The organism is Mucilaginibacter sp. cycad4 (assembly GCF_034263275.1).
In the GTDB taxonomy this organism is placed as follows: domain Bacteria; phylum Bacteroidota; class Bacteroidia; order Sphingobacteriales; family Sphingobacteriaceae; genus Mucilaginibacter.
In genome coordinates this window covers 4,381,864-4,439,534 of sequence record NZ_CP139559.1, presented here as the reverse complement: position 1 = coordinate 4,439,534, position 57,671 = coordinate 4,381,864, and the positions used below count along the sequence as shown (strand labels likewise).

General features: G+C 40.4%; 35 protein-coding genes and 1 tRNA gene (2 of these 36 only partly in view). 29 read left to right on the top strand and 7 right to left on the bottom strand.

Translation table 11 applies throughout. The features are described from left to right. From SNE26_RS17835 to SNE26_RS17825, 3 genes are all read right to left on the bottom strand, one after another. Positions 1–599, bottom strand: the 5' portion of a protein-coding gene (locus SNE26_RS17835; protein WP_321555275.1) for a helix-turn-helix transcriptional regulator. 295 nt of this gene lie to the left of the window's left edge; 599 of the gene's 894 nt are visible here — the first part of the coding sequence; its start codon is at positions 597–599; its stop codon lies off the left edge, out of view. A 59-nt stretch (positions 600–658) separates the two neighbouring features. Next, positions 659–1,477: an SDR family NAD(P)-dependent oxidoreductase gene (locus SNE26_RS17830; protein WP_321555274.1), complete on the bottom strand. Its 819-nt coding sequence runs from the start codon at positions 1,475–1,477 to the stop codon at positions 659–661. Positions 1,478–1,855: 378 nt separating this feature from the next. Then, a complete protein-coding gene (locus SNE26_RS17825) occupies positions 1,856–2,725 on the bottom strand; it encodes an SDR family oxidoreductase (RefSeq protein ID WP_321555273.1) in 870 nt (289 codons plus the stop codon). A gap of 120 nt (positions 2,726–2,845) precedes the next feature. Here SNE26_RS17825 and SNE26_RS17820 point away from each other — a divergent pair, with 120 nt between their 5' ends. The 3 genes from SNE26_RS17820 (at position 2,846) to SNE26_RS17810 (ending at position 6,609) form a co-directional block, all read left to right on the top strand. Continuing rightward, a complete protein-coding gene (locus SNE26_RS17820) occupies positions 2,846–3,187 on the top strand; it encodes a helix-turn-helix domain-containing protein (protein WP_321555272.1) in 342 nt (113 codons plus the stop codon). Positions 3,188–4,053: 866 nt separating this feature from the next. After that, positions 4,054–5,031 (top strand): glycoside hydrolase family 43 protein, encoded by a 978-nt coding sequence (locus SNE26_RS17815; protein WP_321555271.1) that lies wholly within the window; start codon positions 4,054–4,056, stop codon positions 5,029–5,031. 471 nt (positions 5,032–5,502) lie between these two features. Next, positions 5,503–6,609, top strand: a complete 1,107-nt coding sequence (locus SNE26_RS17810) for an acyltransferase (RefSeq protein ID WP_321555270.1) — start codon at positions 5,503–5,505, stop codon at positions 6,607–6,609. Between the two features lie 264 nt (positions 6,610–6,873). Here the strand turns inward: SNE26_RS17810 and SNE26_RS17805 are convergent, their stop codons facing one another. Continuing rightward, positions 6,874–7,023 (bottom strand): hypothetical protein, encoded by a 150-nt coding sequence (locus tag SNE26_RS17805; protein ID WP_321555269.1) that lies wholly within the window; start codon positions 7,021–7,023, stop codon positions 6,874–6,876. Positions 7,024–7,238: 215 nt separating this feature from the next. Between SNE26_RS17805 and SNE26_RS17800 the strand changes: the two genes are divergently transcribed. The 3 genes from SNE26_RS17800 to SNE26_RS17790 all read left to right on the top strand — a co-directional run bounded on the left by SNE26_RS17800 (position 7,239) and on the right by SNE26_RS17790 (position 12,701). Further along, complete coding sequence (locus tag SNE26_RS17800) at positions 7,239–8,051, top strand: DUF1080 domain-containing protein (protein WP_321555268.1); 813 nt, start codon at positions 7,239–7,241, stop codon at positions 8,049–8,051. A gap of 342 nt (positions 8,052–8,393) precedes the next feature. Next, on the top strand, positions 8,394–12,536 hold the full coding sequence (locus tag SNE26_RS17795) for a two-component regulator propeller domain-containing protein (RefSeq protein ID WP_321555267.1): 4,143 nt from the start codon (positions 8,394–8,396) through the stop codon (positions 12,534–12,536). A gap of 88 nt (positions 12,537–12,624) precedes the next feature. Continuing rightward, positions 12,625–12,701: transfer RNA gene (locus SNE26_RS17790), tRNA-Asn, on the top strand. On the opposite strand, the gene SNE26_RS17785 is transcribed toward SNE26_RS17790, so the two are convergent. After that, positions 12,664–14,220, bottom strand: coding sequence for a recombinase family protein (locus SNE26_RS17785; RefSeq protein ID WP_321555266.1), 1,557 nt, complete (start codon positions 14,218–14,220; stop codon positions 12,664–12,666). The genes SNE26_RS17790 and SNE26_RS17785 overlap by 38 nt on opposite strands. 976 nt (positions 14,221–15,196) lie before the next feature. Here SNE26_RS17785 and SNE26_RS17780 point away from each other — a divergent pair. Continuing rightward, positions 15,197–16,240: a hypothetical protein gene (locus SNE26_RS17780; protein WP_321555265.1), complete on the top strand. Its 1,044-nt coding sequence runs from the start codon at positions 15,197–15,199 to the stop codon at positions 16,238–16,240. Here the strand turns inward: SNE26_RS17780 and SNE26_RS17775 are convergent. Next, positions 16,237–17,199: a DUF6236 family protein gene (locus SNE26_RS17775; protein ID WP_321555264.1), complete on the bottom strand. Its 963-nt coding sequence runs from the start codon at positions 17,197–17,199 to the stop codon at positions 16,237–16,239. The genes SNE26_RS17780 and SNE26_RS17775 overlap by 4 nt on opposite strands. Before the next feature lie 189 nt (positions 17,200–17,388). Beyond that, complete coding sequence (locus tag SNE26_RS17770) at positions 17,389–18,477, bottom strand: DUF4365 domain-containing protein (protein WP_321555263.1); 1,089 nt, start codon at positions 18,475–18,477, stop codon at positions 17,389–17,391. Positions 18,478–18,606: 129 nt separating this feature from the next. Between SNE26_RS17770 and SNE26_RS17765 the strand changes: the two genes are divergently transcribed. The 22 genes from SNE26_RS17765 to SNE26_RS17660 all read left to right on the top strand — a co-directional run. Beyond that, the gene (locus SNE26_RS17765) at positions 18,607–19,371 is read left to right on the top strand and encodes a 5'-methylthioadenosine/S-adenosylhomocysteine nucleosidase (protein WP_321555262.1); all 765 of its coding nucleotides are present in this window, start codon (positions 18,607–18,609) and stop codon (positions 19,369–19,371) included. Positions 19,372–19,374: 3 nt separating this feature from the next. After that, entirely contained in the window at positions 19,375–20,778 is a 1,404-nt protein-coding gene (locus SNE26_RS17760; protein WP_321555261.1) for a hypothetical protein, read from the top strand. A 2-nt stretch (positions 20,779–20,780) separates the two neighbouring features. Next, positions 20,781–22,664: a DEAD/DEAH box helicase gene (locus tag SNE26_RS17755; RefSeq protein WP_321555260.1), complete on the top strand. Its 1,884-nt coding sequence runs from the start codon at positions 20,781–20,783 to the stop codon at positions 22,662–22,664. A 19-nt stretch (positions 22,665–22,683) separates the two neighbouring features. Then, the gene (locus SNE26_RS17750; protein WP_321555259.1) at positions 22,684–23,610 is read left to right on the top strand and encodes a DNA adenine methylase; all 927 of its coding nucleotides are present in this window, start codon (positions 22,684–22,686) and stop codon (positions 23,608–23,610) included. Between the two features lie 700 nt (positions 23,611–24,310). Next, the gene (locus tag SNE26_RS17745) at positions 24,311–24,721 is read left to right on the top strand and encodes a mobilization protein (RefSeq protein ID WP_321555258.1); all 411 of its coding nucleotides are present in this window, start codon (positions 24,311–24,313) and stop codon (positions 24,719–24,721) included. Next, positions 24,703–25,986, top strand: a complete 1,284-nt coding sequence (locus tag SNE26_RS17740) for a relaxase/mobilization nuclease domain-containing protein (protein WP_321555257.1) — start codon at positions 24,703–24,705, stop codon at positions 25,984–25,986. The genes SNE26_RS17745 and SNE26_RS17740 overlap by 19 nt, the downstream gene beginning before the upstream one ends. A gap of 63 nt (positions 25,987–26,049) precedes the next feature. Next, the gene (mobC, locus tag SNE26_RS17735) at positions 26,050–28,224 is read left to right on the top strand and encodes a conjugal transfer protein MobC (RefSeq protein ID WP_321555256.1); all 2,175 of its coding nucleotides are present in this window, start codon (positions 26,050–26,052) and stop codon (positions 28,222–28,224) included. Positions 28,225–28,848: 624 nt separating this feature from the next. After that, positions 28,849–31,995, top strand: a complete 3,147-nt coding sequence (locus SNE26_RS17730) for a TonB-dependent receptor (protein WP_321555255.1) — start codon at positions 28,849–28,851, stop codon at positions 31,993–31,995. 23 nt (positions 31,996–32,018) lie between these two features. Next, the gene (locus SNE26_RS17725) at positions 32,019–33,626 is read left to right on the top strand and encodes a RagB/SusD family nutrient uptake outer membrane protein (protein ID WP_321555254.1); all 1,608 of its coding nucleotides are present in this window, start codon (positions 32,019–32,021) and stop codon (positions 33,624–33,626) included. Positions 33,627–33,940: 314 nt separating this feature from the next. After that, a complete protein-coding gene (locus SNE26_RS17720; protein ID WP_321555253.1) occupies positions 33,941–34,183 on the top strand; it encodes a hypothetical protein in 243 nt (80 codons plus the stop codon). 258 nt (positions 34,184–34,441) lie between these two features. Next, positions 34,442–36,616 carry a glycoside hydrolase family 3 C-terminal domain-containing protein gene (locus SNE26_RS17715; protein ID WP_321555252.1) on the top strand — a complete coding sequence of 725 codons (2,175 nt, stop codon included), beginning with the start codon at positions 34,442–34,444 and terminating at the stop codon, positions 36,614–36,616. A gap of 234 nt (positions 36,617–36,850) precedes the next feature. Continuing rightward, on the top strand, positions 36,851–37,414 hold the full coding sequence (locus SNE26_RS17710) for a Crp/Fnr family transcriptional regulator (RefSeq protein WP_321555251.1): 564 nt from the start codon (positions 36,851–36,853) through the stop codon (positions 37,412–37,414). A gap of 84 nt (positions 37,415–37,498) precedes the next feature. Further along, the gene (locus SNE26_RS17705) at positions 37,499–37,912 is read left to right on the top strand and encodes a hypothetical protein (protein ID WP_321555250.1); all 414 of its coding nucleotides are present in this window, start codon (positions 37,499–37,501) and stop codon (positions 37,910–37,912) included. Between the two features lie 14 nt (positions 37,913–37,926). Beyond that, positions 37,927–38,961, top strand: coding sequence for an efflux RND transporter periplasmic adaptor subunit (locus SNE26_RS17700; RefSeq protein WP_321555249.1), 1,035 nt, complete (start codon positions 37,927–37,929; stop codon positions 38,959–38,961). A 7-nt stretch (positions 38,962–38,968) separates the two neighbouring features. Further along, positions 38,969–42,088 (top strand): efflux RND transporter permease subunit, encoded by a 3,120-nt coding sequence (locus tag SNE26_RS17695; RefSeq protein WP_321555248.1) that lies wholly within the window; start codon positions 38,969–38,971, stop codon positions 42,086–42,088. A gap of 4 nt (positions 42,089–42,092) precedes the next feature. Continuing rightward, positions 42,093–43,412, top strand: a complete 1,320-nt coding sequence (locus tag SNE26_RS17690; protein ID WP_321555247.1) for a TolC family protein — start codon at positions 42,093–42,095, stop codon at positions 43,410–43,412. 48 nt (positions 43,413–43,460) lie between these two features. Continuing rightward, entirely contained in the window at positions 43,461–43,799 is a 339-nt protein-coding gene (locus SNE26_RS17685) for a hypothetical protein (protein WP_321555246.1), read from the top strand. A 399-nt stretch (positions 43,800–44,198) separates the two neighbouring features. Further along, positions 44,199–44,849 (top strand): TetR/AcrR family transcriptional regulator, encoded by a 651-nt coding sequence (locus tag SNE26_RS17680; RefSeq protein WP_321555245.1) that lies wholly within the window; start codon positions 44,199–44,201, stop codon positions 44,847–44,849. A 909-nt stretch (positions 44,850–45,758) separates the two neighbouring features. Further along, positions 45,759–48,164, top strand: a complete 2,406-nt coding sequence (locus SNE26_RS17675; RefSeq protein ID WP_321555244.1) for a glycoside hydrolase family 31 protein — start codon at positions 45,759–45,761, stop codon at positions 48,162–48,164. Positions 48,165–48,525: 361 nt separating this feature from the next. Next, entirely contained in the window at positions 48,526–49,962 is a 1,437-nt protein-coding gene (locus SNE26_RS17670) for a cellulase family glycosylhydrolase (RefSeq protein ID WP_321555243.1), read from the top strand. A gap of 370 nt (positions 49,963–50,332) precedes the next feature. Further along, a complete protein-coding gene (locus SNE26_RS17665) occupies positions 50,333–54,496 on the top strand; it encodes a two-component regulator propeller domain-containing protein (RefSeq protein ID WP_321555242.1) in 4,164 nt (1,387 codons plus the stop codon). 978 nt (positions 54,497–55,474) lie between these two features. Continuing rightward, positions 55,475–57,671: the 5' portion of a TonB-dependent receptor gene (locus SNE26_RS17660; RefSeq protein WP_321555241.1), read on the top strand. The gene runs 959 nt beyond the window's last position; only the first 2,197 of its 3,156 coding nucleotides appear in the window; its start codon is at positions 55,475–55,477; its stop codon lies off the right edge, out of view.

The window sequence follows — 57,671 nt, the reverse complement described above, 5'->3', positions numbered from 1 at the left end:
TCGAAGTAGGTCCGGAGCAGGTCATGGAACCTGGTTGCTATGGCACCAGTTATTTCGGCGCGGTTTATAAATTGCCGTTTGTAAAAGCGGTGTGCGTACTTAAGCAGCGTAGTCAGGTGGCTGAGTAGAATTGTTTTGGTAAAGTCGTCCTTATTATTGTGATTTTCCTTATCCATGATGGAAACCAGGCTCCAGATGACCTCTTCCTCACTGGGTGACAGGTACAATGCTTCATTGGTCTCATAGTCAAAATAGCCATACTTCTTAATTTCGTGATGAAGCGCAGCGCCCGCCAGGAAATCTTCGTGGATCAATATCAAAAAGCATTCTTCCTTTAACTTTATATTTTTGAAGGTGACCGTCTGCCGCGGTTTGACGAATAATAGCTTGCCCCGGTCATGGTCAAATTTTGTTCTGCCGTGCGTAATGTTTCCTGATTCCAATTGCTGAAAAGAAATAATAAAGAAATCAGCAGAGAATTCTATGTCATCGCCTCCGCACTCATCTTTATTACCGAAAGAAATGCTGAACAGCGGATGTTCCGGTGCTTTGATTCCGATGGCTTTGCTAAAACTGCTTATTTTATCGAAGTGGTTCATAGTTTGCTTTTGAAAGACAAAGCAGTATCCTTATAACCGGATACTGCTAATATAAGGTTTTAATTCCCCTGTGCGGCAACAGAAACGTCCTGCCATTCTTCCCAGGTTGTCATCCGTTGGTCGTACACGTGCTTGATCCACTGGATACCAACCCGGCCAAGGATCAGCCTCAATGGAGGGTTTTCTGCATCAACCAACTTCAGGACGGCCTCTGCTGTTGCTTCCGGCACGCCCCAGTCCTCTGCTTTGTTACCGGCAGCAAGGCCGGCTCTGACATCATCATAAAAAGCCAACGGTTTGCTTTGCATTCCGGAGGTTGTAGCAAAGTCGGTCATGAAACCATTAGGTTCCAGTATGCTTACCTTAATACCGAAGCCGCCAACTTCAGCTGCCAGGGCTTCACTGATTCCCTCAACCGCAAATTTGGATGCACTGTAAAGACCTAAAGTAGGGAAAGCGAGCAGCCCTAACGCACTTGACACCTGGATGATATGACCGGCTTTTTGTTCACGCATGATCGGGATAACGGCTTGGGTCACCCAAAGCAAACCATAAACATTGGTTTCAAATTGTGTACGGATCTCCTGTTCTTCCAATTCTTCTATGGCCCCGGTGTGACCGTAGCCTGCATTATTGATCAATACGTCGATAGTGCCAAAATGAGCTTTTGCTTTTGCGACGGCTGTAAAGCATGCTTCCTTGTCTGTCACATCCAGCCTCAGGGCCAGGAATGTTGAAGCATATTGTTTAGAAAGTTCGCTTAAAGTATCCGGGTTTCTTACTGCTACGACCACCTGATCTCCACGTTTTAAAAATGCTTCTGCCCATATACGGCCCAGGCCGCGGGATGCGCCGGTTATAAAAATTGTTTTTGCCATTGTTTATGTTCTTTTAATTCAATGGCAAATCTCTGCTTATTACTGTTGCTATAATGATACAAAAGTGGGTAATGATAGAACGTTTTAACGTAAATTACGAGAGAATTAGATAATCAAATTTACCGTTGTAAAGCACGAAGGCGCTGGAAATTTGACTTAATAAAATGGATAATAATAGGGCACTGCAGCACTGATTCTCAGACTAACCGGTTAGCTCTCGAATAGTGTTTCTTAAAAGAGAAAAGGCTGTTAACAGAATATCATAACAGCCTTTACCTTATTCGCATATCTGGTCGTGCCCCCTAAGCAGGTGATAAAAAAACGACCAGTTATTTAAGCCTGTCCATCGTTTATTACGTGCAACCGGCTTTAATGAACTTATTTACCGTAAGTGATTTTCAAAAATTCCTTTAATTCCATTGGTTTTCTTCCCAATAAAATTTCAAGATGACTGCGGTTCGTATCGAATTCACCATTTTTTATGGCAGTAGCAAACGCGCCTAAGAATCCAACAACCTCTTTCGGAACACCGGCATTTATAAGCGCATGGCTGTAAGTATCAAGGTCAGGTTTAAGATACTTAACCTCCTTACCGGTGATAGCGGATAGCATGACTGATATATCTTCAAATGAATAAGCGGTATTAGCGGTGATCGCGTAGGTCATATGATCATGTCCGGGAGTGGTTAGCACTACTGCTGCAGCTTCCCCAATATCGGTTCTTGGAACAAAAGGGACCTTTCCGTCACCAGCGGGAAAGAAAATACCGTTTTCCAAAAATGTTTCCCCGGAAAACTTTCCTATGGAATCTGCGTAAAGCGAGTCGTTAAATATGGTGTAAACAACCCCGGTCTCTTTGATATACTCAGCCGTAGCCCTATGAATCTGAATGACGAATGGAATAGCTGTTATCTCATCATCCTTAATTTCCTGACTTATATAAACGATGTGCTGAACACCATTTTCCTTAGCGGCGTTGATGACATTCTTATGCTGCAAAAGCGTATCAGCCGTCACATCGTTGGAAGAGATCAGAAAGAGTTTATCTACTCCGTGTAATGCATCTTTAAGCGAATGGTAGTCATTGTAATTCCCGATTTTTATCTGAACACCCCGATCCTTCAAATTAGTTGCTTTGTTTTCATCTCTTACCAAAGCGGTAATTTCATTAGCCGGAACACCTTTTTCTAAAAGTGATTGGATTGCCGCATTTCCTAAATGCCCTGTCGCACCTGTTACTAAAATCATAATTTGTTGAATTTATATTTAATATTTATTTTTGTTACACAAAGTTACTAATGATGGTATCAAAAAGTAACTGTTACCTTTTGGTAACAATGGAAAATAGTGGTAACCTAAATGTGACTAATGGAAAATAAAGTGGAAAATAACCCTTGCCCGGTAACGGCTACGATAACTTTGATAGGTGGGAGATGGAAGCCGATCATTCTTTTTCATCTATCGGACCATACCAGGCGCTTTGGTGAAATAGCCGTACGGATGCCATCTATATCCAGAAAAGTATTAAGCGAACAACTAAAAGAGCTGGAAGTGGATGGATTGATCAATCGCAGGCAATTCAAAGAAATCCCACCCCGCGTAGAATATTCTTTAACCGAGCTTGGGAAAAGCGTCAGGCCTTTATTAATACATATGGCAACATGGGGTCAGGAAATGATATTGGATAAGCAATTAAATGACATTGGATAATTGATTATTTGTTCGTTTTTATTGACATTTAAATAATATCCTCAAGCGCTTCCATGTTTAAAAGAATTTGGTTCAGCCTCTTTAAAAGCCTATGTAGTTATTTGTTTTACAGAATTCAGCTTATCTTTCCGCCCCTGAACTGAAAATTGATGCCCAATCACTGATTTTCCGCCGTTGAAACTGCTGTGTAAAATTGTATAAGTAATTCCACCTAAGATTAGTACGGCAATTGACCAGCGAAATGCCGACTATTGATTAATAAATTAATGTGGTTAAAGTGATATGTAGAAAGCGGCCGCGCCAAGGCAAAGCCGTAGTCAAAATTAAATAAAAGTACAGCGTTTAAGAATACAGCAATTAGAAGCAGCGCTCGCATAAATTATTGCTGATAGTTATAGAAAGATATTTTAACCGGCCCTGTATCCCTCACATTGTGCAACAAAAAATAGAAATTATTGTCACCTTAAAAGTTTTTGAAAGTAAAAGGGGGCTTTTGACGAAATGCAAGGGAAATAGGTGTAGAATTTAGAAATCATTAAACTCCATACCTAAATTTCCGATTTTTCTTAATTTTTCGATGAATTGGTTCGAGAATTGCCGAGCCTCAGGAGCCACAATGGGCAAGCACGGTAAATCGGTCGCTTGTTCTTCTTTTTTATCTATAATTAGCTGTTAATCAAATATATAAAAGAGTAAAGTTCACTGATGAATGCGGTTCGGTGTTGCAATTCTTCGAAAGTGAATTTTTTGAGGTACATCGAACCAATTGCAGCCACCTTTTTTACCTATTTTTAAACCTTATTCATAAGCCTGGCCCATAAAGCCTTACTATAATAACCTACTTGTTAAAATAGCAAACAAAATATATGAAGTATACAGTACTGATCCTGATCTTATCCATATTTTTCAATAATCGGGTGCATTCACAAAATATTGTTTCGGGCGGAGATTTTAAGGATACCGATGGAAACGTCATTAATGCCCATGGAGCCGGGGTACTTTATTACAATAAGGTATATTACCTGTTTGGGGAAATTAAAAAAGGCAAAACCTGGCTTGTCCCCGGGCAAAACTGGGAAGATTACCGGGTTCCCGCAGGAGGGGTATCTTGTTATTCGTCTACAGATTTGAAACATTGGAAAAATCTCGGAACAGCACTGAAATCTGTGACAGGTGACCAATTGGGCGATTTGGATACCGGCAGGGTAATTGAAAGGCCGAAGGTGCTTTACAATGAGAAGACAAAAAAATTTGTGATGTGGTTTCATAATGACAAAAATGATTACCAGGATTCAAAGGCTGGTGTTGCGGAGAGTGATTCGCCCGAAGGGCCATACACGTACCTGGGCAGCATCAAACCAAACAACCAAATGCTGAGAGACATGACACTTTTTAAGGATACTGACGGGAAAGCCTACGTTGTTTATTCATCTGAAGATAACAACACCATGCATGTTTGCTTGCTGACAGATGATTATCTGAAGCCAACGGAAAACTATAACAGGATTCTGATCGACAGAAAGCGCGAAAGCCCGGCGCTTTTCAAAAATAAGGATAAATATTTCCTGATCACTTCAGGGTGCTCTGGTTGGAGCCCTAACGCGGCATCTTATGCAACTGCCGACAGTATCATGGGGCCATGGAAGGAGATAGGCAACCCCTGCAGCGGTACTAATGCAGAACAAACATTCTTTGCACAGGGAAATTACGTTTTGCCGGTAAACGGAAAACCTTCAAATTTTATCTTCATGGGGGATTTGTGGAATAAACTTGACCTGGAGAAATCCGGTTATCTGTGGATCCCGTTCGAGGTAACAGATGGCGAAGTGAAAATAAATAACTGATAAATTATTCTGCTATAACCAGTGTCTGAAAAATTATCACCCCGTAAACGAATTTGTTACGGGTTGATTTAATTTCAATACGTTATATGTTTTTTACGAGACGTTGATCAGCTGTCGGGCCTGGCCGGACTAATCGCGAACCGCCTGATATTCTCTGTCAGAACTTTAGCGGCAATTTAATTAGGGATCTGTTGAAGACAGATACAAAAAGATGCGAAAATGAGACGATATGCGTGTATTTTGACACGATATGAAGATATCCCGGCACCGCTTTTACTTACTTTTACAATCTGGATAAGGCGTCAATTACATACTATTCATGAACCAATCTAACCGACTTAAGTCATTGGTCTTACCGGCCCATATATGCCTCACCTGCACTGTGGATACACAAAGAAAAGCACCCGCTGATCATCCAAAATACCTGTTTTAGCACCCGGCCAAATATACGGGCTAACTCTAATCTTATACATGGACAATAATAAACTGAACACAAAACCGCATTACCCGATATTGGATGGTTTACGTGGTGTTGCTGCCATCATCGTAGTTACCTTTCACCTAACCGAACCGCTGGGGAGCGGTCACCTGGATATCATAGTTAATCACGGGTACCTGGCTGTCGATTTCTTTTTCCTGCTATCAGGTTTTGTTATCGGCTATGCTTATGACGACCGCTGGCATAAAATGACAATCGGCAGTTTTTTTAAACGCCGTATCGAGCGCCTTCAGCCAATGGTAGTCCTCGGCATGACATTGGGTGCTATCGGATTCTATTTTACGGATTCTACGCTGTGGCCGCTCATTCATACTATACCGATTTGGAAGATGCTGCTGGTGATGCTGATCGGTTATACCATCCTGCCGGTACCGCTGTCTTTGGATATACGCGGCTGGCAGGAAATGCATCCTCTTAACAGCGTAGGATGGTCATTGTTCTTTGAGTACGTCGCCAATATTCTTTACGCGGTTTGGATACGAAAATTTTCAAAAACTACATTGTCGGTATTAGTATGCTTTGCAGCTGTAGCACTTGTGCACCTGGCAATCACCAATGGAGATGTAAGCGGTGGCTGGACATTTAACGTGGAACAGGTGCGCATGGGCATTACCCGCACCATATACCCGTTCTTTACCGGCCTGTTGCTTTCGCGTATTGCTAAACCCGTCCGCATCAGGTATGCATTTTTATGGTGCAGTGTTTTAATAGCGATAGTATTGTATATGCCGCGCATCGGCGGTGCTGCCCATCTTTGGATGAACGGGATCTATGAGTCCGTTTGCATTATTATCATTTTTCCGCTTATCGTTTATCTTGGCGCGGGCGGTAAGGTCCATACCCAAACGGAGAGCAGAGTATGCAGGTTTCTCGGCGATATATCCTATCCCCTTTACCTGGTGCATTATCCGCTGGTTTATTTTTACGTGGCATGGATCAGCAATCATAAAGGCGTAACTATAGTACAGGCCTGGCCTTATGCCTTAGCTATTTTGATTAGTGCAATTTTCCTGGCGTATATCACTTTGAAATGGTATGACGAGCCGGTTCGTAAATGGCTGCGAAAAAAACTTGGCTAAACAGAAAAGTTCCCCGGATTTGATAATGAGGCTGAAAATAATAAATTGTTAAAATTTTTACAGCAGGCCAGGTCCCGGGCAGCACAAATCCCGTAGCCACCTTCGGCGGTTCAAAAAGCACCACCAAAGTTCGCTAAAAGTGCTCTGACTTATTCAGAACACATATTTGCCCTGTTTAAATAATTCAAGTTTCGCACAGTAAGGAGAGTAAAAACCTCAAACCTCTGTAAAGATTAAATATTTCACTTAAACTACTAAACCCACCTATACCGGCAGGTATTTATTAAGCACCTTGCCGTTGTTGTAGGCTATTGAACTTTCTAATTTCAGGACCTTTCTCTCCTTAAATATGGAAAGCCCGTTTCCGATAGCAACCGGGCAGGTAATAATATAATATTCGTCGATAAGGTTCAAAAAAGCAGCCTCAGTGTACCCAGATAGGCAAAGCATTAAAAACAACAAAACATGGCCTGAATTTCTTAAATTCGTAGCATAAGAGAGAGATAAAACTTCCTGTAAGGCAGGATCAGCAGATTAATATTGAGCGAACTTTCGAAAGACGGTTAGCAAAGTGTTAAGTGAACAAAAGCATTCAATTTATCTATAAAAAACATAATACCTTACCACCTATGAAAATAACACGCGTTTTTTTTATGTTTTCCTGCTGCTTCATATTGGGCTGCACCGGACCGAAAAAACTGGCTGACACCGGCAATGCCGACAAAGGCTGGACGAAGCTGTTTAACGGAACTGACATTAACGATTGGTTTGTCAAGATCAATCACCACCTGGTTGGCGAAAACTATGGGAATACTTTCCGGGTAGAAGACGGCATGATCAGGGTCAGTTATGATCAGTATGGCGATTTCAACGATCAGTTTGGCCACTTATATTACAAAACACCATTTTCTTATTATCACCTGCGGTTTGAGTACCGTTTTGTTGGTAAACAGCAAAAAGGCGCACCTGACTACACGCTCCTTAACAGCGGCGTTATGTTTCATTCACAGGATCCCCGCACTATGTTAAAGGACCAGGATTGGCCGATATCCATAGAAATGCAGTTATTAGGCGGCCTGGGCGACGGGAAACCAAGGCCAACAGGAAATATGTGCTCGCCCGGTACCGATGTTGTTTATAAAGGGAAGGTTTCGCCCGACCATTGTATCAACTCTACTTCAAAAACCTATGACGGTGACCAGTGGGTAAAGGGCGAGCTGATTGTTCATGGCAACAAATTAATTACCCATATCATCAATGGCGATACGGTACTTCAATATTCAAGGCCTACTATTGGCGGCGGTGTGGCGCATGGCTACGATCCGAAGTATAAGCAGGATGGGAAATTGTTAAGCAGCGGCTTTATTGCTTTACAAAGTGAGGGGCAGCCAGTTGATTTCAGGAATATAGAGATTAAACAGCTGCCGGATACTGACCGGTAGGTTGTAAACAAAATCAGGATCGTTAATATTTCTCCTGAGTTAACAACAGCCGTTGATTGGGCAAAAACAACACGTTATACGAAACTATTTCCCGTAAATACCGTATGACTGGCAAGCAGGACTAACTTAAAATAAGCTCCTGGTGACCTGGAATCATTATGAACGTTAAAGGCGGTTTGGTCAATATAAATTCTTGTTCGATAGAAGTTATTAAGACTAAATTCCTGAAACCAACCTAATAGTTTCCGCAAGATAAGAGCATTTATTTAGCCGCTGCAACGTTTGTTTTGGCTTATAACATCAACCGATTAAAAATACGATAAAACTACCAGCAAAATAATAATGAGGCCAATATTGCTTTTTATCTGGTGTTTATACCTGCTTTTTCCCGGATTATCCTATTCGCAAACACCCGCCCTTAAATTTAAACAGCTTAGTACAAACGAAGGCCTTTCCCAAAGCCATGTAGTAACCATTATTAAAGACAGTCGGGGCTTTATGTGGTTTGGCACCGAAGATGGTCTTAATAAGTACGACGGTTATAAATTTACGCACTATAAGCACGACCAGAATAATAAAACAACTATTATTGATAACTACGTATTAGCTATAACGGAAGACAGTTATCATAATTTATGGATTGGAACCGAAAGCGGGCTTGACAGATTTGACCGGGCCACAAATACATTTATTCATTATTCCAATCACTTAACTTTTGCTGTCAGGTCTGTTTTTTTGGATAGCAAAAAAAGGATGTGGCTGGGTACCAGCAAGGGCTTATATCTGTTTAATGCTGCAAACGGCTCATTTAAAAGATTTACACATGCTGATAAACAGACAAACGGTATAGCTAACGATTTTATTTACCAGGTTACCGCGGATAATAATGGCTGGTTATGGATAGGCACCGATGACGGGCTTTATCATTTTAATCCCCAAAACGGTAAGTTTATTGGTTATGTTCATGATCCTGCAAACCAAAACAGCATCGGTGCCAGCTGGATAAAGGCCGTATATAAAGATAGCAAAGGTAATATTTGGGCAGGTACTCATGGAGGAGGCCTGGCATTATATAACAGCAAAAACAATTCATTTATAAATTTCAAACACGATCCTAATAACAGTAACAGTATTTGCCATAACGATATTCTTTCGATACTCGAAAACGGCGACGGGAAGCTTTGGATCGGGACCGAAAATGGGGGCATAAGTGTGCTCGACTATCCGGCCAATAAATTTACTTGCTACAAATTTGATGCAAACGACCATTACAGCCTTAGCAGTAACTCTGTTTATTGTTTATATAAAGATGATACAGGGAATACCTGGATAGGCACTTATTCGGGCGGTGTTGATTTTTTGCCGGGCTTTGGCGATAAATTCAGCTCCTACAGTCAAAACCCAAACAATGCGAATAGTTTGAGCAATAATAATGTGCTGGCCATCTCCGGCGATGACAGTGATGAAAATATTTGGATCGGCACCGATGGGGGCGGCCTTAATTTATTTAACCGCAAGAAAAAAACCTTTGTTCATTACCTGCATAGTGATAATAACAGTAACACCATAAGTAATAATTATGTAATGGCCATTGTGCCAATAAATAAAGATGTTATCGGTATTGGCTATCACATTGGCGGGTTTGACCTGTTTGATAAAAAAAGAGGGACCTTTATACATCACATGCCCCAGGCAAATAATCCGCGCAGCCTTTCCCTTTCGGATATCAACAATATGTATAAAGATCATGATGGCAATATATGGTTAGGGACCTGGAAAGGTGGCCTTAATCATTATAACGTAAAAACCGGTCTCTTTACACGATACAGGAACAACCCGGGGGATGATAACAGCATAGGCAGCGATATTGTTACCTCGGTATTCCAGGATAAACAGGGCAATATGTGGATAGGTACTGATAACGGGCTGGATGTATTAAACCCTAAAACAGGCCGTTTTACGCACTACAGGCACGATGAGGGGGATAAACACAGTTTATCAAACAATACTGTTGAGTCGGTTACCGAGACTGATAACGGTGATATATGGATAGGTACAAACGGCGGCGGGCTTAACCTGTTTAACAAGCACAGCCAAACATTTACCATTTACACCGAAAAACAGGGTTTGCCCAATAATGTGATCTATTCGATTTTGAAAGACCGCAAAGGCAACTTCTGGTTAAGCACCAATAAAGGGATCTCCCGGTTTAACCCCAAAACAAAAGCCATCAGAAACTATGGCATCTCCGACGGGTTGCAGGGAGATGAATTTAAAGGGCATTCCAGTTTTCAAACTGCCGACGGGGAAATGTTTTTTGGCGGCGTAAACGGATTCAGTACTTTTTATCCCGATAGTTTAAAAGATAATAACTTTATTCCTCCCGTTTATATTACCGGGCTGCAAATTTTCAACAAGGAGGTAAGCGTGGGCGCTAAAAACTCCCTGCTTCAAAAAGATATCAGCGTAACAGACTCCATAAACCTATCTTACAAACACTCGGTACTTACATTTGAGTTTGCTGCCCTGAATTATACCATTCCCGAAAAAAACCAATATGCCTACAAGCTGGATGGGTTTGATAAAGATTGGAATTATGTTGGCAATAAAAGAACAGCCACCTATACCAATCTTGATCCGGGTAATTATACATTCAGGGTCAAAGCGTCAAATAACGATGGCAAATGGAATAATAAGGGCACATTTATCATCATCAATATTAAGCCTCCTTTTTGGCTTACCTGGTGGTTTAAATTAATTGTGGCTTTAATTTTTATTATCAGTGGCCCGGCATTTTATTTTATCCGCACACGTTCGATATTAAAACAAAAGGCTGTACTTGAGCGCCAGGTAGAAGAACGTACCAGGCAGCTGGCCCGCGCCATAGAAGTTGAAAAAAAATTGGCCCTTGAGGCCGAGGAGGCTAACAAAGCTAAAAGTATATTTTTGGCTACAATGAGCCACGAGATCCGCACACCTATGAATGGGGTAATCGGGATGGCTTCATTACTGGCCGAAACTCCTTTGGATGAAGAGCAGCGCACCTTTGCCGAATCGATACAAACCTGCGGTGAAGACCTGCTGGCGGTGATTAACGATATTTTAGATTTTTCTAAAATAGAATCGGGCAATATGGAGCTGGAGGAGAAGGATTTTAGCCTGCGTACCTGTATTGAAGAAGTTTTTGATGTTTTTGCCTTAAAAGCCGCCCACCTAAAGCTGGACCTGGTTTACCAGATTGACTATGATGTACCGGCGCAAATTATTGGCGACAGTTTAAGGCTTCGCCAGATCCTGATCAATTTAATAAGTAACGCTATCAAATTTACCAAAAAGGGTGAAATTTATGTAGCTGTGCATTTGCTCAGCATTTCAGAAGATAACCACATCGAATTAAGTTTTGAGATAAAAGATACCGGCATCGGAATTTCTGCCGATAAGCTGCACCGGTTATTTAAAGCGTTTTCGCAGGTTGACTCATCAACCACCCGTCAATACGGAGGCACAGGCCTTGGCCTGGTTATAAGCGAGCAACTTGTAAAGTTAATGGGCGGCAAAATCAGTGTAGAAAGTGAAGTTGATAAAGGAAGTACTTTCAGGTTTTCTATTCACTCGCAAAAAAGTTTACTGCAGGACCCTGTACAAATAAACCATACTATGCAGGGTTTTGAAAAAAGTAAAATTTTGGTTGTTGATGATAATGATACCAATTGCAGAATTTTAAAGGCTCAGCTGGAGCAGTGGCAACTGAGCCCGGTAGTGGCTAAGTCGGGCGAACAGGCCCTTGAGATCCTGGCGCAGCAGTATGATTTTAAGTTGGTTATTACCGATATGCAAATGCCCTTTATGGATGGGATTGAACTGGCAACCTTAATACGGGCCAAATATCCCGAATTACCTATAATGCTTTTGAGCTCCATCAGCTATGTTTTCCATAAAGATAACCCGGGTCTTTTTTGTTCTATATTAACCAAACCTGCAAAACAGCATAATTTATATAAGCACATTATAAAGGAACTTGGCAGGCATGTAAATTCTACTGTTCATGAAACGCAGCACGCCGACACTGCAAGCCATAAGCTGCCTGATAATTTTTCGGAAAGTTACCCATTGAGGATTTTGGTTGCCGAAGATAACCAGATGAACCAAAAACTGATCATGAAGATATTGAGTAAGTTAGGATATGAAGCCGCTTTGGCAGGAGACGGGCTGGAGGTGCTGGATTTAGTCAATAAAAAAACATTCGATGTTATTTTAATGGATGTGCAAATGCCCAAAATGGATGGCCTGGAAGCTACGCGAATAATAAAGAAACGTTTCCCTGAACGCCCCTTTATTATAGCCATGACGGCCAATGCCCTTCAAGCTGACCTGCAAATTTGTATAGATGCAGGTATGGACGACTATATAAGCAAGCCATTTAAACTGGATGACCTGGTCAACAAACTGGTGAAATGGGCAGGGAAGAATACAAGTACCAGGTAAGCCCTGAACAGCAGGATATAAGAAGCTTAATAAAATTGTGAAATATCAATGAAAATTATACTTTTGCAAACTCCAAACCGGATTAGATTCCTGAGTAGCTCAGCCGGTTAGAGCATCTGACTGTTAATCAGAGGGTCGCTGGTTCGAGCCCAGCCTCAGGAGCCACAATGGGCAAGCACGGTAAAACGGTTGCTTGCCCTCTTTTTTTTACACATAATTTGCTGTTAATCTGATAGATAAGTTGGAATAAAAAGTCAACTTTAGCGGTTCGATGTTGCAGGTCTTCAAAAGTGAATTTTTCGGGATACATCGAACCAATTATCTCTCTCTGGATTTTAGTGTCTGAATTACAGTAGATTACGTCAAGTCGTGCTAATTTAGTGATTGCGCTGTCCAATAGCATTTCTACCTCTGCCAGACTTAGCGCTGCAATGGGAATTTCAGCAAGCTTTGCTTCTAAGATGGCTATTTTATGCTCGCTTTCATTCTTGATAATCTTATAGTCCGCACTATCAATATCACCCATTAAAAGAAGTTCCCTGGCTTTGGTAATGCGATTGTTTAAGGCGGTGATCTCTAAAATGCAATCTGTTTTTCCCGCAGTTTCGTTTTTTGTTGCATCAATGTAAGCGTCCATGATTGCTGCCTTGAAAAAATCTTTGGATTCACTGTTTAATACATACTGTCTTAACTCATTTACGAAAGCCGTATTTACTTCATCAGCCTTTTTACGGTAGCCACAAGCTGACGAACAATGATAGTAGTAGTAATAACTGTTCCTCCCTTTCGATGCACTCCCGCACAATACACGTGAACAATGGTTGCAATGCAAAAAGCCCTTTAGCGGGAGCATTTTTGGCGACATAATGGTCGTTCGGGATTTTCGCTTTTTACCGTCTAATATCTCCTGGATTTGATAATACATAGACTCAGAAATTAAAGCCTCGTGTAAGCCTTTGACCGTGTGGCTTTCTTCGTCTTTGTATTTTTCGATGAATATTTTCCCGCAATAAACAGGATTACGAATGGCGACTAAAAAACGGTTTTTATTACACCTAAGCCCCATTTCTTTCGCTCTTTTAAAAATTTGCTCCGTATTATACTTTGCCAAAGAGATTTCATTCAGTGCCCATTTCATGATCTTCGCCTGTTGATCATCGGGAGCGATGTATTTCTTTCCATCCGGTGTAGATCGGTTGATATAGCCCACTGGTGCCAGTGAAGTCCAGCGGCCTTCTTTCCTGGCCCTTCTCAAGCCGTAAAAAGTATTAAGTGCTCGTCTGTCATTTTCAATTTCAGGTGCTGTCAAATAAATAGCCAGCATCATCTTATTTTCAGGCACAGACATATCTAATGGTTGTTCTATAGCCTGTGGTTCGACATCCAAAGACTTTAGTAAATTAATCATCTGATAGGCATCAGGAGCATTTCGGCTAAACCTGTCCCATTTAGTAAAGAGGATTAAATTGACCTGTTTTTTGTATTGTTTTAAGTTGACCAACAGCTTTTGCCATTCAGGTCTTAAAAAGGTTTTTGCTGAATGATCCTCAAAAATCACTTTGCGCACACCGATCTGGTTTTGTTCGCAATATCGTTTGAGCACTTCTTCCTGGCTACGTTGTGAATATCCCTTATCCGCTTGCTCATCGGTACTCACACGGATGTATAAATCTGCTATTTTCATTATAAAAAGTTCTGCTGAACAATCAATTTAGCTAAAAAATATAGCAAATCCAAGTATTGTTGCGCATCTTTTTCTGATAGTTTGATGCCCCTTTTATCGAAATATTCTATAACCATTTGAGTATTCAAACTTCGCTTATCTTCACTAAATGGGTTCATATACTGGCCTTCTTATTAAATGAAATGCAAATGTGGATAAGAAGGATAGTAGTGATTCGCAAGTCATTCGTGACTTGCGGAATAATAATAACAATATCTTTCTTCACTAGCTCAAGTCAGGAGATGAACCTAGTAAATCGCCTCGAGATGTGCAATTGTAGTTTTTAGCTTGCCCCGGAATCAGGTGGTCCGGTTCATCAGAATCTCCATCCAAACAATCAATTAGTTCGATTATTTGAAAAAATGACAAACTTGAAGACATTCTTAATGAGAAAAAAATATTTAATCACCAATGGAAAAATTATGAGAAATATAATCTAGGTTAGTTTTTAGAGAATCGACCTAACGAGGAAAATATTAATGGCAGTAAATTTCAACACGCCGTACGAAAGTGCTGAACAATACATTTATTTGATTAGCGATGCAAAATCTAAGATCAGATGATACAGCGTAAAAATATTTCTTTGTTTGTTTGGCTGAGTCGAAGTGTAACTGAATGAGAACCTCGCTATAAGGGAGTGATGCTTCTTTTTGACATTGATAATGTTCAGTTATCGTTTATTGATTTGCTAAAGGGCATAAACCCTGTTATGATGTCGACGGTTGATGTTGTTGACCTATCGCATTTCAGTTCTTAAATTAGCTCAATAAACATATATTTAGTTGAAAGGTCCGAACTGCTTTATTTGGTAAAGAAAAGTAGCAAGTAACATAAGGATTAAATAGTTTCTGTTAGATTAGAATGTTAGGCTTACTTTATGACTACCGAGCTATAACATTTGGCAAGAATAACCTCTCTAAAAAATAGCTTGAAACTGATGACTATAAAAAAAGATGTAATACCAGATTTCAGAAACGGTGTTATTCGCAATCCTCACCTTGTGATTCTTGGAGCAGGAGCTAGTTGCGCTGCTTTCCTCGAAGGCGATAGAAATGGAAGAAAATTGCCAGTGATGAGAACGCTCGCGAGAGACCTAGGCTTAACTGATATGCTTAGTCCAAAATATGCGCACTTAATAGATGATTTTGAATTACTGTACAGCACACTTTACCACACATCCGGAGATACCATTTTGAGGGAAAAGGTTGACGATGCCGTACATCAATACTTTCTGGATTTAAAAATTGGGGATGAGCCTAATTTATACGACTACTTGATCTTGTCACTGCGTGAAAAAGATGTCATTGCCACCTTCAACTGGGACCCCTTGCTACTTCAAAGTTACCTAAGACATAAACGGTTTGGTCAACATGTTCCCCAACTGCTATTTCTGCACGGCAATGTTGCCGTCGGTATTTGTAAAAACTGCAAAATTTCAGGAAATTATTATAATAGGATATGTCACCGTTGTAATAAGCCTTTCAGCAAAATGCCCTTACTGTACCCGGTGGGACAGAAAAACTATTCGGCTAACGCTTCTATTCGGAAGGAATGGACGGCATTAAAACAGACTTTTAGGATCGCCTATTACATTACAATATTTGGATACAGTGCTCCTGTAACCGACATAGATGCTAGACAAGTAATGCTTGAGGCGCTGAAATCCAATCGTTCAAGAGTATTTTCCGAACTCGATATTATCGACATAAGCCCTGAGGAGATTGTCGAAGAAAAATGGAACGATTTTCTGTATAGTCACCATTACAGCATTATGAATGATTTTAAGGATTCAAATCTATGGTGGCATCCACGAAGAAGCTGTGAAGCGCTTGCATCAGGCACTTTGATGAATGATCCTATATCTCATAATCCTTTCCCAGATTTCAAGACTTTAGAAGAAATGCACGATTGGATAGATCCGTTAGTTAAAGAAGAGATTAACCACAAAATTAACCAAAAGGGTTTCTTCAGAAAATCCTAAGGCTTTGCTATAATACCATATTTGTTTGCGTGATATAAGTACGAAAACGGCGATTCTCTTAACCTTGCCCGTTCTCTGTTTCGCGCCTCTATATAACAGCCGGCAATTTCTATTGCACCCATTGCACCTATGCTAAATGCTTCCCAATTAAGCGGAATATTAGCTAAGTTATATCTTGCGTTTAATGCAGCACCCGCGGTTAGCCAAGTGGTTGGAGACTTTATACTTATCAATGATTTGAGATTTTTGTAGGCAGTTTCGATACGCGATTCTGATATTACAGCGGTTAAATCGTTTAAACCATTTGTCAGGGTTTCTTTAAAATTGATAGCTATTTCTTTAAATTCAGCTTGTGATTCCGTGTTTGCAATTCTAACCTGAAATTCTGATAACATCCTTTTAAAATGCCTTAAATTATCGCCACGCCTTCTTTTAAAGTCTATTATTTTCTCAAGGGGGACATTTGCTCTGGGTGAAGGCAAAACTTTATTCAAGTTAAGGCTAACCACCGGAAATCCCACACCCTCATTTACCCTTTTGAAATTTAACTTCTCATAGTTGACCAGATCAGTGCCTATTGAAGTTTGATCGCCATCGATATCTGCTAAATATTTCGCTAACAATGACATATATAACATTGCTGTTTTTTCTTCAAACATCAGCCATTCATCATTATCGTTCTGCAATGCCAGCCCCTGATCTTGTAATAAATCGAAAATCGAATCAGTTGTTTTATTTCTATGGATTCTTGCGGGGAAATTATACTCGACCTTATTTCTATGAACTCTTGCCGTTAAATTATGTTCAATCTTATTTCTATGGATGCTGAAATTGGCAACGGGTCTTCTATCGATAAAATTTCGATAGCCGGGTTCCAAGATTATTGAAGTAAATTCTTCCCTGAACTGATTAAAAGCATCTCCGTTTCTTCCGTTGAAAATTAAATCTTCAGGCTTCATTGGCCTAAATTGTTCCTCATCCATCAAGTAGTGAATATCCGGGGATAATTCAATTAGAAAGTTATTGTCCCAACTTTGAGGAACGATTGAACTAACTTCATCATAATATAATAAGGCATGACGTAACTATGATTTATTAGGTATGTCAATGGTCGGGTAATATAGTATTGTTCTGTTCATCGTATTTTATTACCCTGTTTGGATAAATCCTTCAGTTAGTATTGTCTCCCTAATACCTTCAAATAAGTCCCTTTCATCATTGTCGGGATAGGTTCTTAAATAATCGTCTATAGCAGATATTGTCAGTTCGTTTGATCGATGTTGCGCAAAGTGAATAAAAACCCAGAATAAACTATTCCTTTCATCCGTTGTGAGCGTTTGGTCCTGAGTGAATTTATATACAATATTGTGAATATCATTTACTTCATTTAACACTAAGAATACAAGGTAAGGAAACGATCCTTGTATTATCCCATCTTTTAAAAATTTTAGCGATTCTTTCACCGCATTCACTGGGAATAGTTGTTTAATATAATCTGAAACTGTGAAGCTGGTCGTCGACAGTTGATAATGCGCATAATCTTCTGACCTCCAAAAAACAGTAGAATTGTTAAGATAATTACTAAGCATTCCAAGAATATTTCCCAGTATGCCTTTTTCCGTAACATTTCCCACGTTTAATATGATATAATACCACGCAGCCGCTCTTTCCCGGTGATTTGCGAATAATGACTTTAACCCAGTGTAACATTCATTCGGTTGGTTCACATTGGAAAAGGCCTCCAAGCTTCTGCCAAAATTTTCATAGTTCTTATACTCCTGGCTATATTGAACGAAGTGTTCTTTAAAAAGATGAAATGTTTCGGCGCTAAATTCATTGCTTGTATCAACACGGATATTATGAGATTTACCCGACATTGCCTCCGAATGTGTTTTAAGATATTCCGATATGTTAATCCAATACGCTTTTTCTAAATCGACATCATAAACTATTCCAGCAATTGGCAAAATATGGTTTCTCCAATAATGCAAATGACTTGAATCGGTAGGAATCTTATAGCCTGATTTATTCTTATAGCTTTTACCGCTTTTTATCTGTGCAAATAAACAAAAGCTTGTTGCTATATTATTATCGATAAATTCAATATAGCAGTCATTTCCCTGGTCATTTTCACCGCTTATTGGCTGATAAATGCAATTATTGTTTTCAATAATAGTTTGAACATAACGTACCCCGAGCTTTTCAACTACTTTATTTTGACTTCTCTTTGTTGTCATTATGCATTTCTAAAAGTTAGCGCGCCTTCAATACAATATAAATATTCCATTTATATTGTATTGAATATCAAAAAACAAGGACGAATTTAATATATTTTGTAATTTCATCTTTTATAAGCCATATTACAGTTGAAAGACTCTTCGATCCCTCGTGCCGTAATCTTAACTGCTATTCCTCTCGAATATAAGGCTGTTAGAGCACATATGACAAATCTTGAAGAACTTGTTCATCCCAAAGGTAACGTTTATGAAAAAGGCATCTTTACTGGGCTGTATCATAACTGGCAAATAGGCATTGCGGAAATCGGTGCCGGAAACTACTCTTGCGCAATGGAAGCGGAGAGAGCGATTACATATTTTGATCCCGAAGTAATTTTATTTGTTGGTATTGCCGGTGGAATAAAAGATTTGCGGCTAGGAGATGTTGTGGCTGCAGAAAAAGCGTATGGTTACGAAAGCGGTAAGATTACTGCAAAGGGGATACAAACCAGGCCCGATGTTGGAAAATCTTCTTATATAATATTTGAACGGGCTAAAGCCGAAGCACGTAGAGATGATTGGAAAGCCAGACTTCCGGTTGCAGATCAAGCGAAAGACATAAAAATTATAGCAAAACCAATAGCCGCTGGTGAAAAAGTAGTTGCTGCCACCAGATCGGATGTATATAAGCTAATAAAAACCCATTATAACGATGCAGTCGCCGTAGAAATGGAGGGCAGCGGCTTTTTTGAAGCTTGCCACGCAAATGGAGATTTACAATTTCTAATTGTTAGGGGCATTTCAGACTTGTTAAGTAAAAAATCAGCGACAGATGCACAGGGTTTTCAAGAATTTGCCGCACAAAATGCAAGCGCATTTGCATTTGAGGTTTTATCAAAATTTAAAGTAAGATAGGTTATGACAAATATTTCAAAAAATCAACCGAGACCGCTAATTAAGGAGTTTGCAAAAGATATCCTAAATAGTAGAATTGAAATAACCAATAACGAACCGATTCCATTCAGAGATGATAAGGTCGTCCATAAGATCCGAAAAGCTTATAAAGTTCCTATCGAACTATTACGTTTCAGAAAAGACAATGGGCGCATCGCCTCAGATGTCATTACCTGGGAAAATAGTAAAGGTGTAATAAATGAATCTACCGAATACGGGCAATCGTTACTGCGAAAATTCCTCGAATTAAAAGATCCCGGCCCTACGGCTGAACTTACAAATACTCTGGTTAAAGAGGGCCAAGATGAGTATGCTGTTATTACTGCTGATGGGTTCTTGATCAACGGAAATCGCAGGAAAATGGTGTTAACTAATCTACTTGAAAAGCATAAAGGCGATGAAAAGTATAAATATTTGAAAGTAGTTATTCTACCGGGCGAAGATGAAAACGAACCATTACCTACCTTATTGGATATTGAACAATTAGAGAATCGTTATCAATACAGGCGCACAGGTAAAGCTGAATATTACAATTTCGACAAGGCACTATCCATTAAACGAAAAGTGGAAATGGGAATGTCACTGGAAGAACAATTACGTGACGATCCTAATTATTCAGAATTATCATCTGCTGAATTTAAGAAACAACGAGCCGCTTTTGAAGAGGAATACATTAAACCACTGGAATGCATAGACAAATATCTTAGCTATTTAGGCAGACCAGGGCATTATAATACGATTTCCGAAGGCAGGGGTGATAGTGAGGGGCGCTGGCAGGCGTTCTTGGATTACTATAATTTGGTTTATAAAAAACTGAATGATGAAAAGAACAGGATTAAATTAGGCATACAGGAAGAAGAGGTTGGAAAAATTGAGAATGTAGCATTTAAAATTATCCGTAAAAGAGAAATTGATGGTTTGGGTAAAAAGGCCCATCAAATTATGCGTGACTTTCCAAAATTGATAAGTAATGCTAATGTTAAAAAGGAGTTATTTATTTTGACGAAGATCGATTTTAATTTACCAAAAACCGATATCATAAATGAAGAGGGTAAAGAAGTAGATGAAAAAACAAAAGATATAATTTGGAATAATAAGAATGGAAAAGAGATCATTTGGCATGTAAAAAAGGCGTATGAAATTTTAGATCATAAAAAAGAACATGATACGCCAATAAGTTTATTAAATGCTGCATTGGATAAATTAAACCATTCTGATATGATTGTGGATAATATAGAACTAAGCAAACTTGATGTCGCTATGAAGCTGTGTAAGGCCATACAGTTACGTGGAAATGAAATAGAGCACGCAATTTTCGATGCTAAGAAGATTAAGAACAAATTAGGAAGTAAATTCAATCAAAAGTAATCGTGACCATTGATTTAGATAATTCCCAAATAGTAATTGCCGATCCAACTGATATACTTGGACCGATTGAGAAGAGTCAGCTCTCTTTTTGGGGATTTGTGTTTGATAATGAATTAAAAACATATCAAAAGAATCTGGATCAACAAACCTATTTAAAAACTATCCAATACTTTAATAATGAAGAGATTGGTTATGAATTAAAAGATAATGCCAATACTTACTCGCAAGAACTTGATGTATTAAAGTCGAATTTTGATTTAATCAAAGATACTGCATCGCGCTTTAAACAAGGCGATTATAATTATGCTCATTTTGATGAATTTCGTGAATTTGTAACCAGCAATATTCAACGGAGTTTAAAAATTCATCAACTTAAAGCCGCATACCATTTATATATACTTGGCAATGGGGCCAATTTTTCCGTCCCAGGAAGCGGTAAGACAACCGTTGTACTAACAGTATATGAAAAACTAAGAGCAGAGGGCAAAGTAAACACGTTATTTGTCATTGGCCCGCCTTCAAGTTTTGGACCATGGAGAAACGAATTCAAAGAAACATTGGGGCGGAAGCCTAAATATGTCGTATTGGCGGGAGGGGTTAAGAATACGCGTAAAAAGCAATATTTTAATACGCCTGAACTTACATCTGAGTTGTATTTAACTTCGTTTCATACTTCTTTATATGACAAAAACGAAGTCAATCAATTTTTAAATCAATCCCATGTCAAAGCCTTTTTAGTAGTTGACGAGGCTCATTATATTAAGCAAATCAACGGTAACTGGGCACAAGCTATTTTGCAGCAATCACAAAGCGCAAAGTTTCGCTGTGTGCTGACCGGTACTCCTATGCCTAAAAGCTATACAGATATTTTTAATCTTTTTGATTTTTTGTGGCCTAATCAACACCCCATCCCCTCACCTGATAAAACCATGATTAAAATTAACGAGGAGAGGAAAGATACACTAGCTGCAAAAGAATTATTAGAGCAATATATAGGGCCATTATTTTATAGAGTTAGAAAGAGCGACTTGAACTTAAAGCCACAAATATTTCTTCAGCCCGATTTAGTTAAAATGGGGAAAATCGAGAGAAAGATTTATGATGCCATTTATAATAAAATCAAGGACTATGCTAAAGCTGAATACTTTAAAAATGTAGATATTATAAACAAGCTGGGACGAGGGCGAATTATCAGACTTAGGCAAGCTGTTTCATATCCAAAATTGCTTAATTCGGCGATTGAAGATTATGACGAAAAGATTTTTGAAGACTTAACGGATATAAAATACCTGATAAATCAATACGATAAAATTGAGCTCCCCGCAAAGCTGAAAGTATTAACTTCTAAGGTAAAGGTTTTACAAAAGAAGAAACAGAAGGTTGTAATATGGTCTAATTTTATTGGCACATTAAATCTGATAGAGAAACATTTTCTGGAATTGGGGCTAAACTGTAAGAAAATTTTTGGCGGCACCCCGGTTGAGGATGGTACTTTTAAAGTTGAAGAAACGCGAGAAAAAATTCGTGATCAGTTTATCGACGAGCATAGCGGCTTAGATATTTTGATAGCGAATCCTGCCGCATGTGCTGAATCTATATCATTGCATAAGACCTGCCATCACGCTATTTATTACGATCTAAGTTACAATTGTGCTCAATATTTACAGTCGCTGGATCGCATACATCGTGTCGGCGGTTCCGAATTTATTGAAGCCACTTATCATTTTTTACAATATGAAAATAGTGTAGATATTGATATCAAAGCAAATATTGATATGAAAACAATTAAAATGTTAGAGATTATCGAAGAAGATTACCCAATATATTCTTTGGACATGTTTGAACCGGAAGAAGATAGCGAAGCGTACAAAAGGTTATTTTTGTAGCAGAATGATAGAATTGAAGATGGATACTGTAATTGAGGATGTTGCCAAAATGAAAAAAGTAAATGCACCGTTTGGATATTTTGGCTCGAAAAATAAAATTGCTTTGCAACTGTGCACGCATCTCCCCCCCCATAATTGTTGGGTGGAAGCATTTTGTGGCTCCGCTGCTTTAACTTTAAGAAAAAAGCCCGCTCCCATAGAAGTTATAAACGACTTCGACCATCAGATCGTCAACTTTTTTAAACAACTAAGGGACAACAGCGCTGCTTTATGTGAGCAAATCGAACTAACACCCTATGCTGAACAGGAGTTAATTGATGCCAGATCCGTAATAGAGGGATTAAGCGACCTTGAAAAAGCAAGGAGATTCTTGGTGCAGTCAATGATGGCTATAAATGGCGTTTTTGGTGAGGAACGTGGTGGGTTTTCCTATTCGGATTCTTATTCAAGAAATGGACATGACGCCCGGGTTAACCGCTGGAACAATTTACCGGAAAGGCTCAAATTGGTAGTAAAAAGGTTAAAGGACGTTCGGATTGAAAATAAGGATGCGATTAAAATACTCAATAAATACATCAATCGCCCGGCAACACTTGTGTATTTGGATCCTCCATATTTAGGGAAAAGAACCAATGGATATAATAAAGATGCGAACGATGAATCATTTCATAAGAAACTTTTAACTCTGGCAAATAAGGCCAAATGTATGATCTTCATAAGTGGATATGAAAGTGAATTATATAATTCATTGTTAACCGATCAAAATGGGTGGCAGCGAAAAACTATTACTACAACAACAAAAGGCGTTACTGGAAAAAGCTTTAATCGATTAGAAGTGTTGTGGATGAATCACCATTTTGTCGATGCTTTAAAAAATAACGAGGTGCCCATTATCTTGACTGACAAAGAACGTCTTCAAGGAAAAGTAAATCCCGAACGATTTTAGCAATTAGCTCGCCCTTCAATAAAGCACAATCGACAATAGATAACTATTTATTATAACCATTTCAAATCGTATAATTAAATATGAATATCGGGTAATGGAACAAACAATCCACTTCTCAATAGTCCTGATAGAGTTGTATTTCTTCTATTTTTTGCAGGTACTGTATCCAGTTTTGAATATAAGCGAATTCTACATAGTTGCGCGCGTTATTACCAATATTTTGGTAAGTGTGAGGCTCTTCCAAATACTTATGAATAATGCGAATTTCATAATTGAATATAAATCTTTCGTATCTACCGCCTCAATTGCGAACCGCAACTAATAAACTCCCCCATTTTTGACTATCAATTCAGATAGTCATGAAAAATCAGCACACAATACCTGGCTTGAACGGCCGAGTCTTTAATGGCACCTATTACCCAAAGATCAAACGTATCCGGCAGGAACCACGACAAAAGATCCGCAAACTGTTACGCTCATTCATACCGCTTAACAGATCGGAACAAGCCGACGAACGCAACCAAGAGTCTTGTCAGAATTGACCATATATACCTGAAGTAAACAACACGTTCGTAGGTCAGTTCTGCATTCGTCAGAATGCAGCAAGATGGATTTTTGTCCACAAAAATCATCTTGCCGTCCTTGCGGTCGGGACTTCGCTCGGAACTCGCGAAGTCTGGAAGTCAATTAAATGTATCCTATGTCGAGGAAAAAAACAGCAGACCAGGAAACACTATTCACCTGCCCGGTCAGGACAAGAATAACACAGGCCGCCTGGAACAAGCTTGAAAAAATACAGAATGAAAGCGGTTGCCAAAGCATCGGCGAAGTAACCCGTATGATCCTTTCTGATGAGCCGATCAACTGCTTTTACCGGGACGTGTCTTTAAATGCCCCCATGGAAGAAATGGCCCTGATCAGAAAGGAACTCAAAGCCATTGGTATCAATATCAATCAGCAAACCAAGTTTTTCCATATGAGCAATTCGGAAACACAACGAGCTTTTTATGTTATAAAGACCGCAAAGCTGTATCAACAGGTCGGTGATAAAGTAGAAGAACTATTAACGATCATTAATCGCCTGGCAGAAAAATGGTTGCCCGCTTCGTAAACGGAAAGAATATCAGAGGTATACTGCACTATAATGAAAACAAAGTGATAGCTGGTGAGGCCAACTTATTATTGGCCAGCGGCTTTGCTGGCGATGTTAACCAGTTCAGTTTAGAACAAAAGCTTCAGCGTTTTGACCATTTGACCATGCTCAATAGCAGGACAAAAACCAATGCTGTACATATCACACTCAATTTTGACGGGCAGGATAAATTGAGTAATGAACAGTTACAGCAGATCACGATGTCCTATATGGAAAGGATTGGTTTTGGTGACCAACCCTATTTGGTTTATAAACATTATGATGCTGCACATGCTCATGTCCATATTGCAACCATCAATATTAAGCCCGACGGTAGCCGTATTGATACGCATGGTATTGGCTGGAAACTATCAGAACCAGCCCGGATTGAACTGGAAAAGGAATATGGTTTAGTTAAGGCTAAAGGCAGACAATGGAGTAATACGTTGGGTATTAAACCCGCCGATATTGAAAAAGCGCTTTATGGCAAAATGCCGACCAAGCGGGCCATCACCAATATAATCAACGCTGTTATAGATAGTTACAAGTTTACCTCATTAGCAGAGTTTAATGCAGTACTGAAACAATTTAACGTTGTTGCCAATCGAGGTAAGGAAGATACTTTGATGTACCAGCACAAAGGTTTATTGTACAGCATAGTTAATCCAAAAGGCGAACCGATAGGTGTACCCATTAAAGCCAGTGCCATATATAATAAGCCGACCTTAATCAATTTGGAAAAGGAGTATAACAAGAACATCGGAAAACGCAAGCAATATAAAGAGCCACTAAAAGAAACTATTGAAAAGGTATTTAGGCCGTATGCCGTGATCAGCAAAAAAACATTTATAGCCGAACTACAAAAGCAAAACATCAACGCGATATTCCATATCAATGAGCAGGGTTTTACCTATGGAGTGACATATATAGACAACAAAAACAAAACAGTTTTTAATGGTAGTGACCTGGGCAAGGCCTACAGTGCTAAAGCCGTCATGGAAAGGCTAAGTGTAACCGACAAACTAATTAAACCCACACAGCAAATCGAATTAAAACCGGCAATAAAAACTATCCGACATCAGATTGCATCACAACCTAAAACTTACCTCAAGCCGCCGGAACAAACGAATTATTTAGCGCTGGCCTTGACCAAATATCAGCCGGAAGCAGCTCCGAGTGTTACCCGCAAAAAGAAAAGGAAGCAATCCAGAGAACAGTCACAAGACCAGGGGCTGACTTTATAAAACAAATTATTAACCATCATTTAAGAAAAGTCTCCTCTATCGGGGAGTTAGAAAGGACTGCTGATGCAAACAGGTGAAGATACCCAGGGACTGAGAAAGATTGTCGACCTGACCAGGCTGATAAGCATATTTATTTTAGCTATTCATTTTTATATCTCATGCCATAAAGCATTTGAGCATTGGCACTGGACGGCTACTATTACCGAACGTATCATCGCCAATATTGCCAAAACAGGATTATTTACCAATATGCTCAAACCCAAACTGGCTGGGCTGCTTTGCCTGGCTATTTCTTTGATTGGGGTAAAGGGCAAAAAGGACGAAAGGATTAACTGGCGCAACATTATAGCCTACTTGATCAGCGGCCTGCTGATCTACTGGATCAGTGTATTGTGTTTTTGTCTGCATACAAATATGGTCATCATTGCAATTGGTTATATGGCCTTAACCAGTACCGGCTATTTACTGATCCTGACAGGCGGTACTTACTTATCCCGCTTGCTGAAAGAAGAGCTAAACAAGGATATTTTCAATACCGAGAACGAAACATTCCCACAGGAAGAAAGACTGTTGGAAAATGAGTACTCCATCAACCTACCTGCTAAATATAATCTAAAAGGAAAAACACGTAATTCCTGGATCAATTTTATCAATCCGTTCCGGGGCCTGTTAGTTGCCGGCACACCGGGAGCCGGTAAATCCTATTTCATCATTCGCCATATTATTGACCAGCATATTAAAAAAGGGTTTTCGATGTTTCTGTATGATTTTAAGTATGATGATCTGACTAAGATCGTTTATAACAAGCTATTACAATACAAAACGAATTATAAGATCAGGCCCGCCTTTTATATTATCAATTTTGACGACCTGAACCATACTCACCGTTGTAATCCACTTGATCCGCAAGGTATGGACGATATTACCGACGCGACCGAAGCCAGCCGTACCATTATGCTGGGACTGAACCGGGAATGGATCAAGAAACAAGGTGATTTCTTTGTGGAAAGTCCAATCAACTTCCTCACGGCTATTATCTGGTATCTGCGTAAATACGAAGATGGGAAATACTGTACCCTACCGCATGTCATTGAATTGATGCAGGCCGATTATGAAAGCTTATTTTCTGTATTGCTCAAAGAACCGGAGATCAGGGCGCTGATCAATCCTTTTATATCCGCTTATAATAACAATGCCAAAGCCCAGTTAGAGGGCCAGGTAGCCAGTGCGAAGATCGGCTTGGCCAGGCTGTCCTCACCGCAATTGTATTATGTGCTGTCCGGTAATGATTTTACGTTGGATGTCAACAATCCAGCAGCACCGAAAATTATCTGCATGGGTAATAACCCGCAAAAACTGCAGATCTACGGCGCGGTATTATCCCTATATATTTCCCGCATGATCAAACTGGTCAACCGCAAAGGCCAGCTAAAAAGCAGCCTGATCTTTGACGAGTTCCCAACTATCTTTTTTAATAACATAGACAGCCTGATCGCTACGGCTCGTAGTAACAAGGTGGCTACTACTTTAGCAGTGCAGGATTTCAGTCAGCTCAAAAAAGACTATGGTTCGGAACAGGCTGATGTCATTACGGGAATTGTGGGCAATATCATCAGCGGCCAGGTCACCGGTGATACCGCTAAAACCTTGTCCGACAATTTCGGCAAGATTGTACAGGATAAAAACAGTTTGACCATTAACAGCAGCGATACGTCTATATCCAAAGCAACTCAATTGGATTACGCTATACCCGCCTCAAAAATAGCCGCGCTTTCATCTGGTGAGTTTGTAGGAATGGTTGCGGATGATCCAGAACAAAGGATTAGTCTAAAAATGTTCCATAGTGCCATACAGAATAACCACGAGGCGATAGCAAAAGAAGAAGCCGTATTTAAACCCATTCCGGTAATAGACCATGTTAGCGAGGAAATGGTAACAGAAACCTACACTCAGATCAAGATGGAGATTGCAGAATTGCTCAAAAATGAACTGGCTGAGCTGGATGGAGACAGTGATAACTTACCATCTGAAACCGCTTTACTGGTCAATGTTCCTAAACCAGGTAAAAAAACGCTGAGCAAGAAGCAGCGTAGGCAAGAGAACAAGCGCAACCGTCATAAGGGTAGGCAAAATATGCGGAAGGGAAAAAGTATCGCTGCTGACAGGGCCGTTGACTTCAATGGTAAATCCTTATCTCAAGCTAAAAATGATGATATAGAGCAGGCAATGTCCATGTAGTTTTGTTCATTAGAGCTTGATGAAATGTAGCCAACCATTAGACCGCTAGCAATGGTTAATTAGCAGTCATAGATGGATTTTCTTCAATCTCCCCACATTATCAACAAACTATTTGGAGCGGTTTGGTTAATGATTTGTTGTGTAACCTCCTTATTTATAGGGTATCGCATTGTCTTGTACATTTGGTCTATATTTTTATTCATCTCAGCCCCCTTCTATTTTTTAAGTTGCCATAATTTTAACCCCGGAATATAGTTTCAACGCGGCATGTTTGAAATACTGATTTTGAAGAATGTTCCACCAATTATCAATTGAACCAACATTTTTTTTGACTTCGTAGGCAACATAGTCTCTGTTTAAGTTTTTCATGATATGTTAAAAAATTCACTAACGGACTATGATAAGTTTTTTGGTATTAAAATCTCACAATCGATTGCTATGTCAAAATTGTTAAAGAATTTCTTTATACTAAAAACCGCACGGATGTCCCAGGAAAGACGCGAAGAGTATCAAGATCACATCCCTACTTATAAATATAATTACGTTTTGGCTCCGGGTTACTCTATAGTTAGCTATTCTTAAACCTTAATAATTGCCAATTATTCCACTTAAATTTTTAAATTCATGAAAAGAAAACTACTAACAAAATTCCCGATTTTTATCTGGATGACCTTATCAGCCATAATGATAAGTTTGCCCGGCTTTTCCCAAACAGGAAAAATTACGGGCAAGGTGTCGGGTAAGGACAATGGCACTCCTTTAGCCGGCGTAACTGTTAAAATAAAAGGGACTTCGAACGCGGTAGGCACAGACACTAACGGGCTCTATTCCATAAGCGCCGCCTCTGGAAGCACATTAATTTTCTCCTTTGTTGGTTATGATCAAAAGGAAATAGCTGCTCCTTCGTCTGGTAAACTTGATGTTGTATTGTCTCCGTCATCTAACAGCCTGAACGAGGTTGTAGTAATAGGTTATGGTACTGCCCGCAGAAAAAACCTGGTAAGCGCTGTCGATGTGGTGGCAGCAAAAGATGCGGGCGCCAATACAGCAACAAGCCCTGCACAATTATTAATAGGTAAGGCGCCAGGGGTTCAGGTAGTTACTGCGAATGGTTCGCCAGGTTCAGACGCGCAAATTATTATACGTGGTACAGGTTCTTTTACTAATGTTAGCCCCTTATATGTTATTGATGGCATACAAGGTGATGCCGGCTTGTTTAATACGATTAGCCCACAGGACATTGAGAATATTACCATACTGAAAGATGCTGCATCAACAGCAATATATGGTGCTTCGGGCGCTAACGGCGTTGTGATAATTACAACAAAAAAAGGTAAAGCCGGTCCCACTCAAATATCATTTACATCACAGGTAGGTTTTTCAACAATACCCAAAAAACTCGATCTGTTAAAAGCAGCTGATTATGTAAAGCTGATTAAAGATGTTGCCGTTACCAACAATGTTCCCATACCGGAAAAACTTAACACACCGTTTGTTTTGGTTGACAGGAACGACTGGCAAAATGAAATTTTTAAAACAGCTTTATCGACTCAAAATGACGTAAGCGTAACCGGCGGAGGTGACAAGGTTACCTATAATATGTCGGCTGGATATGTAACCCAGCAAGCCACGATTAAGGATTATATCTTTAAAAGGTTTAATAACAGGTTCTCGCTTGACGAAAAGTTAGGCCGCTTTCATTTCGGACAAACCTTAAATTTGAGATATACCAAAACGCGGGGTCAGACAGCGGGGATAGGTAACGCGCTTCAATACGCACCTTATCAACCCATTTATGATTCCTCAATTACGGGCGGTTACTCCATCCTCACCAATAATGATGATAACAGTAATGCTATAAATCCATTGGCAGACCTGGGCCTAAAAACCCAAAGCAGCCAGGACATGGTATTATATCCACAAATATTTGCCGAGGTGAGAATTATAGATGGTTTAACTTTTCGTTCGCAGGCATCAGCAACATATGACAGCAATGGAAGCGATTCTTATCAGGTACCTTTCGTAACTGCCAATAAATTGGCTTTCGACCGCCAGGCTGGCCATGCGTACGGCAGTTCTTCCTATTACATTATTGAGAACTATTTGTCCTATAACCATACCTTTGGTAAACACGATATTTCGCTAACTGCAGGCACCAGTTACATTGATGCAGGCACCAGTAGCTCTGCCAGTTTAACAGGTACAGGTATGCTGACCGATGCGGTAAAGGATATTGGTGTAGCTCCAACCGTGACCGTAACAGGCAGGTCATCGGGTTATGCCACTCAATTTGGCGTCCAGCAATCTTATTATGGACGTTTAATTTATTCTTATGACGATAAGTATATTCTTTCGGCCAGCGTAAGGCGTGATGGATCTTCGAACTTTCTCCCGGCAGTCCGTTACGGCAATTTCCCGAGCGGGGGTTTTGCATGGCGATTCAGTCAGGAAAATTTCGTAAAAACAGCATTTCCATTTGTCAGCGATGGTAAACTTCGTGTAGGATGGGGGCGTACAGGTAACAACCGGATCGATCTTGGCAGAACCGATGTATTAACATTCAACGGATCGCCTGTGGGAAACCTGGTATATTCTTTTGGCCAGACGGAGAAATTTGTTAATGGAACAACGGCTATCACGATTGCCAACCCGAAATTGCATTGGGAAGCAACCGATCAAACCGATGCCGGTATTGATCTGGTATTTCTAAACAACAAGATAACTTTTACCGCCGATTACTATAATAGAAAAAGCAGTGGGTTGTTAGTAAATATACCTGTACCGCCAAGTTTAGGGGTGGGCTTAAATACCAGCAACAGTAATGAGACTGTTAACGCGGCTAAGGCACAAAACAAAGGGTTTGAATTTCAGTTAGGTTACCGTTCTGAGGTAAAAAGGGATTTTAGCTATAACATAAGCATTAACGGCGCTTTTAACAATAATAAAACATTGGCGTTAGATCCCCAGTCGCCAACTACAATAATTGGAGGAACTACCAGCGTTCAGACAATGACTATGCCGGGTATTGCTATCGGGTCATATTATGGTTATAGGGAGGATCATGTAGCCAGCACCCAGGCTGAAATTGATGCATTAAATCAAAAGGCCCAGCAAAAAACCGGCGATCCGACTAAGGTTTACCAATCCGGATTACTCCCCGGCGACTTTATATTTAAGGACCTGAACGGCGACGGCATTGTTGACTCAAAAGACCAGCAGGTTTTAGGGAGCGCAATTCCAAAGTTTACGTATGGCATTAACATGGGTGCTACCTACCATAATTTCGACCTTAACGTAGTATTATCAGGTGTGCAGGGCGTGCAGATTGGAAATGATCTGAGGGCTTCTACTTTGGATTTCGCAGCGACAGGGCATAATGCCTCAACCGAGATATTAAACAGGTGGGAAAAATCGGGTGACAATGCTAAGCTGCCAAGAGCAGGGCAGAACGCAACCGGAACTGGCAATGTAAGGCCGTCAGATTTCTTTATCGACAATGGCGCTTATTTACGTGCCCGTAATGTAACTCTGGGCTACACTTTTACAAAAACTGCTTTAAAATCGTTTTCGGGTAATGTGTTAAGTAAACTGCGCGTATATATTGCTGCGCAAAATTTATTTACCATAACTGGTTATAAAGGGTATGATCCCGAGATAAGCACCGTCAGTGGTGATAACAACGCGAACGACACTATTTTTAGCCGCGGCATTGATACAGGCCAGATTCCGCAGGCGCGCACATTCTTATTCGGAATACAGGCAGGATTTTAAGTAATATTTATAAAAATACAATTATGAAAAAACATATAAAATTTCTTATGGCGGGAGGATTTTTAATTCTCTCGGTAGGGTGTAAGAAGAATTTGGATTTGGTTAATAAGAACGCTTATACTTATGATACTTATTTTACCACAGATGCTGCCATAAACCAGGCTGTTGTGGCCACTTACGCCGGTTTGTTGCATACGGGTTTGTGGGCACGAGAATGGTATTATACTTTTGATTTGTTGGGTTATGATGCCAAAAACAATCAGCCCCTGGTAGGGGACCTTCTGCAATTGGCCCAGTATAATTTTGGTTCCGATCAAAGCCAAATGGGACAAACCTGGGCAGCATTATATCAGATAATAGCGCGTGCTAACGTTGTTATTGATCGTGCCCAGACCTCATGGAAGCCAGCTGATGCTACAGAGACAGGGCACCAAACACAATACATTGCCGAAGTTAAATTTTTGCGTGCTTATGCCTATTTTCAACTGGTTAATTTGTACGGGAGGGTGCCTTTGCGTACCAAGTTTATACAGCAGCCAACCGCTGCCGAGATTAACCTTGGAAGATCACCCCTTGCCGACATATGGGCATTTATTGAACAGGATTTGAAAGATGCTGAAGCAGGCCTTCCTGTTTCATACAAGTCTGCTGACGATTATGGCCGTACTACGCAAGGTGCAGTAGTAGCGCTTTTGGGTAAATCCTATTTGTACGAGAAAAAATGGGCGTCAGCACAAGCCGAACTTACTAAATTAACACAGGCTCCTTTCAGTTATACACTGGCAACGAATTATAATGATCTTTTTGATGATCCGCGGCAAGATGACCCTGCTTTGAATCCTGAAACCATTTTTCAGGTGATGAACCAGCAATGGACAGATTGGGGTATAGGCAATCAATACTACCTTTTTGGCGGTCAGGAAACCTGGGGTGGAAAAGCCACCCATTCTGGCCGCGCGCAGGAATATGGTTTTAATGATTGGAACAATGTACTTGTAACTACAACAGCTGTTAAGGCTTTCACCTACCCTAACCCACAAAACCCATCTGTGAATTACGTAGACCCCCGCGCAGCTTTCACCTTTTATGGCAATGCCGCAAGTGGCGGACAAACAAAATATTGCCAGCAATGTACCCCAGGGGGCGCAGTAGATTATCCCTTTGCTACAAAAGGGTACGCCTGGCTTAAATATGAATATTATAACAAACAAGCGTCATTTGGTGGACCGGCAAGTGGTATAAACGGCCAGGTAATCCGTTATGCTGATGTTTTACTGATGCTGGCCGAGGCCTATATTCAACAAGGCAATACCGGTGCGCAGCCGTTGGCTTTGATTAACCAGGTTCGCAATAGGCCAAGTGTTAAGGCTCCGGCTTATGCCTCACTGGGTGGTCAGGCAGATGCTATGACCATATTAATGCGTGAAAGGCAATTAGAACTAACCGGTGAGCAAAGCCGTTATTTTGATCTGATACGCTGGGGGATTGCTAAACAAACGATTAACGCTGAACGAAAAATAGAAGATGGCACACAGCCGTTTCAAGATAAAAATTTACTATTTCCAATACCTTTAGCTGAGAAGAATTCCAATTCTTCAGTAGCTAAGGATATTTCCGGGGATTGGAATTAAACAATCGATTTTTGTTGAAAAGAGCTGCGTCGCATGAAGCGGGCTCTTTTTTACAAAACGCTCAAAACTTTGGTATAAAAGACAGGTCGAAAGTATAACTGCCTATTAATGGCTACTACGCAGCAGGTATAAATTATGCAATTCGCAGCCTTCAAAAGTGATGAGCTGCATAATTGAAGTTTTAATTGTGTTACGCTAATAATTCTTCAGGCTTCCTGTTTATAAGGATTTGATTCATCAGTATAATGGTCGTAAATCAAAAGATGTTTATAGATTTTAGAATGCATTGGAACTACTATACAAATAAGGATGGCATGAAACAGTTAATAAGCTACTTTAAAAGAAATAAATTAATTGAAAAATCACAATTTGAAGAGTTAAGATCTGAAATAGAATTAATTCAGACTAACACATCATGGATTTGGAATAACAATACCGAATTGGAAAAACTAAATGAAAAGATGGAAGTCATTCTAACTATTCTAGATGAAAATACGGGGTTATTGCGGGAGTTAATCAGCGTTATCAAAAATCAGGCAAACCAGGAAACTAATTGATGCAATAATTATTATACCGAATTAACAAAATCCATCAGTACTAATGTCCAGTGCAACAAATAAAATGTTAGCAAATTTTATTTATTCCATTTTATAAAATTGGAGAATTTATTCAATTAGACAGCAGAAAAAGATGGCGTACTTGAAGATTGGTTATTGCAGCAATTCCGCCGATCAAAAACGTAGTTCGACGTTGATCATAGCCACCCAAGAAGTGATAGCCTGGGCTGAATACTGAATGACCAGAACAAACAATCAATGAAAAATATAAAAATAAAATACGCAACAACCTTTACTATAGTGGTTTTAATGTTTGCTAATGTTTCGGCGCAAAACAAAAGCGAACTATTGCTACAGTCAAAAATTAGCGGTGTTATTAAAAAAATGGCACTGGAAGAAAAGATTGCCATGTTGCATGGCAATGCCCTGTTTTCATCCGGAGGAGTAAAAAGATTGAATATTCCCGAACTAACCAGTGATGATGGTCCGTTAGGTGTACGCGAGGAGATTAAACGATTTGACTGGAATTCGGCTAACTGGACAACGGACTCAGCTACGTTTTTACCCAATGGCTCGGCAATAGCCGCCACCTGGAACCCGGAGATGGCCAATAAATATGGTGTTGTTTTAGGCCAGGAAGCCAATGCTCGTAAAAAGATAGTGATGTTATCCCCTGCATTTAATATTTGTAGAATGCCGCTTTGTGGTCGCACTTATGAATATTATTCAGAGGACCCCTTCCTGAATGCCCAACTTGCGGTTCAATCGGTAAAAGGGATTCAAAGCCAGCATGTGGCAGCTTGCATTAAACACTTTGCCGCAAATAACCAGGAAATTGACCGGGGCGAGATCAACGCATTGATAGATCAGCGGGCATTACGGGAAATCTATTTGCCTGCTTTTAAGGCGGCAGTGCAAAAGGGAAGCGCCTACACCATCATGTCGGCCTATAATAAGGTAAATGGCTATTGGTGTTCTGAAAATGATTTTCTACTTAATCAGGTGCTAAAAAAGGAATGGGGTTTTAAAGGAATCGTCATGTCTGACTGGGGTGGAACACATCATACCGCTGAGGCTGCGAACAATGGGCTTGATATCGAGATGGGTTCAAGCGGCCCATATGACCAATGGTACTTTGCCAAACCTTTGCTTGAAGCGGTTAAGGCTGGTAAGGTTTCAGAAAAGATGATTGATGATAAAGTGCGGCGCATATTATGGGTTATGTACCATACCTCCATGAGTACCGGCCATCCTGCCGGGTCGATAGCTACGGAGGCACATGGCAAAGCCGCTTATGATATTGCATCTGAATCTATAGTCCTGCTAAAAAACGAAGGTAACTTGCTACCCCTGAAAACAGATAAAATAAAAAGTATTGCGGTTATAGGTGATAATGCCATACGTACTTTTGCTTCAGGCGGATATGGCGCTGGGGTAAAGGCCAGGTACGAGGTTACGGCTTTGGCAGGCATAAAGGCAAGATTTGGCAAAACAGCCGATATCAGGTTTGCACAGGGCTATAAAGCCAATTATAAAGCGAGTAACAGCGATGAGCAGAACGCGGGTTATGACAAACCAGACCGGGTTTTGATTGCCGATGCCGTTGCCCTGGCTAAAACAGCCGATGTAGCCATTTTATGCATAGGGTCAAACCGCGAGTATGAGAGCGAGGGTCATGACCGTAAATCGCTTGAATTACCTTTTGGTGAACAGGCTTTAGTGAATGCGGTAACCGCTGTTAATACCAATACCATCATCGTTATAATGGCCGGAGCTCCTTATGATTTAAATGAAATCAAAAAATCATGCCACGCTATAGTTTGGTCGTGGTTTAATGGCTCTGAAGCGGGTAATGCGCTGGCTGACATGCTTGCTGGAGATATAAACCCCTCCGGAAGGCTGCCTTTTACCTTCCCGGCCACTTTACATGACTCACCTGCGTTTGCTTTAAATACCTATCCGGGCAAAGAGCGCACAACTGAATACAAGGAAGGTATATTGGTAGGTTATCGCTGGTATGACACCAAAAAGATAGATCCGTTATATTGTTTTGGTTATGGTTTATCATATACCAGATTTACATACAGCGGTATTTCAACAGATAGAAAAACGTACAAAACCGGCGATAAAATAGATGTTATGTTTAAAGTAAAAAACGATGGGAAGATACAAGGCAAAGAAACTGTTCAGCTATATGTAAGTAAAGTAAAGTCGTCTGTATCAAGGCCGGAAAAGGAACTCAAGGCATTTAAAAAGGTACTGATAGCGCCCACAAAAACGGCTACGATTAGGATAAGCATTAATGTGAACGATCTTGCTTATTTTAGTGAAAAACAAAATAAGTGGATAGTTGAACCCGGCGATTATAAAATCCTGGCTGCATCATCATCAAAAGATATAAGACAGGTGGCGGAGATAAAGGTTATGCGATAAAACACAAGAAAAACTTTGCTGTTATTACGTGCTTTTTAAAGTTTTTTATTGCATCAAAGTTTAAAACAAACAAGACACAATCAGAGCTAATAAATTTTTAGATAGCCAGTAACAGATACGGCATTAGAAAACGCAAATATCATCTGTACCTGAACCTATCTGTGATTTATGATTTTGATTCCGGTAGGAGAATCTCCTCTGTATTGATTAGCTTTGTTTATATTTTTTGGAGAAATGGAACTTATACAGTATATCAATACTAAAATAAAACTTAGTGCAGAAGAAAGTACTGCAATAAGTTCCGCTTTCAAAAAGGAGTTTTTTCCCAAAGGAACTAACCTGGTGCAGCCAGATAACCGATCTCAAAAAATTCAATTCATCGAAAAGGGCCTGATCCGGTCGTTTTATATAAATGAAGAAGGGAAAGATATCACTCATTTTTTCTTTAGCGAGAACAGTTTTACCATGTCTATGGAAAGCGTTTATTTCAACAAATCGGATCCGTATGGCAGGGAAGTTTTAGAAGACACTACTGTTTATAGTATTTATTTTCAGGAATTTGATGCTTTATCTAACCAGGTAGAAGCATTCAAGAGCCTGATGTTGATGGTAGCTATTGAAACGCTGAAGCAATTTTCTGACAAACTTTTCTCATTACAGTTCCAGACCGCAGAACAGCGATACAAACATCTGACAGATAACTATCCTAACATATTGTTAAGAGTGCCGCTCGGGCATATCGCGTCCTACCTTGGCATTACCCAGCAAACATTAAGCGTTATCCGGTCAAAAAAATAATTTATCCGGTTTTCGCTTTTTAATATAGATTAAAAATACTCCCGCACTTCTTCGGTTGCTTTGCATTGTTAAATTTTTAAAACGATGCAAGAGTTTATAGATACAAAAGAGTTAGGGACCAACTACGTATTTTTTGCTGACGATTTAGGTATCGCTTCAATTTTCCCATCATTAAAACACCGGCTGGCAGAACTAAAACATCAGCATACCTCCCTGTTTTATTGCTCCCTTAACCACCAGCACGCCTTTGAAAGAGAGTTGGAAATACTTCAGAAATATTTTCCGGCCCGGTTCTTTTTGAGCTATCATTCGAGAACGAACAGCGGTTGTTGCAATATAGAGCAAGAAGATGTCGAGGCGGTACTGAATGCCAACACCATGACGATCATGAAATTTATCATTTCAGGCAATGAGACTTTCGTCGAAGAAATCAAAAAAATCCTGCTCTTTCTGGGCATTACGCACATACAAATCCACGAACAATTTTTTTCAGAATAATTAAAATCATCAAAATGAGACACTTTCTATTCTACCCCGTCCTTATTGCCTTGTTCCTGTTAAGTTGCAAGAACAAGAAAAAAGAGAGCTCCGATAGCAATACCACCGCGATAGCTGTAAAAACCGAAGAGGTACAACCAACAACCCTAAGCAGTGAAGTATCTGTAAGCGGAAATGTACAAGGCTATACTACCGTAAATTTAAGCTTTATGGTTGCCGGTAAAATCAATTACGAATCTGCTAAAGAGGGCGACAACCTTGCAAAGGGACAATTGATCGCTACGCTTGATCCAACCAATTATGCCATTGCCAAAGGACTGGCCGATGTACAGGTCAACTCTGCAGCCGATGAATTCAGTCGTTTAAAAATACTGCATGACCGCAAGAGCCTGAGCGAAGATGATTTTACGAAAATCAGCTTTTCGTTACAGCAGGCCCAGCTTCAGCAACAAATGCAGCAAAAAAACTTATCGGATACCAAACTCTATTCGCCCATCAGCGGCGTACTGCTTAAAAAACAGGCAGAAGTAGGTGAGATTGTAGCTGTGGGTAACCCCCTATTCGTGGTAGCTGATATCAGGAGGGTCAAAGTGCTGGCCTATGTTCCGGAAGGGGAATTGCACGGCATTATGATCGGGCAAAAGGCAAATGTTAATATTGCCGCTCTTGATAAAACATTTACCGGTAAAGTAACCGAGGTAGGGTCGGCAGCCGATGCTACATCCAGGGCTTTTACCATAAAAATAGAAGTAGAAAATCCGGGCATGATTATCCGTCCCGGCATGATCGCCGAGGCCGGCATTGCCGCCAATAATAAAAAGCAGGTAATCTTAGTCCCTGCCGAATGCGTGCAGCAGGACCTTTCTAACGAGAGTTACGTGTTTGTGGTTGACAAAGCACAGAACAAGGCGTTTAAGCGCCGGGTAAGCCTCGGCCATGTAACCGACAACCAAATTGAAGTTTTATCGGGACTTTCAGATCACGACGAGGTTGTCACCGGCGGCCAAAAAAGCTTGTCTGACGGCTCTTTAATCACCATCATTAAATAATCAGGAAATGAATATCATCAAAGCATCGCTTAAATATAAGCATGTAACCTTATCTGTACTATTGTTGCTTTTTGCCGTCGGTGTAAATTCGTTATTGACGATGCCGCGTAGGGAAGACCCCAAAATCACCATCAGGCAGGGATTGGTTATCGCCTATTTTCCGGGGGCAAACTCCATCCAGGTAGAAGAACAGGTTACCAAAAAACTGGAACAATATCTTTTTCAGTACGAGGAAGTAGACAAGGCTAAAACATATTCCACCACGAAAGATGGTGTAGCTGTCATCAATGTGGAACTTACAGAGAACCTGAAACAGCCGGATGTGTTCTGGAGCAAGCTTCGCCACCAGCTGCTCATCTCCAAGCAAATTGATTTGCCTGAAGGCGTAAAAGGCCCTATTGTTAACTCAGATTTCGGTGACACCGAAGCGTTGGTAATTGGCCTGGAAAGTAACAACACCAGCTATGGGGAATTAAAGCGCTATGCCCAAAAACTGGAAGATTACCTCCGTACAGTTCCTGCCGCCTCTAAAATAAAGCGGATTGGCGAACAGCAGGAAGAAATTGTAGTATCGTCAACTTCAGAAAAACTAACCCAGTATGGCGTAAACCTGCAACAGGTGGTGCAATTGCTGCAATCACAAAACAGTATCAATGCAACCGGCGAGGTAAAAACAAATACCAATAAGGTACCGCTTTATACTAACGGCTATTACAATACCGAAACAGAGTTGGCCAACCAGGTAGTAGGTACCTCGCAGTCGGGCTCGGTAGTTAAGCTGGGCGATGTGGCCGCTTTGAAAAGAGATTACCAGGACCCGGAGAGCATTATTACAGTAAATGGCAACAAGGCTGTCATGCTTTCTGTGCAAATGCATGAAGGGAACAACATTGTAAAATTTGGCGAAGACATTGACAAGAAAATTGAAGAGGCCAGGAAGATCATTCCCTCCGATATAAAGATCACCACCATCGTTAACCAGCCGCATGTGGTGGATCATAACATCTCACATTTTATCAGGGAGTTTTTCCTTGCCATTGTTTCCGTGATCATTGTAGTTGTTTTATTGCTGCCTTTGCGCATTGCATCTGTAGCGGCAATGGCCATCCCGATGACGGTGGCAGTAACTTTTGCGATAATGTCCGCATTGGGCATCGAATTGCACCAGGTATCCCTCGCGGCTTTGATCCTGGTGTTGGGGATGGTGGTAGATGACGCTATTGTAATTGCAGACAACTATGTCGAGCTGCTGGATGAAGGCGTTGAGCGGTGGACAGCGGCATGGCGCAGTGCCAATGACCTGGTAATACCTGTACTGGCAGCTACCATCACCATTATCGCATCATTTATGCCGATGATCTTATTACGGGGGACAGTTGGCGAATTTATCTTCGCCCTGCCCATAACTGTTGCGGTGGCCCTGGCTTCTTCATTTCTTGTGGCCATGGTTTTAACCCCGCTGCTTTGCTACACTTTTATTAAAAAGGGCCTGCATGAAAAGACGGATAGCACTACGGAAGAAACAGACCACCAACCTAAAAAGAAGAAAAAGAAATCGTTACTCGACTTGATGCAAAACGGATATAACGATCTTTTGGACTGGTGTGTTAAACATCCGCGAATCACCATTGCCAGCAGCCTGGTACCTATCGCGCTGGCGGGGTTGTTGTTCGCAGGCGGTGTAAGGCAGCAATTTTTCCCTGCGGCAGAAAGGAACCAGTTTGTTGTAGAGCTATGGATGCCTACGGGAACAAAGGTTGAAAAGACAAATGAGGCGATCCTGAGGGTAGAAGCATTGATAAAGCATGATAAACGTGTAGTTTCCTATGCAACTTTCGCAGGCACATCCTCACCGAGGTTCTATTATAACTTTTCACCGGAGTTCCCGACCAGTAATTATGCCCAAATACTCATCAACACCACTACGGACGAAACCACTGACCAGCTTTCTGAAGAGTTAAGTGCCAAGGTGGGCAAGCTGATACCGGAAGGCACCACCTATGTGAAATTAATGCAGCAGGGCTCATCGCTGAAAGCCCCGGTTGAAGTCAGGATCATCGGCGAGGATATTAATCATCTGAAAACAATAGCTGCCGAAGTAACTAACATCATAAAACAGGCCAAAGGCAGCCGTTTTGTAAGAAGCGACTTTCATGAAGATTATTACGGTATCGGCATCAAATTAAAAGAAGAAGCCAGTCGTTTGGGATATACCACCACCAGCATTTCTCAATCGGTATATACCGGTTTTAGCGGCGCTGCCATTTCTACCATGTATGAGGGTAATGACCCTGTCAATATTGTATTGCGGCTGGATAAAAAAAGCCGGCAGACTACCGGCGACCTGGAGAACATCTATTTAAAATCACCGGTTACAGGTGCCGATGTTCCGTTAAGGCAGATCGCGGATTTGACCCCGCATTGGCAAACAGGCCGTATTATGCACCGCAACGGCGTAAGGACACTTACCGTACAGAGCGAAACAACGCCAGATGTACTTCCTTCGGAACTGCTTGCGGCTATACAGCCCACGATAGCTAAGCTGCAACTGCCTGACGGGTATCACATCGAATACGGTGGCGAGGATTTTAACAAAAAGGAGGCTCTGGGTCAGTTAATTGCTGCATTGTTAGTGAGCCTGGTACTTATATTTTTCATCCTGCTGTTTCAATTCAAGCATCTCAAAGAAGCTGCAATAGTCATGCTAAGCATTCCATTGAGCCTGTTCGGCGCCATATCAGGCTTGTTTGTAACAGGAAACTATTTCAGCTTCACCGCATTTATAGGCCTGATCGCACTGTCAGGAATTGTAGTCCGAAATGCCATCATCCTGGTAGACCATACCAATGAACTGATCAAACACGGGCTTGATCATAAAACAGCGGCCATTGAATCCGGCAAAAGGCGTTTAAGGCCCATCTTCCTTACCGCAATGGCGGCAGCAATCGGGGTATTACCTATGATCATCTCCGGATCGGCGATGTGGGCGCCGCTGGCAAGCGTATTGGCATTTGGTGTCGTATGGAGCATGGTGATGGCATTGATCACTGTACCCGTACTCTACATAGGCTGGGTCAAGCCCAAAAAAGAAATAACAGAAATAACAGAAAATCATAAAAGTCATTAATCAAATGAAACATTTAATAAAATTCCTTTTGCTTTTTCCGGTGTATTTCGCCTGCTGCTGCAATTCATTGTGGGCGCAGGAGCTACCATCGTACTCCCTGGAGCAGCTAATCGATTCTGCATTGAGGAACAACCATACGCTTGCCATTAAAGAATGGCAGATCAAAGAGAAGCTGGCAAAAATCGATGAGGACAAAATCAAAAGATATCCTTCAACAACCTTGAACGGTAACTACCTGCACAATTTTAATTTAGGTGAGCTGACAATCCCTGCAGGTGCCATAAGTGAATCAAGCCCCACTACAGATAGAAGCTTCACCGTAGGCGAACACAATGCCTCTACTGTAGGGATATTAGCTTACCAGCCCATTACACAGCAGGCAAAAATAAAAACCGGGCTGGAGGCAGATAAAACAGATGTGCGGTTAACTGAAAAGGAGAAGTTTAAGCTTTCACTGCAAATCAAACAGTCAACTGAGCAATTGTACTATATCATTTTGATCACGCAAAAGCAGGTAGAGGAAGCCAAAGCTGATCTTGAGTTGGCAAAATCGAAACTCAATGATGCAGAAAACGCTATGCTGGCAGGCAAAGCCATAACAGCAGACAGGGCCGGCCTGCAAGCTAATGTTGCGGACCGGGAACAAAATATCCTGAAATTAAATATACAAATCCAGGATTACACCGGCGATTTAATTAATATCACCGGGATTAACGCAACCTCATTGAAATTACAGGAAGTTGATCCTGCTATCCAGTCCCTAAACGGAGTGGACGAATACAAAAACACCGCAAAAAGCTCAAATGCCGATTTGCAGATAGCTGATTTGAACAGGTCAAAAGCTTTATTAGGGATAAAAGCTTCCAAACAAAGTAATATTCCTGACCTTGGATTGGTTGGCGGTTTTGCGCACCAATTCGGAAACGCAATAACACCAGCTAATAATCCCTTTGTCGGAATAAGTTTTAAATGGGACCTGCAGGGTATTTTTTCAAACAAACAAATAACCAGGCAGCGACAGTTTCAACTCAGACAGGCCGAGGAAAATATCATAAGCACCCGCGACCGGGTAAGCAATGATATTGACAAAGCTTACCGTAAAATTAACCAGGCGCAGGCTTTAATTGGCGTGGCGCAAAAGGCAGTAGTTTACCGGAAAGAGGAACTGAAGCTACAGGAAGATAAACAGGCAGCCGGCAAGAATATGACAACGGACCTGTTCAATACCAGGTCATTACTGGCAAAGGCCGAAGCGGATATGTACGCGGCGCAATTGTCTTACCTGATGGCAGTTACGGACTTGAACATATTAACAGGAAAATAAAAAGTAAAAATAATTAACTAATCAATTCTCAAATTAAAACAAGTATCAATGAAAAAATGTGTGCTAATGCTAACTGCATTATTATTTAGCGTAGTTATGGTAATGGGCCAGCAGGCCGGCGATGATTTCACGGGCAAATGGAAAACCGAAGACGGTCATGTGATCATCATTTCAAAAACTAACGGAAAGTTTACAGGGCTTGATGATAAAAACCGGGAGAGCCTTTATAACATGCGTTTTGAGGATGGTAAATGGAAGGGTACTGTCGAAAATCATGACGAAGGTAAGAAAGCCGATTGTGAGGCATATTTACAGGGAAACAAATTAAAAATAGTAGCTCATAAATCATTTTTTTCCAAAACATTTATTTGGATTAAAGTACAGTAGTGAGGATTTGGGTTGCGTGCCATTAAACCAAATAAGTATGGAAACGATATTCCAATTTACGCACATGATTATGTTCATATGCGTAATCATTATCATCTACTATTCAGTATTTGATACTTGCGAAAATAAAAGCGGTTTGAAATTTACAATAATTAACAGCTTGATACCAAAAGTAAAATCAATCAGGATCAACCGCATATTTTTATTTCGGCTAGCCTCCAACTTGTTATTTATATTGTTCAGGTAGCATTTATACAGTTTTTTAACAATAGACAATCAATTCAGTTATCCCCAAAAACAAATATTAATACCGCAAAAATCTTCAAAGGTAAACCGGGGCATACCAATGGCTTTATATCAATCCTGTTCAGTTTTTAACAACAACTACAATTCAAATCAATGGACACTTCAAAAAAAATAGCCAACAAAGCGTATGCCCTTTTTAGTCGTTATGGCATTCGCACCATTAGCATGGATGACATTGCATCTGAACTAAGGATGAGTAAAAAAACAATTTATCAATTTTATTCTAATAAAGATTCATTGGTAGAGTCATTCATAGATACAGCGATAGATGAAAACATCTTTCGCTGTAAGATTCTTATTGCAAAAAGTGACGATGCCATCATTGAGTTGTATTTTTTGCTGGTATACATATTGGAACTTTACAATGGTTTAAATCCAGCGATTGTTTATGACCTCGAAAAAAATCATGAATTGGCCTACGGAAAATTTAAAGATCATAAAGTCCTATTCATTCATAAAACCGTTAAGGCAAATATAGAGCGGGGCGTAAAAACAGGTTTATACCGCAACGATTTTGATATCGATGTAATAACAAGGTTTTTTCTTGAAAGCTTAACCATCATATCCAATCCCACAGTATTTCCGCTATTTAATAATACAATTAAAGCAACAAATGAGTTACTTGCCTGTCTGATAAGTGGAATAGTAACCACAATGGGAACGGATGTTGTAAATGCATATAAAAATCAGCGAGACATTATGTTCCTGAGCAATTATGAAGAAGTACCTTTTTGGGATCACTGACACATATCATCTATCTAATACCTTCTTATTGGCTACGAATTGATTTTCTTCTCTTTTCTGTTTTTTTGAAAGGTAGTTTGAAAAACAGTCTTCATTAACCATAAAGAGATTACATTGGCGGAACCTGATAAACTGGAAAATTGTTCTTGTTGTATTTTTCGTTTTGAAAATCCATAAGCAAAAAAACGCTCCAAATCTCACCTTGGAACGTTTTATTATTCAACTAAATCTGATCAATCTCATGATCAAATATCTTTTGTAAGTTATTCAGCAGAAAAAGATATAATTCTATGCGAGAATAAATGTTTTAATTACATTTAAAACTCGCCAGCAAAAATAAAAATGCCCGAAATTAAAAGACCGGGAGAGATTGCCAAATTAATGGAACATTTGTTCAAATGCTGTAATAAATGTCCTGGTTCCATGTGATTTCACTAAAAACAGCTGTTTGGACGATTCCGGCGGAGTAAAAGTTTAGGAATAATGGATCTTCGAGCGATCTTTTATGCCGGAATCGTAGATGATAAAATCAAATTAATCAAACCTGACCATTATTTGAACCTTTTCACTTCAAGGGCGTAACCTACATGCCAATATATCTGAGGAATATAAAAATGCCTCAGCCTGGAGTTTTCCTTTAATCTAAACGCGGGAAGTTTGTCAATTTGAACATTTCATACCCTATTTGTACACTTTTGTACCCGCTCATCTATTTTTTTGGTCAATATTTTTGGCCAGCCGATTAATAAACCACGACTACATTTTAAAATCAAGAATGCTGTTGTTTAGTCTCCGCGATAGGGAAACGGAAGCACTATTATTTATTGAAACGAAGAATAGTATGATCAGCTATCTTTTTAATAACCAAAACCAAAGTATAATTAATTACCAATTGATAAACCTGTATTCATGTTGACCCAGAAACAAATTTTAAAGTCCGCTTTTTCAAAAATCTCTACTATAGTACTATTGGTTGTTATAAGCATATCTGTAAAGGCATCTGTTATATCATACAAAAAAAATGCAAACGGATTGATATTTAAGTTGGATAAGGGCTTGATGTACATAGCTGTTTGTAAGGCCGATCTGATAGAGGTAAAGTATACCATATTTGGTGCTTTTGAAACCAAACCATCATTAGTAGTTAACAACAGCTGGAAAACACCTACTCCCTACCAAATTGCCGAAAATAAAAACGAGGTTACCATCACTACCTCTAAATTAAAGGTAAAGGTAAACAAGGCCACCAATGCCATTACTTATACTGATCTGAAAGGCAACATCATTACTGCCGAAGACGCGGACAATAAAACCATTACACCAGCCACCATTGCAGGCATCAGCACTTATAATGTAAGTACACAATTTATTTCGCCCAAAACCGAAGGCTTGTTTGGCCTGGGCTGTCACCCGCTCGATTCTTTGTCTATCAATTACAAAGGCCGCAATCAGGAGCTGCTTATAAAATATCTTACTGGCGCTATCCCGGTGCTGCTGTCAACCAAAGGCTATGGCTTATTGTGGGACAACTATTCGGCCTCTAATTTTTACGGCGCCGAAGCTGATAATACTAAATTTAAATATGTATCGGAAAGCGGTAAACAAGTTGATTATTTCTTTTTCTACGGTCCGTCATTTGATCATATTATCGATCTGTACCGCACCGCCACCGGCAGAGCACCTATGTTTGGTAAGTGGGCATTCGGTCTGTTCCAGTCGCAGGACAGGTATATGAGCGAGGAGGAGATCATTGGAGTTAAGGACAACTACCGCAACAACCACATTCCTGTTGACGTAATTGTACAGGATTGGTATTACTGGGACCCGCTGCCTATTGGCTCGCACGTAATGAAACCGGAGCGCTATCCTCACCCCAAACAAATGGTTGATGAATTACATAAAGCTAATATCCACGCTATGATATCTATCTGGCCGGTATTTGGCAAGGGTACTCCTAACTATGATGCCCTGCAAAAAATGGGCGGCTTAACTGATATTACCTGGGACAACGTGGTTACCCATACTTTTGATACTTATTATGATGCCCACAACCCCAAAGCACGCGAGCTTTACTGGGACCAGGCCCGCGACAGCCTCATTAAACGTTATGACTGGGACGCCTGGTGGATTGACCAGTGCGAGCCTGACAATGGCGCCTTGCAGGATGCCCGTCGACAAAGTAATTTCAGCATAGGCAAGGGTATTGATTATTTTAACACTTACTCTTTACAACATACCAAAGGGGTTTATGAAGGCTGGCGCAGGGATATTCCGGGCAAACGCGCTTTCTTTTTGGTACGGCAGTCATTTGCCGGCGAGCAGCGTAACGCATCTACCTTATGGTCGGGTGATATTGAATGTACTTTTAAAGACTTTAAGAACCAGGTGCCACAAGGTATCAATGCCTGCGCGTCCGGCCTGCCTTACTGGACATCAGACATTGGCGGCTATCACTTCCACTGGAAAGCTGCCGATTGGTCGCAACCGGATAAGCGGGAACTGTTTACCCGGTGGTTTCAATTTGGCGCATTTAGCCCTATCTTCCGTATCCACGGTAAGGGCGAACGTGCTTTGTTCAGCAAAAACTGGGATGACAATACCAAAGCTATCCTCCTGAATTTTGATAAACTGCGTTATCGCCTGCTGCCTTATATCTATTCGCTGGCCGGCAGGGTAACTACAGATAATTATACCATTATGCGTTCACTGGCATTTGATTTCAGGAACGATGCTAAAGTTTACAGCATACCTGATCAATACATGTTTGGGCCTGCGTTTATGGTAAACCCGGTTACAGAACAACTATATACCTCGGCCGATGCCGATAAAAAAGCCAAAGCACGCCAGGTGTACCTGCCCGCTGCCAGCAAATGGTATGATTTCTGGACCGGCGAACTACTTGATGGAGGCCAAACTATCAGCGCTGCCGCTCCTATTGAAATATTACCGCTTTATGTAAAGGCGGGTTCTATCATCCCAATGGGTCCGCACATGGAATATGCCACCGAAAAACCTGCCGATAATATTGAGCTGCGTATCTATCCCGGAGCCGATGGGTCGTTCAAGTTCTATGAAGATGAGAACGATAATTACAATTACGAAAAAGGCCAGTATGCTACTTTTACATTCGCATGGGATAACAATCGGAAAGAACTTAGAATTTCAGAAACCAAAGGAAATTTTCCAGGTATGATAAAGCACCGGATTTTCAATGTCGTTTTAGTTGGCGGTAAACATGGGTCAGGACCGTCGGAAGTTGTTAAGGCCGATAAGAGAGTTGTATATAACGGCAGTGCCCTTGTTGTAAAATTATAACATAGGGTGATGGAAATGTATCCGGATGCTTTCATCAGGTAATTGGTAACGCATCTATATACTCATAATGGCAATATGTCTTTTGTACCCCTTTCTATGAGAAACCAATTTTACTTTCAATATGAGAACCTTAAACTATTTTTTTGGCACCGCCATCATCCTGGCATTGACATGCTGTAACAAGTAACAAATTGCAAGTCCGCCCGTTAAGCCGCTTGTAAAAAAAGCTACTAAGACATTAACCGCGACCAGCTATCCAAATTACAACACATCGCCCATTGCGCCGGATCAGTCCGGGGTTGCCAGCACCGCAGCCCAACTCGCTGCAAAATTTCGGTTGGGGTTTAATATCGGCAACACTATGGAAGGGCCCGGTGACGAAACAGGATGGGGAGCCCCCAAAATTACTCAGGCATTCATTGATAAGGTAAAACAAAGTGGCTTTACTGCTATACGTATCCCTTGTCAATGGGATTATTCACATATAATAAATACAACGACAGAGCAAATAGACCCAGCCTGGCTCAATCGGGTACAGGAGGTTGTGCAATACTGCGTTAACGATGGTATCTATGTTATATTAAATATACACTGGGATGGAGGATGGTTACAGGGGAATTGCACAACCGATCAGCAGTTAGCAGTTAACGCCAAACAAAAGGCCCTTTGGGAACAAATTGCAACAAAAATGCGTGATTTTGACGAGCATTTAATTTTTGCCAGCGCTAATGAACCTGACGTATCGGATGCCACAGGAATGAGCGTTCTGTTGTCTTATCACCAGACTTTTATTAATGCAGTTAGATCAACCGGTGGGCGCAATAGTTATAGGGTGCTGGCTATCCAGGGGCCCAGTACAGATATTATAAAAACGAACGATCTGATGAACACGCTTCCCACAGATCCGGCGTCCAACCGTATAATGGCTGAAATACATTACTATACCCCTTTCGCTTTTTGTCTGATGGATGGAGACCAGTCATGGGGTAACATGTATTATTATTGGGGATCAGGATACCACTCCACCACCGATCCTTCGCGTAATGCCACCTGGGGTGAGGAATCTGACCTCAATGGGTATTTCCAATTAATGAAGACAAAGTTCGTTGATCACGGCATCCCGGTAGTAATGGGTGAATATGCAGCAGGGCGCCGATCGTCTCTTACCGGAGATAATTTAACGCTCAATGGTGCTTCCCGGGCATATTGGTATAATTACGTAACACATCAGGCATTAGTAAATGGAATCCTTCCATTTCTTTGGGATACAGGGTCAATCATCGACAGGTCGACGTACGCAGTAAAAGATCAACAGCAGCTGGCCGCAATTGTGCAGGGAGCGCAAACTGCCACATCGCCAGGAATTCAGGCTGGCAGTGTATATCAGATTATGAATAGAAACAGTTTTAGAGCTTTGGAGTTCGCCGGGTGGGGTACTGCTAATCAAACATCGGCGGATCAATGGGATTACTTAGCCGGAGCTAACCAGCAATTTAAAGTGGAAAGTGCGGGAGGAGGTTACTACAGATTAACCCCTATGCATGCAACAGGAAAATGTTTGGAAATGTATCAATGGTCTAATACTAACGGCGGCCAGGCGGATTTATGGGATTATTCAGGCGGAAATAATCAGAAATGGTCAATTCAGGCAACCGACAACGGATATTATAAGATTACCAATGTTAATAGCGGAAAGGCCTTGGAAATTTCCGGGTATTCGCTTAATAATGGCGGTGGAGCTCAGCAGTGGGATTACAATGGAACCCGTAATCAGCAATGGGCGTTTTTGAAAATATAAAGTTGAAACTTCAGCAACTTAATTTAAGTATTTTTTAAAGTAACTGTTAGGCCGGTTTGAAAATCTTTAAGAGATGATGATAAGTTAGCTGAAAAGGCAGGTCAACGCGTTCCGGGGTGCGATACGGACGCACTTTTTAAGAGATCATACGGATAGCTATGATTTTATATGAAAAAGGACAGGTCAATGCGTTCCGGGGTTAAACCCGGGCGCATTTTTTTATGAGCTATGCTCTTTGAGGTTCGGGAAAAATCAGAGGGTGTTAATTTTTTATTATGCTTAGCTTGGCTGTTACGCAACATTAATGTTACCTTAGTGTACTGACTTTAAAATGTTAAACTGTTGATTTTGATTTTATAACAATACCCCGATGTGGTTGAAATTTTACTCTTTTCTTGCCGTTACATTAATTTTTGTATGTAATAACACTTTGGGGCAAACCAGTCAGTATCGGTTTTCACAACTTGATGTAAGTAACGGACTATCACATAACCAGATTAATTGTATATTAAAAGATTCTGAAGGTTTTATGTGGTTTGGTACTGCATCGGGTCTTAATCGATTTGATGGTTATACCTTCAAGGTCTTTAGGCATGATGATAATAATAAAAACTCTGTCGTAGATGATTTTATTGGGAAGATTTTTGAAGGCCCTGATAGAAAAATATGGATATTTTCACGTAATGGAGTTTGTTTTTATGATCCGGATAAAGAGCAGTTTAACAGTGATATGTCATTGTTGCTTCGGCCTTTAAAACTTCCTGTTGAGCAGAATATCACTAAGATAGTGCAAACGAGCGCTGTGGACTATTGGTTTTTGTATCCAGATTCAGGCATTTACAGATATAATACCTTAAGCAAGCAAACGAAACGCTATTATCATGGCATCAATTCCATCCTATCTTTATATTCAAGTTCAATTACAGATGTCACGGTTGATGATAAACGCAATATCTGGATGGCATACAGTGACGGCACTGTTGAGATGGTAGATGTTAAACGTAATAAAATTACTTATCGCACGGATATTTTTAACAAGGTAATCAATAAAAGAAACGGTAATTACTCCTTAACCGTCGATCGGGATAATGATTTGTGGTTTTACGCACCATATGGAGATTTGGGCGCATTTTATTACAAAACTTCGACGGGGGCCCTCCGGCACATTGACAAGGAATCGGCAGGGGCAAAGTTAACGACAAATGTTATAAGTAATATTATTCAGGCTGATGACGGTTTAATCTGGATTGCCACCGATCATGGAGGCATAAACGTGCTGGATAAAAAAGATTTTAAAATTACTTATTTACTAAACCGGCAAGATGATGCAAAGTCATTGAGGCACAACAGCGTTATACTTTATAAGGATAATTTGGGCATTATGTGGGCCGGTACTTTTAAAAAGGGACTAAGCTATTATCATAAAAATATCATCAAGTTTCCGCTTTACAGGCATTTTGCCTCTGACATAAGCAGCTTGAGTTTTGAAGATGTTAACAAGTTTGCAGAAGACAAACTTGGAAATTTATGGATTGGAACAAACGGGGGCGGCCTGATTTATTTTAATCGCAAAACAGGCAGATTTACACAGTATAAACACGAGTCGGGAAATGTAAATAGTCTGAGTAACGATATTATTATCAGTCTCTGTATGGACAGTGATCAAAAATTATGGATAGGTAACTATTTTGGCGGGCTGGATTGTTTTGACGGAACTACATTTACCCATTACATACATAATGATAAGGTTTGGAGTATTCTGGAAGATTCTTCCCACCGTTTATGGATAGGGACATTTAGGGGTGGTCTTGAAATATTTGACCGATCAAAAAAGATATTTTATCATCCTTTTAAACAAACCGACATAAGAAGTTCACTGATATCATGTGTTTTTGAGGATAAGCCAGGCAATATATGGATAGGGGGCGTTCTGGGAGTGGATGTTATAATGAAAGATAATGGACGGGTGATTCACTATGTCTGCGATAGAAACCGAACCAATGGTTTAGTCGACAATACGATAAACCGTATTAACCAGGATAGCCGTGGTTTAATTTGGATAGCGACAGCAGGTGGTTTGAGTGTTTTGGATCCTAAAACAAATACTTTCACCTCACTGACAAAAAAAAATGGGTTGCCTTCTAATTTAATATCGAGTAGTGAGGAGGATAACAAGGGAGCAATGTGGTTGAGCACGTCAAACGGGTTAAGCCGGGTCACTTTAACGCCCAATGCAACCGGTTACAATTTTCAATTCGAAAACTTTGATGAAACGGATGGTCTGCAGGGGCGGGAGTTTAATGTAAATTCTACTTTAAAGACACATAAAGGGGAACTGGTATTTGGGGGCGGTGATGGCTTTAATATTTTTGATCCGGCAAGTATTGAACCTGTTACAAATAAGCTTCAATTAGTGTTTACAGATTTTCAGATGTTCAATAAGAGCGTAGCCGCAAACGAAAATATTAATGGCCACATAGTACTGTCAAAAGCCATTTCTGTTACCCATGACATCACACTTAGACACAGTGAGAATGTCTTTTCCATAGAATTTGCTGCTCTTGATTTTTTTAAGCCCAGCAAAATAAAATATCAGTATATGCTGGGAGGTTTTGACAAAGCTTGGGTAAATGCAGATAACCGAATCCGAAAAGCCAGCTACACCAACTTGGATGAAGGCGATTATGTATTCAAAGTACGGGTATCCAATTCAGAAGGAGTATGGAACGCTAATTATATTTCTTTAAGGATTAAAATACTACCCCCGTTCTGGAAATCTACATTTGCCTATATCATTTATTTGATCTTGTTTATTGCTATTCTTTTGTTTATTCGCCATCGCGGTATACAAAAAATAAAAAGGCAGTTTGCCGTTGAAAAGGAAAAGCAGGAAGCACAGCTATTGATTGAACATGAGCGGCAAGAAGTTAAGCGTATGCAAGAACTTGACCAGTTGAAAACAAAGTTTTTGACTAATGTAAGTCACGAGTTCAGAACCCCACTGTCATTAATCATGGCGCCTGCGGATAAAATGCTTACCCGCGCTGACGAAGAACAGAAACAACAGTTGACCATGATAACGAAAAATGCAAGGCGATTGTTAAACATGGTAAATCAACTGCTTGATTTTCGTAAGATGGAAGTTCAGGAGCTGAAATTGCATTGCACGCCCGGAGACATTGTGAAGTTCATCAGCGAGGTAAGTTTGTCATTTACAGATATTGCCGAAGGAAAAGAGATTGATTTTGTATTCGACACTACAGTTGCTTCAATATATACCAGTTTTGATCATGATAAGATAGAAAGGATATTATTTAACCTGATATCAAATGCCTTTAAATTTACACCGGCCGGTGGCCAGGTAAGCATCATGCTTAACATCAACAGTGCGGAGGATTCTTTACTTGAATTTAAAGTCGTCGATACAGGCATTGGCATTCCTGCTGAAAAACACGCCAAAATTTTCGAGCGTTTCTTTCAGCAGGATCTTCCCAAGTCGATGATTAACCAGGGCAGCGGTATTGGCCTCGCGATAACACGTGAGTTTGTCAAGATGCATGGAGGGGAAATAACGCTTGAGAGTGAGCCGGATCACGGCAGTTGTTTCATCGTTAGGTTGCCGCTTGTAATTTGTACCTCCCCTGAAATAGAAATTTCGGTTGGGGATGAAATTGATAGTGGATATTCAAACGAGAACAGCGATAAGGAAAGAAGAACTGTACTCAAGCGGCAACGTTCAAATAAAAAACCGGTCGTTCTTTTAGTTGAGGATAACGATGATTTTCGTTTTTATCTGAAGGACAATTTAAAAGACATGTTTTTTTTAATTGAAGCTTCAAACGGAAGAGAAGGTTGGCAAAAAGCACTTTCGCAACATCCGGATATTATTGTAAGTGATATTAGTATGCCCGAGATGACAGGAATAGAATTGTGCAAAAAATTAAAGAATGATAAGCGCACGTTACACATCCCCGTGGTTTTGTTAACCGCATTGACGGGGGAGGCGGAACAAGTAAAAGGTTTGGAAATTGGTGCGAATGATTATATGACAAAACCATTCAATTTTGAAATACTTCTTTCAAAAATCAAAAACATCCTGACATTGCGGGACACCTATAAGCGCACTTACAAAAAACAAATGGATATACAATTACAGGAAATCCCTTTGCAAAACGAAGATGAAAAACTGTTAAGAAGTATAGTAGAATATATAGAATCTAATATTTTAAACGAAAACCTTTCGGTAGAAGAGTTAAGCCGCAAAATGAATATGAGCCGAGGATCACTGTATAATAAGGTGTTGATGCTTACCGGAAAGTCACCTGTTGAATTTATCCGTTCTCTACGGTTGAAAAAAGCTGTTTATTTGCTTGAGAACAGCCAGATGACCATTAGCCAGATTTGCTATGAAGTCGGTTTCAATACCCCTAAATATTTCACCAAACTATTTAAGGATGAATATGACGTTCTTCCTTCTACTTATATAAATTCTATTCGCCAAAAGAAGCTGTCCGAAGCTGAGAGCGACGAATAATAGCTTTCAAATCGTTGTAAATTTCGCCCGTTATTCCAAAAGAAAAGTTTAACGTCATTGGCAATTATAATTATTAGAAAACAGCCCGCAAAAGCTCGATGTGCAGGTATATCGTTTGTAGGACTATAAGTTTGTACTTACCCAGAATAACGCGATTTTTTCTCTACAAACTTTTGCTTTCCTTCCTGAAACTAAGTGTTTGAATGTTGTCTGTTCCCAAATAGTATTGTGGTAAGATAATGATGTTCCGGGCCCCGATAATAACGCATTTTGTGCAATGATGGTTCCTGCTGACCTTGGTAATTAGGTTTGGACCCATAGAACAAACGATGCAATTATTTTAATATCATTTTCAGTGATTTCACGCGATGATCAAGTATCACAATTTCGCCCCTTAACCCCGACAGATATTCAGGTATCCCATCTTGTCTTTTCGGTTGAAAATGGCAGGCTCATAATTCAAAGGGCCCATGTGCTTAGACCGCGGTTTCTAAAATAATTATTTAGTTTTTATAGTTAAAAAACACAATAAATTTTTTTAAGTGACTTATTTACAGGTGTTTATGATTTTTTGAACATTTGGTCTATATTTTTGCTCAACTCTGGCACCCGCTCTTTTTTAAGTTATCATAGTTTCACCTTCGGTATTTGGATTCAATGCAGTGTGTTTGACTATACGCTTTGAATTTTGTCCACCAATTATAAATAAAGCCAACAGTTAAATTTTTTTGAATGAGCAGGCAGGCGTGCAACTGTACCTGAAGTTTCTTACTGATTATCCGGGCTTTGGCCCCTTGATAAAATAAAGTGGATTGAAAGGATCGTTACGGGCATTTGCCATGCAAAAAAACATAATGGAAAAAATAATTATGAATGAAAAGTAAACCAATTAAACACTAAACACTAACCAAAGAACAATGAACCAATTATCAAACCTCAAAATCCTTTTATAAGATGGATAAAAATTTACAAAAGAGAATGAAGTACCACATTTCATTATTTTTAATATGCATGTTTCTTTATTTTTCAGCTCATGCACAAACTATCACAATTGTCGGGAAGGTAATAGGTGCCGACAATTCCCAGCCGCTGCAAGGCGTAAGTATTAAGCTTAAAGGGACCGTACCCATAGCTATATCTGCAAATGATGGTAGTTATTCAATAGCCGCGAAGCCAGGCGATATACTCGTTTTCAGTTTTTTAGGTTATACATCTCAGGAAATAGCAGTTAAGCAAGTTAGCACGATTAATGTTAAGCTGAGCCCGGCATTGAGCAACATAGACGAAGTGGTTGTAATCGGTTATGGTAAGGCAAAAAGAAAAGATGTAACGGGCTCCATAAGTTCCATATCCGGGAACGAATTACGCAAAACGCAGCCAAGTACATTTGATCAGGCCCTGCAGGGAAAAGTTCCGGGAGTGGTGATCCAACAAATCTCAGGTCAGCCTGGTGGCGGTGTATCTATTCAGATACGCGGTTTGTCGTCGATAACCGGCACAAACTCACCATTGTTCGTAATAGACGGAGTGATAATCCCGCCGGTTAGCGACCCCGGTAATGGTTCCAATCCTTTAAATGCTATTAATCCTAATGACATCGAATCACTCGACGTGTTGAAAGATGCATCTGCAACAGCCATTTATGGATCGCAGGCAACCAATGGCGTTGTTGTTATTACTACAAAAAGAGGTAAAGCCGGGCCACCAACAATAAGTTACGATTTCTATTCCGGTTATCAGGAGATCCTTAAGAGGTTGCCTACAATGGATTTACAACAGTATGCAACCTTTATGAATGCCCGTGCACAAGCATGGGGCTTCGGTGCAAGGCCTGAGTTGGCCAACCCCCAATATTTAGGTAAAGGTACCGACTGGCAAAGCGAATTATTCCGCCGGGCTCCGATGAATAATCATACCGTATCCGTAAGCGGTGGCGATTCCCGGACGCAATATTTTCTATCCGGGTCTTATTTCGATCAGCAGGGGATAGCCCTTGGGTCGAGGTTTACAAGGTATTCAGCACGATTGAACCTGGACAATAAAACCACCAATTGGTTAAAAATCGGGACCAGCCTTCAATTAGAACGAAGTTTTGAAAATTTAGTTAGCGGTTCTTCCAATGGCACTTCCGGCGTAATTCAATCGGCCTTAAGCCTAACACCGGATGTGGCGGTACAGAATCCCGACGGATCTTACGGCGGAGTTACCAACACCGATGGTTGGATACCAGGAGTGGTAAACCCGGTAGCGATAGCCAGACTCGTAAGAAACCAGGCAACGCAGTATCATATATATAGCAACGCGTATTTAGAAATACAGTTTGCCAGAGATTTATCACTCAGGACTGAAGTATCGGGTAATTTTGGCTTTGGTGCTTATGATTCTTTTACACCGGTGTATTCTTTTGGTAAAGCGGTTAACGGCACTAACAGCGCCAGCAAGACTTCTAATCAGGACCAATATTACGTATTACGTAATTTTTTAACTTATAATCATGATTTTAACAGATTTAAGCTGAATGTTTTGGCAGGACATGAGTCACAGTCAAGTAGTTACTTTAATCTCGGCGGTTCACGGACAAATTTTCCTTCCAACAATGTAACAGCGCTTAGTGCAGGCGATCCTACAAATCCCAAAAATAGCGGTGATAATGGCCTCGGCGGCGCATCAGAATCTTATTTCGGCCGTGTTAATTTTACCTGGAATGATAAATATCTGATCACCGGCAATATACGTGACGATGGGTCCTCAAATTTTCCATCTAACCACCGTTGGGGTGTTACATATTCGGGTGCATTTGCCTGGAAAATTAATAATGAGGCATTTTTGAAAAATGTAAAATCCATAAGTGAATTGAAACTGAGACTCGGTTATGGGCTTACTAATAACCAGGGCATACCGGGAAATACTTATGCAACCCAACTTACTACAGTAGCTAACGGTTTATCAGGTACAGCGCAGTTTCAAAGCAATTTGGCGAACCCTTATGTAACGTGGGAAAAAACAAATAAATACGATGCCGGACTTGACGCTACATTCTTTAACGGGCGTTTGAATTTTTCGTTCGATGCTTATGACAGCGAAACAAAGGGACTTTTATTGAAAGTTCCGTTTCCAATATATTCCGGTACAACTACGGGTTATTCGCCCGGCTCTATGCAGGCACCGTATGCTA

Coding starts and splice junctions, on each gene's coding strand:
- SNE26_RS17800 (WP_321555268.1), top strand. CDS start 7,239: ATGAAAATAACACGCGTTTTTTTTATGTTTTCCTGCTGCTTCATATTG.
- SNE26_RS17705 (WP_321555250.1), top strand. CDS start 37,499: ATGCAAGAGTTTATAGATACAAAAGAGTTAGGGACCAACTACGTATTT.
- SNE26_RS17715 (WP_321555252.1), top strand. CDS start 34,442: ATGAAAAATATAAAAATAAAATACGCAACAACCTTTACTATAGTGGTT.
- SNE26_RS17745 (WP_321555258.1), top strand. CDS start 24,311: ATGTCGAGGAAAAAAACAGCAGACCAGGAAACACTATTCACCTGCCCG.
- SNE26_RS17770 (WP_321555263.1), bottom strand. CDS start 18,477: ATGACAACAAAGAGAAGTCAAAATAAAGTAGTTGAAAAGCTCGGGGTA.
- SNE26_RS17690 (WP_321555247.1), top strand. CDS start 42,093: ATGAAACATTTAATAAAATTCCTTTTGCTTTTTCCGGTGTATTTCGCC.
- SNE26_RS17830 (WP_321555274.1), bottom strand. CDS start 1,477: ATGGCAAAAACAATTTTTATAACCGGCGCATCCCGCGGCCTGGGCCGT.
- SNE26_RS17750 (WP_321555259.1), top strand. CDS start 22,684: ATGGATACTGTAATTGAGGATGTTGCCAAAATGAAAAAAGTAAATGCA.
- mobC (WP_321555256.1), top strand. CDS start 26,050: ATGCAAACAGGTGAAGATACCCAGGGACTGAGAAAGATTGTCGACCTG.
- SNE26_RS17730 (WP_321555255.1), top strand. CDS start 28,849: ATGAAAAGAAAACTACTAACAAAATTCCCGATTTTTATCTGGATGACC.
- SNE26_RS17820 (WP_321555272.1), top strand. CDS start 2,846: ATGGAAAATAAAGTGGAAAATAACCCTTGCCCGGTAACGGCTACGATA.
- SNE26_RS17700 (WP_321555249.1), top strand. CDS start 37,927: ATGAGACACTTTCTATTCTACCCCGTCCTTATTGCCTTGTTCCTGTTA.
- SNE26_RS17810 (WP_321555270.1), top strand. CDS start 5,503: ATGGACAATAATAAACTGAACACAAAACCGCATTACCCGATATTGGAT.
- SNE26_RS17710 (WP_321555251.1), top strand. CDS start 36,851: ATGGAACTTATACAGTATATCAATACTAAAATAAAACTTAGTGCAGAA.
- SNE26_RS17760 (WP_321555261.1), top strand. CDS start 19,375: ATGACAAATATTTCAAAAAATCAACCGAGACCGCTAATTAAGGAGTTT.
- SNE26_RS17685 (WP_321555246.1), top strand. CDS start 43,461: ATGAAAAAATGTGTGCTAATGCTAACTGCATTATTATTTAGCGTAGTT.
- SNE26_RS17815 (WP_321555271.1), top strand. CDS start 4,054: ATGAAGTATACAGTACTGATCCTGATCTTATCCATATTTTTCAATAAT.
- SNE26_RS17695 (WP_321555248.1), top strand. CDS start 38,969: ATGAATATCATCAAAGCATCGCTTAAATATAAGCATGTAACCTTATCT.
- SNE26_RS17680 (WP_321555245.1), top strand. CDS start 44,199: ATGGACACTTCAAAAAAAATAGCCAACAAAGCGTATGCCCTTTTTAGT.
- SNE26_RS17670 (WP_321555243.1), top strand. CDS start 48,526: ATGGAAGGGCCCGGTGACGAAACAGGATGGGGAGCCCCCAAAATTACT.
- SNE26_RS17780 (WP_321555265.1), top strand. CDS start 15,197: ATGACTATAAAAAAAGATGTAATACCAGATTTCAGAAACGGTGTTATT.
- SNE26_RS17785 (WP_321555266.1), bottom strand. CDS start 14,220: ATGAAAATAGCAGATTTATACATCCGTGTGAGTACCGATGAGCAAGCG.
- SNE26_RS17675 (WP_321555244.1), top strand. CDS start 45,759: ATGTTGACCCAGAAACAAATTTTAAAGTCCGCTTTTTCAAAAATCTCT.
- SNE26_RS17725 (WP_321555254.1), top strand. CDS start 32,019: ATGAAAAAACATATAAAATTTCTTATGGCGGGAGGATTTTTAATTCTC.
- SNE26_RS17720 (WP_321555253.1), top strand. CDS start 33,941: ATGAAACAGTTAATAAGCTACTTTAAAAGAAATAAATTAATTGAAAAA.
- SNE26_RS17740 (WP_321555257.1), top strand. CDS start 24,703: ATGGTTGCCCGCTTCGTAAACGGAAAGAATATCAGAGGTATACTGCAC.
- SNE26_RS17795 (WP_321555267.1), top strand. CDS start 8,394: ATGAGGCCAATATTGCTTTTTATCTGGTGTTTATACCTGCTTTTTCCC.
- SNE26_RS17825 (WP_321555273.1), bottom strand. CDS start 2,725: ATGATTTTAGTAACAGGTGCGACAGGGCATTTAGGAAATGCGGCAATC.
- SNE26_RS17665 (WP_321555242.1), top strand. CDS start 50,333: ATGTGGTTGAAATTTTACTCTTTTCTTGCCGTTACATTAATTTTTGTA.
- SNE26_RS17775 (WP_321555264.1), bottom strand. CDS start 17,199: ATGAAGCCTGAAGATTTAATTTTCAACGGAAGAAACGGAGATGCTTTT.